Below are 57,364 nucleotides of genomic sequence, written 5' to 3'. Positions count from 1 at the left end.
CGAACTTGATGGCTTTCCAGATGACCGGCTCGTTCTTCTCGGACAGGTCGATGCACTTGGCATAGCAACCGCCTTCGATGTTGAACACCACACCGGTGCCCCAGCCGTGCTCGTCGTCACCGATCAGGTAACGGCTCTCGTCGGCGGACAGGGTGGTCTTGCCGGTGCCGGACAGACCGAAGAACAGGGTGACATCGCCCTCTTCGCCGATGTTGGCAGCGCAGTGCATCGGCAGCACGTCGGCAGCCGGCAGCAGGAAGTTCTGCACGCTGAACATGGCTTTCTTCATTTCACCGGCGTAACGCATGCCGGCGATCAGCACTTTCTTCTGGGCGAAGTTGATGATCACGCAGCCGTCGGAGTTGGTGCCATCACGCTCAGGCACGCATTCGAAGTTGGCCACGTTGAGTACTTGCCATTCCTGCTTGGCGGACGGGTTGTACTGGGTCGGCTCGATGAACAGCTGACGGCCGAAGAGATTCTGCCAGGCCGTGGCAGTGGTCATCTTGACGGGCAGGTAGTGAGCTTCGGCGGAGCCTACATGGACGTGGGAAACGAAGCTGTCCTGGGCGTCGGAGAACGCCTGAACGCGATCCCACAGGGCATCGAACTTGTCAGCCGGGAACTTGCGGTTGATCGGGCCCCAGCCGATATCGGCCGACGTGCTCGGCTCGTCGACGATGAAACGATCGACCGGAGAACGCCCGGTACGGTGGCCGGTGCGTACAACCAGAGCACCAGTGGACGCCAGTTCACCTTCACCGCGACGAAGGGCTTCTTCGACCAGTTGAGCAGTGCTGATGTCGGTGTACACAGCGTTGTTGGCTTGCGTCATGTGAGTCCCCGTCGGCCGAACGGCCGAGTCTTCCAAACGTTTTGTAGTCATGCACGAGGCAGGACTACAGCTAAAAAAGTGCGCGGATTATGCCAGAAAAGGGAACTGCGAGGGCAGCCCCCCCAATCCGAACACGCTGCGCGTTGCTAGCGGCCCTCAATGACGGGTGTCAGAGGGCTGCTGACTGCCTCCACCGGCGAACAGCTGGGCGATGTCGGCGGCATCGAAGCCATAGCGCTCGTTGCAGAATTGGCAGTCGATTTCCACGCGGCCGTGGTGCTCGCCGAGCAGCAGCTCGGCATCGGCCTGCCCTAAACTGACCAGCGCTTTGGCCGAGCGTTCACGAGAGCAGCTACAACGGAACTGGATAAGGCGTGGATCGAACAGGCGAACCGCCTCCTGATGGTAGAGACGATGCAGCAGGGTTTCGTTGTCCAGGCCCAGTAATTCCTCGTTTTGCAGGGTGTCGGCGAGGGTCACCAGGTGCTCCCAGCTGGCGGCGCGCTCTTCGTCATCGGTAAGACGATCGGCAGGCAGTTGCTGCAACAGGAAGCCGCGAGCACGCAGGCCGTCGGCACACAGCCAGAAGCGCGTGGCCAGTTGCTCGGAGGTAGCGAAATAGTTGGTCAGGCAGTCGGCCAGCGTGTCGCCATCGAGAGAAACGATGCCCTGATAGCGCTGGCCCTGTTTCGGATCCACCGTCATGGCCATCACCCCCTCGGGCATCAATTGCAATAGACCATCACCATCGGCGATGCGCTCGGCTTCGTAGCGGGCGATGCCGCGCACCTCACCGTCACTCGAGCATTCCACCATAAGCAGTGGCACCGGCCCTTCGGAGCGCACTTGCAGCACCAGCAAGCCATCGAACTTCAGCGTACCGACCAGCAGCGACGCTGCAGCCAGCAATTCGCCGAGCAGTTGCGCAACGGGACGCGGGTAGTCGTGCTTGGCCAGCACCTGCTGATAGCTGCCGGACAGCCCGACCAGTTCACCGCGCACATCGGTGTCGTCGAAAAGAAAGCGTTGGGTGAAGTCGGACATAACGAGTCGCCTGCTCAAGGATGCGTAGCAGACCAGCGGACGGCGCCCCTGGCCTGGAGGCCGGCAATTTTAGGCGCAAACGCGGCGCCGACCAAGCTGAATGCGAAGAACGGCTGAGGCGCGCTCCGCTGAACGAAGGCTGAACGAGAGCCTGAAAGCCACCAAGGCGGCGCCCAGGCTGCCTAGAATCGGCGGTTTTCCTCGAAAGCCCTCACGCCATGCACCTCAGTTCAAATGCCCGATGGCGCCCTCGCGCGCTGATCATCAGCCATCTGCTCATCGCCCTGCTGTTCGCCAGCTGGCTGTGGCCGGTGACTCGTACTTACTGGAATCAGTTCGACCTGTGGCTGTTCCACCTGCTCAACGACCCGGTGCATGCCGCCGGCCTGTGGGCGCACATCTGGGCCATCGGCAGCATGCGTCCGGTGGACGCCGGCGTAGGCCTGGTGATGTTGGCGATCATGCTGCGCGCCGGCCTCATATTTCCGGCCTCACAGGTGCGTACCGGCTTCTATGCCTTTCTGGTGGCGCTGACCGTCATGCTGCTGATGCGCGTGCTGTTCGCCGACCTCGTCGAGTACATGAACTGGCAACACGCCAGTCCCTCGCTGCTGGTGGAAGGCAGCGCACGGCTCACCGAAATGTTCCCGGCCTGGGAGGAACGCTGGGACCTGAAGGACAGCGCCAGTCGCAGTTTCCCCGGTGACCACGCCTCGGTGCTGATGATCTGGGCGATGTTCTGCAGCTTCTTCGTCAGCGGCTGGCGCCGTGCGCTGGTCTGGACGGTGGCGGTGATCGGCATGCTGCCGCGTCTGGTGGCCGGGGCGCACTGGGGCGCGGATGCCCTGGTCGGCGGCGTGCTGCTCAGTGTGCTGGGTATCGCCTGGAGCTGCTATACACCGCTGGCCTCGCGCGCCAGTGCAGCCATCGAGCGCCTGACCTCGCCACTGATGCGCAGCCTGGCAAAGGCGCCCGTGCTGCGCTCACTCAGTGTGATCGCTGGCGGCTACTCCACCCAGTCGCCCGAACCGCCGCGCAGGTAGAACAACTGCCGACGCTGCTTCTTGCTGGGTCGCCCCTCGGTCTGTACGCCAAGGGCGCCAGCCTTGCGCTGTTCGGCAGCCAGCTCACGTCGCACGATGCTCTCGCCGGTCTCGGCATACAGCGTCTGCGCCTCCGGTGCGCCACGGCGCACCACCGACAGCGCCTGCACGATCACCGTACGTTCCTCGAAACCGGTGCGAATCACGTACTCCTCGCCTACCTTCGGCTCCTTGCCCGGCTTGCAGCGCTCACCACGACAATGCACCTTGCCGCCTTCGATCGCCGCCTTGGCCAGCGCACGCGTCTTGAAGAAGCGCGCGGCCCACAGCCACTTGTCCAAGCGTACCTTGTCATCGGCATCCTGCTTTGCCACCATCACCTCACCGTTGATTGAATTGCCATCACAATTTCGCTGCCACATCAGCCTGTCCATATTGTCATACGGACACAAGCATTGATCGTGCAAACGCTATATCGGAGCAGCAGTGACCCACTTCCCCAGCGATCTTACCCATCCCGAAAAATGTCGCGGCTGCCAGAGCAGCCCGCCACTGGATTTCGACTTTCATTTCGCTTTCCAGCCCATCGTCGACGTTCGCACCCGGCAGGTGTTCGCCCATGAAGCACTGGTTCGCGGTACGGCGGGCGAAGGCGCGATGAGCGTGCTGGAGCGGGTCAACGACGATAATCGCTACCGGTTCGACCAGCGCTGTCGCACCCAGGCAATCGCCGAGGCGATGCAATTAGGCATGGACACCTACCTGTCGATCAACTTTCTGCCCAATGCCGTCTACCGCCCTGAGTTGTGCATTCGCAGCACCCTGGAAGCGGCACGCCAGCACAACTTCCCGTTGGACAAGCTTATTTTCGAAACGCTGGAAAGCGACCACATGCGCGACAGCAAGCACCTGACACACATCCTGCGTCAGTATCAGGAGTTCGGATTCAAGACCGCGATCGACGATTTTGGCGCCGGCCATTCAGGCCTCACCCTGCTGGCCGACTTCCAGCCCGACTTGATCAAACTGGACATGGCACTGATCCGCAGCGTAGATCAGGACAAGGCTCGCCAGGCCATCGTGCGGGGCATCATCGCCATCTGCCGTGACCTCGGTGTTCAAGTGATCGCGGAAGGTATCGAGACGGCCGGCGAAAGAGACTTTCTGGCCTTTGCCGGGATCGATCTGATGCAGGGTTACCTGTTCGCCAAGCCGCTGTTCATGGGCTTGCCGACGATTGCGGAGCAGGCTTGGCCCGCCGCGAATTCGACTCACTGACAGGCGCGCACGAGCGCTCATTTTCAGTACCATGAGCGCCCTAGAGCCAGATCTCAGCCGCAACGGAAGCCTTTCTTGAAGACATTCGACCACCTCAACGTGATCGGCCTGCGCGAATGGGTCAACCTGCCGGAGCTGGGTATCATCGGCCTGCGGGCCAAAATCGACACCGGCGCCAGCACGTCGAGCCTGCATGCCAGCGATGTCCAACCGTTCGAACGAGACGGCGAACGCTGGGTCAGATTCACTGCCTATATCGGCACCCAGGTACAGCGTCGCCATCGCTGCGAAGCGCGCCTGGTGGCCTACAAGAGCATCAAGAGTTCCAACGGCCTGGCGCAGAGCCGCTACGTGATCCGCACCAGCCTGATGCTCGGCGATCTATCGTGGCCGGTGGAGTTCACGCTGGCCAGCCGCAAGACCATGCGCTATCGCATGTTGCTCGGTTCCAAGGCGCTGGTGGATGGCCACCTGGTGGTCAATCCGGCGCTCACTTACGTACAAGACAAACCCGTGCTTCCCGACCCGAGCGGTGCCCAATGAAAATCGCTGTGCTGTCGCGCAATCCGCGCCTGTATTCCACCCGCCGCCTGGTCGAAGCCGGGCAGCAGCGCGGCCATGAAATGGTGGTGATCGACACCCTTCGTGCCTACATGAACATCGCCAGCCACAAGCCGCAGATCCACTACCGCGGCAAACCGCTGGAAGGCTTCGACGCGGTGATCCCGCGCATCGGCGCCTCGGTGACCTTCTACGGCTGCGCAGTATTGCGCCAGTTCGAGATGATGGGCGTGGTGCCACTCAACGAATCGGTGGCCATCGCCCGCTCGCGGGACAAGCTGCGTTCGCTGCAGTTGCTGTCGCGCCGCGGCATCGGTCTGCCGGTAACCGGCTTCGCCCACTCGCCGGACGACATTCCCGACCTGATCGACATGGTCAATGGCGCCCCACTGGTGATCAAGGTGCTGGAAGGCACCCAGGGCATCGGCGTGGTCCTTTGTGAAACGGAAAAGGCCGCCGAGTCGGTGATCGAGGCCTTCATGGGCCTCAAGCAGAACATCATGGTCCAGGAGTACATCAAGGAAGCCGGCGGCGCCGATATCCGCTGCTTCGTGGTTGGCGACAAGGTCATCGCGGCGATGAAGCGCCAGGCCAAACCCGGTGAGTTCCGCTCCAACCTGCACCGCGGCGGCACCGCCAGCCTGATCAAGATCACCCCGGAAGAACGCATGACCGCCATCCGCGCTGCCAAGGTCATGGGCCTGTCGGTGGCCGGGGTCGATATCCTGCGCTCCAACCATGGTCCGCTGGTGATGGAAGTCAATTCCTCGCCAGGCCTGGAGGGCATCGAGGTGACCACCGGCAAGGACGTCGCCGGGATGATCATCCAGTTTCTGGAAAAGAACGGCGGCCCCAACCTGACGCGCACCAAGGGCAAAGGATGAATAAGGCATTCACGGGCCGCCTGGCCCTCATCGCTCCTGCCTCGGCGATCGCCGACGAGGTCTTCGACGCGACTCTGGCACAGCTCGAGGTGCAGAGCATCGACTATCACCTGGGCCGCAATGTGCGCGCTCGCCATCGCTACCTGGCCGGCACGCAGGTGCAGCGCCTGGACGACTTGCACGAGGCGTTCAGCCTGCCGAATATCGACGCCGTCTGGTGCCTGCGCGGCGGCTACGGCTGCGCGCAACTGCTGCCCGGCATTGACTGGGCCTTGCTGCAGCGCGCCAGCCCGCGCCCATTGATCGGCTACTCCGACCTGTCGCTGCTGCTCGACGCGTTCGGCCGCAACGGGCTGCCCGCCATCCATGGCCCGGTAACCACAGCCCTTGGCCTGCAGGCACTGTCGGCTCCGAGCGGGCAGCATGAACGCCTGGCCTCCATGCGCTCGCTCTGGGATCTGCTGCAGGGTCGCAGCCATTCGCTGCCGGCAAGACACATCAGTGGCCCTGCCTCTACCGTCCAGGGGCCCCTGGTTGGCGGCAACCTCACGGCCCTGGCCAGCGGCTGCGGCACCATCGCGGGCATGCAGTTGCCGACCGATGCCATCCTCATCCTCGAAGACGTCGGCGAGCCCTACTACCGCCTGGAGCGCAGTTTCTGGCAACTGTTCGAAAGTTTCGGCGAACGACGCCCGGCAGCGGTGTGCCTGGGCAGTTTCACCGATTGTCCGCGGCGTGGCGTGCAGCACAGCATCGAGGAAATCATCGGCGAATACCTCGCGCCGTTCGATATCCCGCTGTATGGCGACCTGCCCAGCGGCCATGGCGACGCCAACTTCGCCTGGCCCTATGGGCGACTGGGCACGCTGCAGGGGCAAAGCCTGAGCTGGTAGTTCAGGCTGACGACCGCTCTATCCAGGCGCGGAAATCCGCCTCGGCCATCGGTTTACCCAACAGATAGCCCTGGCCGAACTCGCAGCCCAGTGCCTTGAGGTGTTCGAGCTGCTCAGGCGTTTCGATGCCTTCGGCCACGCACTCCAGATCGAGGTTACGGGCAATCATCAGGATGGTCTCGACCAGCAGGGTATTACTGCCGGTCTCACCGGCACCGAGATCCTGTGTGAAACTGCGGTCGATTTTCAGACGATCCAGTGGCAGCCGCTTGAGGTAGGTCAGTGACGAGTAACCGGTGCCGAAGTCGTCGATGGAGAAGCGCACACCCAAGGCCTTCAGCGCCTGCATGTTGGCGATGCACTGCTCGACATCCTCGAGCAGCACACCCTCGGTGATTTCCAGTTCGAGCGCGGCAGCCGGCACCGCATGACGCTGCAGGCAACTGCTGACACGGGCAACGCAACCGCGGCTGCGCAGTTCGCGCGGGCTGAGGTTCACCGCCAGCACCAACTGCGGACACTCCGGCAGCCAGCGCTGCAAGGTAGCGCAAGCCTGCTCCAGCACCCAGTTACCGATCTCCTTGATCAGCCCGGTTTCCTCGGCCAATGGGATGAACTGGCCTGGCATCACTTCACCGCGCTCCGGGTGCGCCCAGCGCACCAGCACTTCCGCGCCGATGACCTGCCCATCGTCGAGCCGCAATTGCGGCTGAAAGGCCAGGTACAGCTGATTGCGAACGATCGCCTGGCGCAACTCACCCTGCAATTGCAGGCGTTGATCGATGGCTGCCTGCATTTCCGGCGCGAAGAAATGCAGGGCATTGCGGCCGGCCTGCTTGGCCCGGTACATGGCGGTATCCGCCTGCTTCAGCACATCGGCAGCGTTCTGCTCGCCGAATGGATGCAGAGCGATGCCGATACTGGCGCTGACCGCCAGCTCGTGCCCCTCGATCAGGCAGGTTCCCTCCAGGCTCTTGAGCAGTCTCTCCGCGGTTAGGGCAGCCTGTTCCCCTGCCAACTGCGGGTTGGCGTCCAGGGCCTCGAGCAGCACGACGAATTCATCGCCGCCCATGCGCGCCAGGGTGTCTTCGGCGCGAAGCTGGCCTGCCAGACGGGCTGTCACTTCACGCAACAGGCTGTCGCCCACCAGGTGGCCGAGGCTGTCGTTGACGGTCTTGAAATGGTCGAGGTCGATGAACAGCAGAGCACCCAGACTGCCGTCGCGCATTTCCCGGTCCATGGCGTGCTGCAGGCGATCGAGCAACAGACGGCGGTTGGGCAACCCGGTCAGCTCATCACTGTAGGCCAGGCGTTCGATCTCGCGCTGGTAACGCTGGCGCTCGGATATGTCGGAGATGCTGCAGCGAATCAGCGCGGGCTCGCCTGGCAGGCGCACCAGGCTTACCTCACAGGGAAAATGACGCCCGCTGCTGTCGCGGTGGGTCCATTCGAACACCGGTGCATCGCCCTGCAGGGCTGCCTCGACGTACACCCTGCCGGCCTGGGCGGACAGCGCCCCATTGGGCTGCAACAAGGGGCTGAGTTCGAACGGCCGGCGGCTGAGCAGATCCTCGCGACGACAGGCGAACATGCGCAGGGCGTTCTCGTTGAAGTCGACCATCCCGCCATCTCTGGTGTAGAGCAGGATGGCTTCGGGGGCATGCTCGACAATGGTGCGGTAGCGGGCTTCGGCCTCGAAGCGCGCACTGATGTCCTCGACCAGCAGAAGGAACATGCTGACGCGGCCGTTGCCGCGTCGCACGGCACGCAGGTTGAGGCGCGTATGCACCTCCGCACCGTCGGGGCGAATGAAGCGCCGATCGCGCTCGAAGCCTTCGCGAGAGCCTTGCAGCACATCGTCGAGCAGCAGGTGCTCAATTTCGAGATCCTCAGGGAGGCTGATGGTTTCCCAACTGCACGCCAGCAACTGCTCGCGGCTGCGCCCAAGGATGCCGCACAGTTTGAGGTTGACCTCTTCCCAGCCAAAGGTGGGAGTGATCAACGCCATGCCGATCAGCGGCGCTTCGAAGAACAGCCGCAGGCGATCATCGCGCTCGCGCAGTTGCTGTTCGGTACGGCGTCGCGTGGTGATGTCCTGAACGGCGCCATACAAGCGAACCAATTCCGTGCCATCGCGCTCGGCTGCGCCACGCAGGCGAATCCAGCGTGTCTTGCCAAGAAAGGTCGTTACCTTCACTTCGAGATCGAAACGCTCGTCACCCTCGATCATCTTTTGCAGCGTCTGATAAGCCAGTGCCTGGCCGGCCGCATCGAACTGACCCACCGACTCTTCGAAGGTGAGCGTAGCGTTGCGCGGATCCAGCTCATAGATCTTGAAGCAGCCCGCGCTCCAATACATGCTCATGTCGTGCAGGTTGAGCACCCAACCACCCAGGCTGGCGATGTCTTCCGTCTGGCTGAATAGGTGGCTTTGCTGAAGCAATTCCTCGCGCTGGCGGGCTACCTCCTGCGCCAGCCGTTCGCGGGCACTGACATCCTGCTGCATGACGATGAAGTGACTGAGGCCCGACTCATCATGCATCGGCGCCAGAATCACTTCGCTCCAGAAGGGCTGACCGTCCTTGCGTTGCAAACGCAGCACCGCATTACCCGGGGCACCACGGCGAATGGCCGTTTCCAGCACCCGCATCTCTTCAGGGCGCTGTTCATCGCGCAGCAACCGGCGCAGGCCAAGCCCGAGGCTGCCTTGACCGTCATGGCCGGTGATACGCTCGAACGAGGGGTTGCAGTAGATCAGCGGCAAATCCTCGCGCCTGGCATCAGCGATCACCACGGCGAGCGGGCTGGCGTCCAGCGCCAGGTTGGCGAGCGCCAATTGTCGCTGCATCGCATCGCTACGGCTAAGAGCCAGGCGCAGATCACTGAGGCTGCGACCGACCAGAAGCGCCGCCAGCGTGAGCAACAGAATGCTGAAGTGCAGCTCCAACCGCTGCGGTTCGATCCAGCTCGAATTAGCGGCCACGCCGTGAAACCACGGCAATGCCAGAATGCTCAGCACGCTCATCGCCGCGCCACACAAGGCACCGGCAAACCCCCAGACCAACGCCAGGCTGAGCATGACCAAACCAATGAGGGGCAGCTTCAGACTGAGTGGCAGAAGCTCAAGGAGTACCGGTAAACACACCAGCAGAAGCAGCAACACAGACCTGGACGGCAGAGCACGCAGGACTTCTGGCACCTGCTGCAGCGGCGCTGAAATGCCCTCGACGCTCACCGACCAGCCCCGGCGACGCAACCAGGGCGTGACGTAGGTCAGCAACGGAATGGAGATCACCAGAGCGGTCAGGCTGTCAGCCAACCAGAGCGACAGAGCTACCTGTGGCGCCCCCTGTGCGGACAGGCCACGGAGCAGCAGCAAACTGCCGAGCAGCGCCAGACAGGTGATCGCCGTCGGCACCAATACGCCCAGCAGGATGAAACGCAGCAAGTGACTGATATCCGGTAACGCCGCGTCGAATGGCCGCCAGCGCAACGCCAGATAACAGAACACGACCCCCAGCGTCTCCGGCAACGCATGCACCGGCGCCCAATGCCAGTCGAGCCCCCAGAGCGGAGCGCTGAGCATCGCATTGGCGTACAACCCCACCAGCACGCGGGGTCCCCACCAGAGGGTCAGCACCAGTCCCAAGGCAAAAGGCAGATAAAGGATCGCTATACCACCCTGGAATTGAGTGGTCAGGGAAAGCAGCGTGGCCAGATGGAACGCCGGAAGCGGCAACCACCATGTCCAGAACGGCAGGCGCTCGGAAGTGGGGGGCATGCAGACCTCATATCGATACGCCAGCACAGCATAAATCAGCCGGAACCAACTGGGCAGCTGCCTGCCTCGAAATAAAGCCTAGCCGAAAATCACGCCGCGTCGCGCGGCAGCAGCAGCCCCAGCGGCAAACAGATTCGCGCTTCCAGCCCGCCACCGGTACGGTTGCGAAGCTCGACGCTGCCGCCATGCAACGAGGCGATGCGTTTGACGATAGCCAGGCCGAGCCCTGCACCCTGCCCCCCACGCGCCCGGTCGCCTCGGATGAACGGGTTGACGATGTTGCCAAGCTCGCTCGGGTCGATGCCGGTACCGCGGTCCATCACGCTGAGTACCACGTAGGGTGCACTGTGATCATCGGCCACCGAGAGAACGATCTCCACGGCACCGCCGCCGTAGCGCAGGGCGTTCTCGATCAGGTTGACGATCAGCCGCTTGATCGACACGCGGCGCAGCGGGAATGCGGGCACCGCCTCGAGAAACAGGCTGACCTGCTCCTGTTTCTGGTTGTAAGGCGTCACCACTTCGCGGATCAGCTCGGGCAGATTCAACTCCTCCACCGGCTCGTCACGGCCATCGCGGATGAATGCCAGGAACTGATCGAGAATGGCATCCATATCCTCGATATCGCGCACCATGTCTTCGGTCAGTTCGGAGTCGTGATCGAGAAACTCCAGCGACAGACGCAGACGCGTCAGCGGCGTGCGCAGGTCGTGAGACACCCCTGCCAGCATCAGTTCGCGCTCACGGCCGGCCTGCTCGACATCCTCGGCCATCTGGTTGAAGGCACGGTAAACCTCGGCCATCTCGCTCGGCGTGTCGCTGACCGGCAGCCGCACGCTACGCCCCTGACCGAACTGCCGGGCGGCGAACACCAGGCGCTTGAGCGGCGCGCTGAGCTGGCGCACGAAAATCCACGCCGCTGCGGTGGACAGCAGGCCGATACCGAGGAACCAGCCCAGTACGCTCCAGATACGCTGGCCGCGCAGCGGATGCGGGTAGAGCGGCACCCGCAACCAGTCATCGCCCAACGTAGGGGCATGCACCCACAAGGCAGGCGGACTCTTGGCACGCACCCGGGTTTCGGTATCGGGACCGAGTTCGGACTGCATCTGCCGCTGGAATATTTCGCTGTAGGGCCAGTGCTCTTCGCTGGCAGGCACCTCGGTACGTGGCACCCGCTTGAGGCCGGCCGCCTCGGCGATATTGTTTCGGTCCTCCGGATCAGCCGCCCAGTAAGCGCGCAGCGTCAACGCAGCACCGTGACTGTACTGACGGTCGACCAGCACGTCCTCGTTCATCATCAGATAGACGAGGGTCAGCGCCTTGGAGAACAGCACGACGATCAGCACCAACCAGAGGGTGCGCGAGAAGAAGCTTTGCGGGAACCACAGCGGGGCTTTCATGGAGAACACACAATCCGTAGGTGTCAGCTAACTGGCGATCGGGATGCAAGGATCGCCAGCACGCTGGCTCCTAGATAGGTTTTGCCGCCGAACCGTTACTTGTTGCCGTCCGGCACGAACACGTAGCCCACGCCCCAGACGGTCTGGATATAACGTGGTTTGGAAGGGTCCGGCTCGATCAACCGACGCAGACGGGAAATCTGCACGTCGATGGACCGCTCCAGCGCATCCCACTCGCGACCGCGCGCCAGGTTCATCAGCTTGTCGCGGGTCAACGGCTCGCGGGCGTGCTGCACCAGCGCCTTGAGCACGGCGAACTCACCAGTGGTGAGCATGTGCACTTCATCGCCCTTCTTCAGCTCCCGTGTCGCCAGCGACAGTTCATACTCGCCAAAGGTGACGCTCTCGTCCTCGCTGCCCGGTGCACCTGGCACCACCGGTGCCTGACGACGCAGCACGGCCTTGATCCGCGCCAGCAACTCGCGCGGGTTGAACGGCTTGGCCAGGTAATCGTCAGCACCCAGTTCCAGGCCCTGAATACGGCTGCCCTCGTCGCCCTTGGCGGTGAGCATGATGATCGGCACCTGATTGTTCGAGGCACGCAGGCGTCGACAGGCACTCATGCCGTCTTCTCCTGGCAGCATCAGGTCGAGTACCACCAGGTTGAACAGTTCGCGCGAAAGCAGGCGATCCATCTGCTCGACGTTCTCCACCGCACGTACGCGGTAGCCTTGCTCGTCGAAGAAACGTTCGAGCAGACGCCGCAGACGGGCATCGTCGTCGACAATCAGGATTTTCTCACCTTCGACCGGTTGTGCTGCAGTGCTGCTCATAGGGGCTCCTTGATCGAGAATCCGCGACGCGACGCGCCCGACTTCAACGCGGCATTATGGCTCAGAGGCCGTATAGACCACGTATTGTCCATTGTTAGCAGATTTTTCGCTGCCCTTGGCGCACTTCGTTTCCTTTGATGGTCTCACGGCTGCTCATGTCGGTGACCTGAGCGCATCTTTGCGGGGCTATAATGCGCCGCTTTATCGTCCGGCCGATCATGAGCGAGGCCGGTTTTCGTAGTTCCAGGGTGGATTTTTCCTTCTATGCTCAGCATCAACAACCGTATCGCCGAAGAACTGGGCGTACGCCCGCAACAAGTCGCCGCCGCTGTCGCACTGCTCGACGAAGGCTCCACCGTGCCGTTCATCGCACGCTACCGCAAGGAAGTCACCGGCAGTCTCGACGATACCCAGCTGCGCAATCTGGAGGAGCGGCTGCGCTACCTGCGCGAACTCGACGATCGCCGCGCCAGCATCCTCGCCAGCATCGAGGAACAGGGCAAGCTGACTCCGGAGCTGACCCGCGAAATCAATCTCGCCGACACCAAGACCCGCCTGGAAGATCTTTACCTGCCGTACAAGCAGAAGCGTCGCACCAAAGGCCAGATCGCTCTGGAAGCCGGCCTTGGCGAGCTGGCGGACGCATTGTTCAATGACCAGAACCTGACCCCGGAAACCGAAGCCGTGCGCTTCATCGATGCCGAGAAGGGCTTCGCCGACACCAAGGCGGTGCTCGAGGGCGCCAAGTACATCCTCATGGAACGCTTTGCCGAGGACGCCAGCCTGCTCAGCAATCTGCGCGGCTACCTCAAGGACAACGCCACCCTGAGCGCCCGGGTGATCGCCGGCAAGGAAGCGGAAGGCGCCAAGTTCCGCGACTACTTCGAGCATGACGAGAAGTTCAAGGGCGCCCCGTCGCACCGCGCCCTGGCCATTTTCCGTGGCCGCAACGAGGGCATTCTCAGCGCCAGCCTCAAGGTCGGCGAAGAACTGCCGGGCACCCTGCATCCGTGCGAAGGCATGATCGCCGAGCGTTTCGGCATCTCCAACCAGGGCCGCGCCGCCGACAAATGGCTGGGCGAAGTGGTGCGCTGGACCTGGAAGGTCAAGCTCTACACCCACCTGGAAACCGACCTGCTGGGCGAACTGCGTGAGGGCGCCGAAGATGAAGCCATCAGCGTCTTCGCCCGCAACCTGCATGACCTGCTGCTGGCCGCTCCGGCTGGCCCGCGTGCGACCCTGGGCCTCGACCCGGGCCTGCGCACAGGCTGCAAGGTCGCCGTGGTCGACGCCACCGGCAAGGTACTGGATACCGCCACCGTCTACCCCCACGCACCGCGCAATGACTGGGACGGCACCCTCAACGTGCTCGCCAGACTGTGCGCCAAGCATGGCGTCGACCTGATCGCCATCGGCAACGGCACCGCCAGCCGCGAGACCGACAAGCTGGCCATCGAACTGATCAAGAAATACCCAGGCCTGAAGATGACCAAGATCATGGTCAGCGAAGCCGGTGCATCGGTGTATTCCGCCTCCGAGCTGGCTGCCAGAGAGTTCCCGGACCTCGACGTATCCCTGCGCGGTGCCGTCTCCATCGCCCGTCGCCTGCAGGACCCACTGGCCGAACTGGTGAAGATCGACCCGAAATCCATCGGCGTGGGCCAGTACCAGCACGATGTCTCCCAGCTGAAGCTGGCTCGCAGCCTCGACGCCGTGGTGGAAGACTGCGTGAACGCCGTCGGCGTGGACGTCAACACCGCCTCCAGCGCACTGCTGGCCCGTATCTCCGGCCTCAATGCGACCCTGGCGCAGAACATCGTCGCTCACCGCGATGCCCACGGCGCATTCAAGACCCGTGACGCCCTGAAGAAGGTCCCACGCCTCGGCGACAAGACGTTCGAACAGGCTGCCGGCTTCCTGCGCGTCATGAACGGTGAAAACCCGCTCGATGCCTCGGCGGTTCACCCGGAAACCTACCCGCTGGTGCAACGCATCGCCGTCGACACGGGCCGCGATATCCGCTCGCTGATCGGCGATGCCGGCTTTCTCAAGCGCCTGGACCCGAAGAAGTTCACCGACGAGACCTTCGGCCTGGTGACCGTGGGCGACATCCTCAGCGAACTGGAAAAACCCGGCCGCGACCCGCGCCCCGAGTTCAAGACCGCCGAGTTCCAGGAAGGCGTGGAAACCCTCAAGGATCTCGAACTGGGCATGATCCTCGAAGGCGTGGTGACCAACGTCACCAACTTCGGCGCCTTCGTCGATATCGGTGTTCACCAGGACGGTCTGGTGCATATCTCGGCGCTGTCCGAGAAGTTCATCAAGGACCCGCACGAGGCGGTCAAGGCCGGTGACGTGGTCAAGGTCAAGGTCATGGAAGTAGACATCCCGCGCAACCGCATCGCCCTGTCGATGCGCATGGGCGACACGCCAGGCGAGAAAGTCGAAGGGCCACGTGGCGGCGGTCGCCAGGGTGGCGGCAAGGGGGGTCAGGCACCACGCAGCGAGCGCCATTCGGGCCAGGAAAAACCTGCACCGGCCAATGCCGCCATGGCTTCGCTGTTCGCCAACGCCAAGCAACTGAGGAAGTGAGCCTGTGAACCAGCCCATGGAAGAAGTCGGCAAGAGCAGCGCCTTCGGGCGCCTGCTTGGCCTGCAGATCGTCAAGGCCGAAGCCGGCGAAGCGGTGATCCGCCTGAACATGCACGATGGCCTGCGCAACCTGCACGGCAAGCTGCACGGCGGCGCGCTGTTCTCGCTGATCGATAGTGCCATGGGCCAGGCCAGCCACAGCCTCAGTGACGGCGAGCCGAGCAGCGTCACCCTGGAGTGCAAGGTCAACTACATCCGCGGGGTTACCGAGGGTGAACTGAGCTGCCGGGCCTGGGTGGTACATGCCGGACGTCGCACCCAGGTGATCGAAGCCGAAGTGCACCAGCACGACAAGCTGGTCGCCAAGGCGCAGGCCACCTTCGCCTGCCTGTAGGGAACACGCTGGCCCTGCCTGCCAACAGCCTGCCAGGCCGTCGCGTCGCCCGACAGGCTTCCATCACGGGCAGCCCTTCGCCAGAGCGCCTTGCAGCGTTAGAATGCACGCTCTTATCGCCAGACGACCAACGTCAGCCATTCGCCCCCTTGTAGAGTGCAGAATCCACCCCCATATTGGGGCGACCGCTGCGTGAAGGAATGCAATCTTGAGCGACCTGTTCTCCCGCCGTCTGGCACTGCTCGGTGAGCACGCCAACCTTTCCCTGCTTTCCCAGTGCCTGCACGGCATCGAGCGCGAGTGCCTGCGCGTCGACAGCGAAGGCGAACTGGCACTGAGCGGGCACCCGGTCGCTCTCGGCTCGGCGCTCACCAACGCGCAGATCACCACGGATTATTCCGAGTCACTGCTCGAGTTCATCACCTCGACCGCCGTCGATCCGCGCGACACCCTGGACGAGCTCGACCGCATCCACCGCTTCGTCTACAGCAAGCTCGACGGCGAGTTCCTGTGGAGCCCGTCGATGCCTGGCCCGCTGCCGGACGAAGAGACCATTCCGATCGCCCGCTATGGTCACTCGCATATCGGCCAGCTCAAGTACGTCTACCGCAAGGGGCTGGCCCTTCGTTACGGCAAGACCATGCAGTGCATCGCCGGCATTCACTACAACTTCTCCCTGCCGGAGCAGCTGTGGGCCGTGCTGCAGCAGGCCGAAGGCGACACGCGCAGCGCCCGCGACTATCAGTCGTCGCGCTACATCGCGCTGATCCGCAACTTCCGCCGCTACAGCTGGTTGCTGATGTACCTGTTCGGCGCATCACCGGCGCTGGACAAGAACTTCATGCGCGGCCGTGCCCATCAGTTGCAGGAACTCGATGCCGACACCCTGTATCTGCCCTATGCCACCAGCCTGCGCATGAGCGACCTGGGTTATCAGAGCGAGGCCCAGGCCGGGCTGACGCCCTGCTACAACGACCTGGCCAGCTACACCGACAGCCTGCGCCAGGCAGTCGGTACGCCCTACCCGCCCTACGTCGACATCGGCACCAAGAAGGACGGTGACTGGCTGCAACTCAACACCAACATTCTGCAGATCGAAAACGAGTACTACTCCAACATCCGCCCGAAACGCGTGACCTACAGCGGCGAGCGGCCGATTCAGGCGCTTGTGGCCCGTGGCGTGCAGTACGTGGAAGCCCGCTGCCTGGACATCAACCCGTTCCTGCCGCTGGGCATCGACCTCACCGAATCGCGCTTCCTCGATGCTTTCCTGCTGTTCTGCGCCCTGCAGGACAGCCCGCAGTTGAGCAATGGCGAGTGCGGCAGCTGTTCCGACAACTTCCTCAAGGTGGTCAAGGAAGGTCGCCGTCCCGGCCTGCACCTGCATCGCCAGGGTGGGCCGGTGGTGCTGCAGAGCTGGGCTCATGAGCTGCTGGACGGTATCGAAGCGATCACCCGATTGCTCGACGGTAGCCAGGGTGGCGAAGCCCACGCCAGTGCCCTGCAGGCACAGCGTGCGAAAATCGACGACGCCAGCCTGACGCCATCGGCTCAGGTGCTGGCAGAACTGCAGAAGGGTGAGAGCTTTTCGGCCTTCTCCCTGCGCCAGAGCAAGCGCCATGCCGAGCATTTCCGCGGGCAACCGCTGAGTGCCGAGCAACAGGCCGAATTCGAGCAGGCTGCGCAGCGTTCCCTGCAGGAGCAGGCCGAACTGGAAGTGCATGAGGACGGTGACTTCGACAGCTTCGCCGCTGCCTATCAGGCCAGCATCCTGGCGTTGGCGGTCTGAGCGATAGCTCGATCGCTCACGCCAACCCCGTCACAAAAAAAGCCAGTGGTCATAAATCCGAGACCAGCGGCCCGGTTACACCCGCCGTATTTGGCTAGCATTGTTTGCAGGCACTCAATGCGAACCCATCTCATGAACCACCGCGAAAAAGACCAGCACTGGAGCCTGGAAAGCCTTACCAAGGCTTACCAACAGGGCTACATGGCTGGTCTGGCAGGCCACTCTTCAGACGCGCAGCCGTTCGCTGACAGCGTCCCCGCTGCAGCCTGGGAAGCAGGCTGGGTCGACGGAGAAGGCCAGCGCCGACTCAGCGCCGAGAAGATCAACCGCGCCGCCCCCAATCCCTCCACCACCAAAAAGCGCGCCTGATTACCCCCTGCAGCAGCCACTGGCCGCTGCAGGCGATGCGGGTGAGCGCCAACCGCCGGATGCCGCCCCAGCAGCAAGCGCGGGACAGCCCGACCTAAAGCGCTTTCTCGAATATCTTCGAATTACGCTGGAAGTTGTACAGCGAAGCCCGCGCCGCTGGCATGCGCTCGACGCTGCTGGGCTCGAAACCGCGCTCACGGAACCAGTGCGCCGTGCGGGTGGTGAGTACGAACAGGGTGTTGATGCCCATGGCCCGGGCGCGTTCCTCGATGCGTTCGAGCAGTTCGTCACCGCGCCCGCCGTGGCGGTACTCGGGATTGACCGCCAGGCACGCCAGCTCGCCACAAGTCGAGTCCGCAATCGGATAGAGCGCGGCGCAGGCGATGATCATGCCGTCGCGCTCGACGATGCTGAACTGGCCGATCTCGCGCTCGAGCACTTCCCGGGAGCGGCGCACCAGAATGCCCTGTTCTTCCAGCGGACTGATCAGCTCGATCAACCCGCCGACGTCGCCGATGTTCGCCTCACGCAGCGATTCGAACTGCTCGGGGTCGACCAGGGTGCCGCCCCCATCGCGGGTGAACAGTTCGGTCAGCAGCGAGCCGTCGCCGGTGTAGCTGACGATATGGCTGCGCTTGACGCCGCTGCGGCAGGCCTGGGCGGCGGCATCCAGCAGCTCGCCCTGATAGTCGCTGCCCAGGCGCGAGACATGGGCAGGAACCTGTTGCGGGCGTAGTTCGCGGATCAGCTTGCCGTCGTCGTCGAGCAGCCCCTGCTGGCTGCTGAACAGGATCAGCTTGTCGGCCGCCAGATCGATGGCCGCGCGCATGGCCACGTCCTCGCAGGCCAGGTTGAATATTTCGCCGGTGGGTGAATACCCCAGCGGCGACAACAGCACGATATTGCGCTCGTCGAGTTGGCGATTGATGCCCTTGCGGTCGATCCGCCGCACCTCGCCGGTATGGTGATAGTCGACGCCATCCAGAACGCCGATGGGCCGTGCGGTGACGTAGTTACCGCTGCTCACCCGCAGGCGCGAGCCCTGCATCGGCGAGGCGGCGATGTCCATGGACAGGCGCGCCTCGATGGCGATGCGCAACTGGCCGACTGCGTCGATCACACACTCCAGCGTCGGGCTGTCGGTCACGCGCAGGTCGCGGTGATAGACCGGTGTCAGCCCGCGATTGCTCAGGCGTGCCTCGATCTGCGGGCGCGAGCCATGCACCAGCACCAATCGCACGCCCAGGCTGTGCAACAGCACCAGGTCGTGGACGATATTGCCGAAATTGGGGTGGGCCACCCCTTCGCCGGGCAGCATGACCACGAAGGTGCAGTCCCGGTGGGCATTGATGTAGGGCGAAGCGTGGCGAAGCCAGTTGACGTAGTCGTGCATGTGCAGCGAAACCTTTGTGAAAACGAAAGAAGCATCGGTGGGCGCGAAGCACTCGCTTCGCAGGCAGGCTCAGTGCGTTATCGTCGTCGCAAAGGCATCAGCGGCAGGCTCCCTGTTTTACAGACAATAGTGACGGATCAGCTGTTGCAGCAGCTTGACCGTGGGTTGCAGGCGGTCTACATCCAGGTACTCGCCAGGCTGGTGGGCACAGTCGATGTCGCCCGGGCCGAGCACCAGCGTCTCACAGCCAAGCTGCTGGAAATACGGCGCCTCGGTACCGAAGGCCACTGCAGCTGCGGTGTGCCCGGTCAGGCGCTCGGCAAGGCGTACCAGCTCGGCATCGGCGACCTGCTCGAACGGCGGCACGCTGGGAAACAGCGGGGCGAAGTCGATGCTCACTTCATGACGCTCGGCCAGAGGCTGCAGCTTCTGACGGATTGCCGCGCGCAAGGCTTCCGGCTGCATGCCCGGCAACGGGCGCAGGTCGAACTCCAGGGAGCACTGCCCGCAGATCCGGTTGGGATTGTCGCCACCATGGATGCAACCGAAGTTGAGGGTCGGCTGCGGCACGCTGAATTGCGGGTTGCGGTACTCCTGCTGCCACTGGCGGCGCAACTGCATCAGCTCACCCATGACGTCGTGCATGGCATCCAGCGCGCTATGCCCCAGCGCCGGATTGGAGGAATGCCCGCTCTGCCCGAGGATATCGATGCGCTCCATCATCACGCCCTTGTGCAGGCGGATCGGCTTGAGCCCGGTCGGCTCGCCAATCACCGCCGCGCGGCCAAGCGGCCGCCCGGCTTCGGCCAGGGCCCGAGCGCCCGACATCGAGCTCTCTTCATCACAGGTGGCTAGGATGATCAGCGGTTGTTTGAACGGCTGGTCGAGCAGCCCCTGAACGGCCTCGATGATCAGCGCGAAGAAGCCCTTCATGTCGCACACGCCCAGGCCTACCCAGCGATCACCGGTATCGGTGAGTTTGAGCGGGTCGCTTTGCCACAAGGCTTCGTCGAAGGGAACGGTGTCGCTGTGCCCGGCCAGTACCAGGCCGCCAGGGCCACTGCCAAGGGTCGCGATCAGGTTGAACTTGCCCGGCTCGACCTGCTGTTTCTCGCAGGTGAAACCCAGGTCGCTCAGCCAGTTGGCCAACAGATCGATGACCTGAAGGTTGGATTGATCCAGCGCAGGCTGCGTGCAACTGACCGATGGCGCGGCAATCAGCGCCGCGAAACGATCCTTGAGGGTAAATGACATGGCGGCTCTCTCGGGTCGGTCGCCTCATCATAAAGAGAAGCGAGGCCCGCGAGAACCGCCAATGGAGAATTGCCGCTCAGCCAGAGTTCTTCGAGGTCTAGCGAGCTAGAGCAATGCAAGGCCTAGGCGGCCCCGCAAAAACAGGCGAGGAAGCGGCCGGGGTCGCGGGCGACTGTACTTTTGTACATGAGCATTACTCGCGTCGCTCGACCTTCGGGCCGCGCTTAAGCGCGTTAGCCGCAAGCGGCTATCCGAGCCTGTTTTTAACCCGCAGTGCCGACGCGCAGCAGACCGTCAGAGGATCACAAGAAAATCAGCATGAAGATTTCCAGATAGATGATCGCCAGCGCCGCGCCGATTGGCAGGGTGACCACCCAGGACGTGAAGATCTTGCCGACCACGGCCAGGTTCAGGGCGCCAATACCGCGTGCCAGGCCGATACCCAGTACCGCGCCCACCAGCGTGTGCGTGGTGGAGATCGGCAGACCGATGCCAGATGCAGCGACCACCGTGGCCGCGGTGGCCAGCTCGGCGGCGAAACCTCGGCTTGGGGTCAGCTCGGTGATCTTCTTGCCAATGGTGGCAATCACTTTCCAGCCGTAGGTGGCCAGGCCGATGACGATACCCACGGCGCCCATCAGCAGCACCCAGCCGGGCACCGAAGACTGACCGCCAATCGCCATGTCGCCACCGGCTTCGATCACGCCAACGACCGCAGCCAGCGGGCCCACGGCGTTGGAGACGTCACTGGCACCATGGGCGAAGGCCATGGAGCAGGCGGTGAAGATCATCAGCACCGCGAAGACTTTCTCGACGCTGGCGAAGTGGAAATCCTTGTCGGCTTCCGGGTCCAGCTTGATACGGCGCAACAGGAGAATGCCGAGACCGGCGACCAGCAGGCCGACACCGGCGGACAGCAGAATGCTCTGGCCGGTAGTGAAGTTCAGGCCAACGTGCTTGAGGCCCTTGGTGAAGGTCATCAGTGCCAGCATGAAACCGGTCAGGAACATGTACACCGGCACCCAGCGTTTGGCATTGCGGAACGGGTCTTCGGTGTCGAAGATCAACCACTGCACGCTCATGAACAGGCCAAAGGCGAGCAAGCCGGAGATGAACGGAGTGACCACCCAGCTGGAGACGATCGGTACCAGGCCGCCCCAGTTCACCGCATCGACCGACACGCTGACCGAAGCGAAGCCGATGATCGCGCCAACGATGGAGTGCGTGGTCGATACCGGCCAGCCACGCAGCGAGGCGATCAGCAGCCAGGTACCGGCAGACAGCAGAGACGCCATCATGCCCAGCACGAACATGTCGGCGGGAATCACCGACGCATCGACGATGCCGTTCTTGATGGTTTCGGTCACCTCGCCACCGGCAAGGTAGGCACCGCAGAATTCGAAAACCATGGCGATGAGAATCGCCTGCTTGATGGTCAGTGCCTTCGCACCCACCGACGTGCCCATGGCATTGGACACATCATTTGCACCGACACCCCACGCCATGAACAAACCAAAGCAGCAGGCCATCACGAGGAGTACGAAACCGTAGTCCGCGACAAGAGACATAGAGATTTACCTGTAAACCCAGAAAGGATGCTGGCGGCTTAGCGCGCCAGCAGTTGTTCCAGCCGGTTGCCCACGCGCTCGGCGCGATCGGCAATGTCTCCGACCCAGTCGATGATCCGATAGAGGAACATCACATCGACTGCGGGAAGATCCTTTTCCAGTTTGAACAAGGTGCGGCGCACCTCGATCTGCTGGCGGTCGGTCTCGCGCTCGATTTCTTCGAGCTCCTCGACCATGCGCTCGACCAGGGTGGCCTCACGACCGGCGAAACCGGCCTCGAGCAGCGAATCCAGCTCCTTCATTGCCTTCAGCGCCTGGGCGCTGGCATCCACGCAACGACGCACGTACGCCAACATCAGCGGTTGCAGGTCGACGGGAATGGTCATGGAGCGGCCCAGCATCAGCCCGGCGATGTCCTTGGCCCGGTTGGCCACCTTGTCCTGGGTGCTGAGCAATTCCAGCAGATCGGAACGTGGCACGGGCAGGAACAGGCTCTTGGGCAGGTGCATGCGCACATTCTTCTTGAGCTTGTCCGCATCGTGTTCCAGGCGAACCATCTCTTGCTGCACCTGCTCGACGCGTGTCCAGTCTTCGGCCATGACCGCCTCGAAGAATGGCACCAGATTGGCGGCGCACTCGTGAGCCTTGGCGATATGCTGTTGCATCGGCCCGATCGGCGAGCGGCCAAAAAGGCTGCTGATGAACGGATTGCTTGGCATGGGGGTGACCCCTGTCTGTCAAAGAGGCGGCAAGTATACGGATGACATCCTGGGCAAGCCAGCGCGTGTCATCGTTCCGTCACAATGACGTATTTCGTGACGGATTTTCCGCGAACGCCGGGGAAATATCGGTAAAGCTATGGTAATGCACAGTCCAGCCACTGCCTCCCGCTCCACGATGACCGTTCGCCGACCTGCATCCGTCGCGCTTTTCCACTACCCTGTACGGCCTAAGGTGCCGGGCAGCGTCCCGCACCGTGCAATCCCCGCCGCCGTCGCCGCTTCACCGAGCCCTCGCAATGAATAAAGAAACCGAAATCAAACTGCGCGCCAGTCGCGAAACCCTGGCTGCCCTGCAAACCCACCCGTTGCTGAAGAAACGCAGCAAGGGTGGCTGGGAGACGAGCGAGCTGCTCAACCAGTACTTCGACACCGAAGCGCGCGACCTCGCCGGCGCCAAGGTCGCCCTGCGCCTGCGCAAGGATGGCGATCAGGTGATTCAGACCCTGAAGAGTCGCGGTCAGAGCGTCGCCGGGCTGTCCGAGCGCAACGAGTGGGACTGGTACCTGACCAAGGCCAAACTGGATCTGAAGAAACTCGATGACAGCTGCTGGCCCGCCAGCCTGGCAGAGCTGGACAAGAAACAGCTGAAGCCGATCTTCACCACCGACTTCGTTCGTCAGCGCGCCGAGATCGCCTGGGGCCGCGGCAAGGCCAGAGTGGTCATCGAGGCCGCTCTCGATCTGGGCAAGGTGATCGTGGGCAAGCAGCAGGAAGAAATCTGCGAACTGGAACTCGAATTGCGCCAGGGCGAGCCCGAAGCGCTGCTGGAGCTGGCCGCTGAACTGGCCGCCGACCTGGCCCTGATGCCGTGCGACATCAGCAAGGCCGAGCGCGGGTACCGTCTGTTCGACGAAGCCAGCTACAGCCTGCAGTTGCCCACACCGCAATTGCAGGCCGAGCAGAGCCTGGACGACGCCGTCGCCGCCATCGGCTGGTTCCTGCTCGGCAGCAGCCAGCGCCTCGCCGAACAGTACCGTCACAATGGCCACTGGCGCCTGCTGGTCGACTGGCTGAACTGCCTGGTGGATCTGCGTGCCCTGCTCGGCAGCCTCGGCCAGGCCGCACCACGGGCCAGCAGCAGTGAGCTGCGCAAGGTACTCGACGCCCTGCTCGAAGATTGGCGCCCACGGGTGCTGGCCGGCCAGCAGGATGACACCGCTCGCCAGGACGCACCCGCGCAATTCACCGCCGAACTGGCACAGACCCGCTGGGGCCTGTTCTCGCTGAATGCCTCGCGCTGGCTGCTGGCCCGCAGTTGGACGGCCTCGCGCAACAAACGGGGCGACCGCCAGGGTGCTGCGGCCCTGCAAAGCTGGCTGCCCACCTTCATCGCTGAAGAAGGCCGCGATCTGCAGCTCAAGCGCTACCAGCAGCAGCCCGAAGATCTCGCCGAACAATTGCCGCGCCTAGAACGCCTGCTGCTCTGGCTGCACCTGGCGCGTGACGTGCTCGACGTTGCCGAGAGCGATCGCCTGTTCGGTGAGCTGAACAAACTGGCTGAACTGGCCAAGCGTCCACTGAGTCCAGAAGAACTGGAGCCACGCATGACCCAGGCGCAGATCATCATGAGTCTGAAGCCCTGGAAAACGCTGCTGAAAAACGGCTGACAAACCCGGCAGGTAGCTCGCCTACCTGCCTCGCTCGAAGACAGGACGCCCCATCGATGTTCAAACTCAGCCTGAAATCCATCATCGCGACCTGGCTCACCGGCCTGCTGGCCTTGCTGCCACTGGCGCTGACCATGGTGGTGCTGGCCTGGATCGTCAGCCTGCTGAACAACCTGATCGGCCCCTCCACGGCCATCGGTAGGCTTTTCGCGGCCCTGGGCACGCCCTTCGCGAGCAACCCCTACCTGGCCTACCTGCTCGGCACTCTGGTCCTGCTGATCAGCCTCTATCCACTTGGCCTGGCCGTGAAGCTGGGCTTGCGCAGGCCGCTTGGCTGGTTGATCGACGTAACCCTGCGCCGCACACCCCTGATCGGCAACTTCTACAATCTGGCTGACCGCTTCGTCGGCCTGCTGGACAAGAAGAACACCGACATCACCAGCATGCGCCCGGTATGGTGTTTCTTCGGCGGCGATGGCGTGGCCGTGCTGGCTCTGCAGCCCAGCTCGCAACCGGTCGATCTGGAAGGCCGTCCGCACTTCGCGATTCTCGTGCCCACCGCACCGATCCCCATCGGCGGCGGCTTGCTCTATGTACCGGCGGAATGGGTGAAGCCGGCCAACATGGGCGTCGACGCACTGACCAGCATCTACGTGTCCATGGGACTGACCCCGCCACCCGCTCTGGCAGTGCAGAGCCTGGAAGACGAAAGTGCCAAGGCCGACACTCAAGATCAGCCGCATCAGCAGGAGCAGTTGCCCCTGCGCGACGAGCAGCCACCTGTAAAAGAGTGACCGCACACAGAGCCTGCTCAAGCTTTGAACCGGCGCTTAGTCAACGTCACTGCAATCAGGCATGCTGACTGCCAGTACGGAGCACACCCTTTACCGGATCCTCAGGAGCCCGCATGTCCAGCCTCTCGCCTCAAGCCCCCGACCGCCTGCTGGACCTCAACGAGCTGCTGCGTGAACTGGTGGCCCAGGGGCGAATCGCCCAGGAGAGTGCCGAGCAATGCCTGGCGATCCGCCGCAGCGGTGCCAATAACGATCTGCATCCTCTGGAATTTCTTGCGGCCCAGCAGCTGGATGATCTGACACGCGCAGGTCGCAAGCTCGACCTGGAAAGCCTGACGCAGTGGTTGGCTCAACTGGCCGGCCAACCGTACCTGCGTATCGATCCGTTGAAGATCGATGCCGCAGCAGTCACCCCGCTGATGTCCTACGCCTTCGCGCAACGCCACAAGATTCTCGCCGTGGCGGTGAGCGCCGAATCGGTGACCATCGCCAGCGCTCAGCCTTTCATGCACAGCTGGGAAGCTAACCTCGTTCATGTGTTGAAGCGGCCAATCAAACGCGTAGTGGCCAACCCGGCGGACATCCAGCGCTTCACCGTGGAGTTCTACCGCCTGGCCCGCTCGGTCAGCGGCGCGACCAACAGCGACGCCAAGATCAGCAACGTCGGCAACTTCGAGCAACTGCTCAACCTCGGAGCCCAGGATCAGGAACCGGACGCCAACGACGCCCACGTGGTGAACATCGTCGACTGGCTGTTCCAGTACGCTTTCCAGCAGCGCGCCAGTGACATCCATATCGAGCCGCGACGGGAACAGGGTAGCGTGCGCTTTCGCATCGACGGTGTGCTGCACACCGTCTACCAATTCCCGGCCCAGGTGACCATGGCCATCGTCAGCCGCCTGAAGACGCTGGGGCGGATGAACGTCGCCGAAAAGCGCAAACCCCAGGACGGCCGGGTGAAAACCAAGACACCAGCCGGCAACGAGGTCGAGCTGCGCTTGTCGACCCTGCCGACCGCCTTCGGCGAGAAGATGGTGATGCGGATCTTCGACCCGGACGTGCTGCTGCGCGGCTTCGACCAACTGGGTTTCAGCCCGGACGACCTCAAGCGCTGGGAAAGCATGACCCGTCAGCCCAACGGCATCATTCTGGTTACCGGCCCCACTGGTTCGGGCAAGACCACCACGCTGTACACCACGCTCAAGCAGTTGGCGACCGACGAGGTGAACGTGTGCACCATCGAAGACCCCATCGAGATGATCGAGGGCGCCTTCAACCAGATGCAGGTGCAGCACAACATCGACCTGACCTTCGCCAGCGGTGTACGCGCGCTGATGCGTCAGGACCCGGACATCATCATGGTCGGCGAGATCCGCGACCTGGAAACCGCCGAGATGGCCATCCAGGCGGCACTCACCGGCCACCTGGTCCTGTCGACCCTGCATACCAACGATGCGCCAAGCGCCATCACCCGCCTGCTCGAACTGGGCGTGCCGCACTACCTGCTCAAGGCCACCCTGCTCGGCGTCATGGCCCAGCGCCTGGTGCGCACGCTGTGCCCGCATTGCAAGGCGCCGCTGGAACTCGACGAGGCAGACTGGCAGGAACTGACCCGGCCCTGGAACGCCCCCCTGCCAACCGGCGCGCACCGCGCCGTGGGCTGCGTGGAGTGTCGGGAAACCGGTTATCGCGGGCGCGCCGGGGTGTACGAGATCATGGTCCTGAACGACAGCCTCAAGCCATTGATCAGTGCCGATACCGACCTCACCCCACTGCGCCGCCAGGCCTTTAAGGACGGTATGCGCAGCCTGCGCCTGTCCGGTGCGCAGAAGATCGCCGCCGGCCAGACCACCATCGAGGAAGTGTTGCGCGTGACACCGCAAAGCGAGCAGCGTTAATCTCCGCTGAACGGGCTCAACGGGCCCGATTCAGCCAGGAGCGGCGCCATGAACATCCGCCAGAAGATGCTTGCCTGTGGGGCCGTCAGCATCATTGCCACGCTTCTGGTGGGGGGCATCGGCCTCTGGGGGCAGTCGCTGCTGAGCGATGCTCTGGTCGCCAACGAAGTGAATGCCAATGCACTGCGCAATCACATGGACGGCGACATGATGCACGACGCCCTGCGTGCCGATGTGCTCGGCGCGTTCCTGACCGCTCCCGGCGACAGCGCTGCAGCCACGCAGGTGCGCGACGATCTGCAGGAGCACAGCGATCGCTTTCGCCAGGCAATGGCAGAAAACGCCAAGCTGCCGTTGGCAGCCGACATTCGCCAGGCCATCGATGAGCTTGGCCCGGTTCTCGAGAACTATATCCAGTCCGCGACCCGCATCGTCGGGCAGGCCCTCGTCGACCCGGCGGCAGCACGCACGCTGATGCCCGAATTCTCGCGCAGCTTCGGTGAACTGGAAGAGCGCAACGAGGCGATCAGCGCGCAGATCGAGGCCAGCGTCGCACAGACCCGCACGGACACCGAAGCCATGGTGCGCCAGGCCTCCTGGTGGCAGTGGAGCAGCCTGGGCCTGGCGTGCCTGCTGATCCTGTGGATAACCCGACGCCTGCTGCAATCGGTCCTGCAACCGCTGGCGAAAATCATCCATGCAGCGCGCACCATGGCTCAGGGCAACCTGAGCACGACCATCAGCGTCGACAGCCAGGACGAGGCCGGGCAATTGCAGCAGGCCCTGGCGGAGATGCAGGCCAGCCTGCGCCGAATGATCGAGACCATTCGTACCGAGAGCGAAGAACTTCGCAAGGCCTCCCACAACCTCAGTGAAACCTCCGGTGAAGTCGCCAGAGGCGCCAGCGAGCAGGCTGACGCGGCGACCAGCATGGCCGCCGCCATGGAACAGATGATTGGCAACATCGCCCAGATCGCCGAACACACCCGCAGCGCCCGAGACATTTCCGAACACTCGGAGCACCTGACGAAAAGCGGTGGGCATGTGATTCTCGGTGTGGTCGACGGCATGAATCACATCGCTGACGCAGTCAACCAGTCGTCCCGGACCATCACCGCACTCGGCCAGTCATCCGAGGAAATCAACTCGATCATCCAGGTGATCCGAAGCATCGCCGAGCAGACCAACCTGCTCGCGCTAAACGCAGCCATCGAGGCGGCACGCGCCGGTGAAGCCGGGCGTGGCTTCGCCGTGGTGGCCGACGAGGTACGCAGCCTGGCAGCGCGCACAGCGCAATCGACCCAGGAAATCACCGGCATGATCCAGCGTATCCGCGAGTCCACGGTACAGGCGGTAAAAAGCATGGACTCGGGGGTCAGCCGGGTGAACGAGGGCGTCGGCATGGCGCAACAGGCCAATACCTCCATCAACGAGATTCGCCAGGGCGTACAGCGCTCGGCTCAGATGGTCGACGAGATCTCCCACACCATCACCGAACAATCCAAAGCCAGCAATGAAGTCGCCGAACGGGTGGAGATGATCAGCGAGGTCGCCCAGCGTAACAACCAGGCCATGCAGGAGCTGGCGAGCATGCTGGTGCAGATGGACAACTCGGCTCAGGCGATGCAGGCCTCGGTGCGACGTTTCGAGCTGTAAGCGAGGCTCTGCGCTGTGATACCAGCGCTCTCAGGATGAACAGTGGAACCAGTGACCCGGGCGCGCACTCTCAAGGAATAGAAAAACCAACAGGAGTTACCGCTATGCGCCGTCTAAGTTCGTTGCTGTTCGCTGGCCTGTTCCTGGCCGCATCTTCCCAGGCATTCTCTGCCAACCTGCGCGATATCCTGTCATCGGGTGCGACCACTGCGTCGACCTACCTGACGTTCAAGGACAACAAGATGATCATCCCTGCGCAGGACGATGCCAGCAGCTACATCGCCAGCAATGGCGAGATCCGTGGCCCGTACCTGGAAGCGGCACTGCAGAAGATTCGTGCGGATCACCCCGATCTGCAAGCCAGCGATCTGGAGCTGGCCACGGCGATTCTCACTGCCCAGCAGTGACGGAGAAGCCGGCCAAGGGGCCGGCTTTTTCATGCGCCTTCGATGGCTCAGCCGTCGATGCTGGCTTCATAACCGGCGCTGTCGAGCAGCTTCTCCAGTTGTGCGGCATCGCTGGGCTGCAGCTTGAAGAACCAGCTGCCATATGGATCGTTGTTGACGCTTTCCGGGCTGTCGGCGAGCGCTTCGTTGATCGCGATCACTTCACCACCGACCGGTGCATAGATGTCGGAAGCCGCTTTCACCGATTCAACCACACCGGCTTCCTGACCGGCGTCCAGCACCTTGCCGACTTCCGGCAACTCGATGAACACCACATCACCCAGAGCTTCCTGAGCATGATCGGAAATGCCCACGGTTATGCTGCCGTCGGCCTCGAGTCGCGCCCACTCGTGGCTGGTGGCGTAACGCAGATCGGCGGGGATAGAGCTCATGTTGTCGTTCCTCATCAGACAGGACGGCGACCGCGCCGTCAGGGAAATTTAGCAGGTGCGCACAGGTTGCATCCAGCCGCATGTAGCGGCCGCGTCTGGCCAACCATCGCTCGACCAGATTCAGCCGACCGTATCAGATCAACACTTTGCCGTGGCGGACGAAATTCGGCTGCACGACGCGCAGCGGGTACCACTTGCCGCGGATTTCCACCTCGGCGCGATCCCCTGTCTTGGCCGGCACTCGGGCCAGGGCGATGGACTTGCCCAGGGTGGGCGAAAAGCTGCCGCTGGTGATTTCACCTTCGCCCACGCCATCGACCCGCACAACCTGATGAGCACGCAGCACACCGCGCTCTTCGAGCACCACGCCAACCAGGCGTGAGTGCGAGCCATCCTGATGCTGGCGCTGCAGCGCTTCGCGGCCAATGAAGGCACGTTCAGCCGGCTCCCAGGCCAGCGTCCACGCCAGGTTGGCAGCCAGCGGGGAAACCTGCTCATCCATGTCCTGGCCGTAGAGATTCATGCCGGCCTCCAGGCGCAAGGTATCGCGCGCGCCCAGGCCGATCGGCGAAATACCCGCGCCGACCAGGTCATTGAAAAAGGTCACCGCTTCGCCAGCCGGCAACATGATTTCCAGACCATCTTCACCGGTGTAGCCGGTACGCGCGATGAACCACTGACCATCGGGCAGACCCTGGAACGGCTTGAGTTCGTGGATCAGGCTGGCACGGGCCTGGCTCACCAGTTCGCTGGTCTTGGCGCGTGCCTTGGGCCCCTGGATGGCGAACATCGCCAGATCGCTGCGCTCGTGCAGCTCGACAGCGAAATCGGTGCTCTGCGCGCGCATCCAGGCCAGATCCTTGTCGCGGGTGGCCGCGTTGACAACCAGCCGGTAGCTTGGCGCATCCGATGCATCGAGGAGATAGACGATCAGATCATCGATCACGCCGCCCTCTTCGTTGAGCATGGCGCTGTAAAGCGCCTTGCCCGGCGCCTGCAGACGTGCCACGTCGTTGGCCAGCAGGTGCTGCAGGTAGCCCCGGGCATCGCTACCCAGCACATCGACGACGGTCATGTGCGAGACATCGAAAACCCCGCAATCGCGGCGCACCTGATGGTGCTCCTCGACCTGCGAGCCATAGTGCAGCGGCATGTCCCAGCCGCCGAAGTCGACCATCTTCGCGCCGAGCGCGAGGTGCAGGTCGTAAAGAGGTGTGCGCTGTCCCATGGGATCTCCTTCCGGGCGTTGCAAGGCCGTGGCGCGCACTGATCGGGCCACTCCGGCACAGACGGAGATGGGCACATGACGGGCCGCAGCGAATGGCGCGCATTGTAGCCGCATGGTCGAAGCCGGTCATCTTGGACATTGGCAGGCCTTGTAACAAAGCCCGCAGGACACGCCATGAGGCAGCCCGGCGCCTGCCTGGCGACCGTTTATCCGATTCGCCGGGCCGAGCGGCGAATCAGCAGAATCACCGGCAACAGCCCCACCAGCACCAGGGTCAGGGCCGGTAACGCAGCCCGAGCCAACTCCCCCTCGCTGGTCATTTCGAAGATGCGCACGGCCAGCGTGTCCCAGCCGAAAGGCCGCATCAGCAATGTGGCGGGCATTTCCTTGAGCACATCGACGAACACCAGCAACCCGGCAGACAGCGCGCCGGGCATCAGCAACGGCAGATAGACCCGCAGGAACAGCGGCACGCCGCCGACGCCCAGGCTGCGCGATGCCTGGGGCAGCGAAGGACGGATGCGCGCGAGGCTGTTTTCCAATGGTCCGTAGGCCACTGCCAGAAAGCGGATCAGGTAGGCCAGCAATAACGCCCCCAGGCTGCCGAGCAGCAGGGCCTTGCCGGTGCCACCCAGCCAGGTCGAGAGGGGGATGACCACCCCGTTATCCAGGGTGCTGAAGGCCAGCATGATCGCCACGGCCAGCATCGAACCGGGTAGCGCATAACCGAGGTTGGCCAGACCGACGGTGGCGCCCATCAGCCGCGTGGGGGCCAGACGCCGGGCGAACGCCAGCAGCAACGCCACGGACACGGTGATCAACGCTGCCGCAGCGCCCAGATACAGGGTGTGCTGGATCAGTGCCAGGTAGCGCTCATCCAGATCGAAGCGCCCGCGCTGCCAGAACCAAACAAGCAGTTGCAGCACCGGGATTAAGAAACCACAGGCGAATACCAGCAGGCACCAACCACTGGCCGCAAACGCTCGCCATCCGCTGAGGTGGTACAGCGCGCCACTTCGCGGTCGCTCGGCGCAAGGCCTTACGGCTCCACGCGCCCGACGCTCGCCATAGAGCACCAGCATCACCGCGAACAACAGCAGGCAAGCCAGCTGCGCGGCGCTACCCAGGCTGTAGAAGCCATACCAGGTCTTGTAGATGGCCGTGGTGAAGGTATCGAAATTGAAGACCGACACGGCGCCGAAGTCGGCCAGGGTTTCCATCAGTGCCAGCGCCAGCCCGGCGCCGATGGCGGGCCGCGCCATCGGCAGGGCGACCCGCCAGAAGGCCTGCCAGGGCGAATGACCGAGGGTACGGGCGGCTTCCATCAGCCCCCTGCCCTGGGCCAGGAACGCGTTGCGAGCAAGCAAGTAGACGTAGGGGTAGAAAACCAGCACCAGAACGATGATCACCCCGCCAGTGGAACGCACCCGCGGAAACCGTATACCCGTGCCGAACCACTCGCGCAGCAAGGTCTGTACCGGGCCGGAGAAATCCAGCAGACCGACGAACACGAAGGCCAGCACGTAAGCGGGGATGGCGAATGGCAGCATCAGCGCCCAATCGAGCCAGCGCCGCCCGGGAAACTCGCAGAGACTGGTCAGCCAGGCCAGGCTCACGCCCAGCAGGGTCACGCCAACGCCTACGCCAAGCACCAGGATCAGGGTGTTGCCGATCAACCGCGGCATCTGCGTCTGCCACAGGTGCGACCAGATCTGCCGATCCACCTCGTGCCAGCTGACCAGTAGAACCAGCAGGGGCATGAGCACCAACAGGGCCACGGCGAAGGCGATGGGGTACCAGCGACGCTGGGCAGGATGAGCCACGCAAACTCCTGGAAAACGCAAAGCAAGACGCCCCGTACAGGCCGGGGCGTCGAATTACGGATGCCTGAGGAGCGGGTCGACGGCTCGCTCAGGCACAGCGGTCAGTCATCAGTTCCAGCCAGCGCGGTCCATCAGGCGGATGGCTTCGGCCTGGCGCTTGCCTGCCACTTCCACGGCAATGCTGTCGGCCTTGAACTCGCCCCAGGAGGCGACTTCCGCGGATGGCTTGACCGCTGGATTGGCCGGAAACTCCTTGTTGGCGTCGGCGAAGATGTTCTGCGCCTCGGCACTGGTCATCCACTCGACCAGCTTTTGAGCGGCCTCAGGATTCGGCGCATTCTTGGTCAGGCCGACACCGGACAGGTTGACGTGCACACCGCGGTCCTGCTGATTCGGCCAGAACAGCTTGGCCTTGAGATCAGGCTTCTGCTCGTGCAGGCGACCGAAGTAGTAGGTATTGACGATGCCAACATCGCACTGGCCAGCGGCAACGGCATTGATCACCGAGTTGTCATCGGGAAACACGTCGGTGGCCAGGTTGTTGATCCAACCCTTGACGATCTCTTCGGTCTTGGCCTCGCCATGGGTCTCGATCAGCGTGGCGGTGAGCGACTGGTTGTAGACCTTCTTGCTGGTGCGCAGGCACAGGCGACCTTCCCAGTTCTTGTCGGCCAGCGCTTCGTAGGTGGTCAGCTCGCCATCCTTGACGCGCTCGGGCGAGAACACGATGGTCCGTGCGCGCAGCGACAGGCCAGTCCACGCACCACTGGCGGCGCGATACTGAGCGGGAATGTTGGCGTCGACGACGCTGGATTTCATGGGCTGCAGAATGCCCATCTGTTCGGCCTGCCAGAGGTTGCCAGCATCCACGGTGAGCAGCAGATCCGCCGGCGTGTTCTCGCCTTCGGCCTTGATGCGCTCCATCAGCGGCGCTTCCTTGTCGGTGATGAACTTCACCGCGACCCCGGTCTTGGCGGTGTAGGCATCGAACACCGGCTTGATCAGCTCATCGATACGCGAGGAGTAGACGACCACTTCATCGGCCGCCTGCACAGCGCTGGCGAGCGTACTGAGGGTGAAAACAGCGAGAAGCGCACGGCGTACCGACATGGCAAGAACCTTATGGAAGCTGAAAGAGCGTTGATGATAGTGACTCTCATCTACGCCGCACACTGCCAGGTCATTGCCGGATATTACCGCCGTCGCCAAACGTCGAGTGCCCACGTCCCCGTGAGCACCCGATAACGCATCAGTAGTTGTATTGCAGGCTGGTCATGACATTGCGCGGTGCGCCATACAAGCCTGCTGCCGTGGTGGTGAGGTACTCCTTGTCGAACAGGTTGTTGAGGTTCACCGATGCCGACAACGCCGGCGTGAGCTGGTACTTCGCCATGAGGTTGACCAGCGCGTAGCTGCTCTGCGTGGTCGCGTAGCTGAGGTCGTAGCCACTCTCGCTCTGCCAATTCACACCACCACCAACGGTGAGCTTGTCCAGGGCGCCCGGCAGCCGATAGCTGGTGAACAGCTTGACGCTGTTGCGCGGGATCTCGGTGACGATCCGCTTGTCGTCGTCATTGAAACTGACGCTGTAGGAGTAGCCCCCCGTGAGCTGCCAACCGTCGGCGAGCTCACCATTGACCTCCAGCTCCACACCCTCGCTGGTCGTGCCGTTTTCCGCCTTGTAGGCCTGGAAGCCACTGGGCTGCAGCAGGCTGCCGTTGGCCACCGCAAGGTTGTCCTGCTCGACGCGGAACACCGCCAGGCTGCCGTTGAGGCGGCCGTCGTAGAAGTCGGCCTTCAGCCCGAGCTCGTAGCCGGTGCCTTCCTGAGGATCCAGAGGCGTGCCGTTGACGTCGCGGATGTTGGCGTTCTGCGGGTTGAAGATCTGCGTGTAGCTGGCGTAGGCCGTCCAGGTGTCATCGAGGTCGTAGACGAAGCCCGCGTAGGGAATGACGATCCCGGTTTCGGTACGCTCCGTCTTGCTGGTGGCGCCACCATACAAGCGGCTTTTGCTCTCGCGATTCCAGTCCACCACGCGCGCGCCGAGGATCAGGCTGGCTGCATCGGTCAGGTGCCAGCGCGACGTCAGGTAGGCGGCATACTGGGTTTCGGTCAAATCGCTCTCGCCGATCTTGTTGAACACCGGTTTCGGCGCCTGGCCGTTCCAGCCATAGATGTTGTCGATGCTGCCGGCATAACTGGAGCCCGGGCGTTGCCAGCCTCCGTAGTTGGAGGTTCCCCGCTCCTCGAGACGCGACAGGGTCACCCCGCCGATAAGCTCGTGCTCGCGCCCCAGCAGCGGGAAGAAGCCGGTCAGATAGGCGTCGAGATTGTCCTGCTCGGGCGTCGCCTGCCAGCGGGTCGGCATGATGTAGGCACCCGAGCCAGTAGCCGGATCGATCAGGCCATCCATGTAGCTGACCACGGTGTCGTAATCGTTGCGCGCGTGGCTGTACTCCAGCTTGCCGCTCCAGCCATTGGCGAACTGCTGTTCGACGGAGGTGAACAGCGTGCTCTGCTGGCGATCGTAGTACGTCCAGTCAGGCGAGCTGTTGAACGAGCGCTTGATGTCGGTTCTTCCGCCGTCGGTCGTGAACAATGGAAAGCCGGTGCGCATCGGCGCGTTGCTGTTGGTCGTCTGATGGCTGAAACCCAGGGTCAGCAGGGTCGATTCGCTCAGATCCAGCTCGGTGATGCCGTAGACGGTGCTCACCTCCTGGCTGAAGCGGTCGATCCAGGCGTGCTGATCCTTGTGATCGACGACGAAACGCCCGCGCACGTTACCGCTCTCGGTCAACGCACCGCCGACATCCACCCCCAAGCCGTAACGGTCCCAGCTACCGGCTTCGGCCGACAGCTGCACCTGAGGTTCGATGCCCGGGCGCTTGCGGATCAGGTTGATGGTCGCGGAAGGATTGCCCAGGCCGCTGACCAGGCCCGTGGCGCCACGCACCACCTCCACGCGGTCGTACATGGCGGTGTTCTGGGTGTAGTTGTCCATGCCCGCCGAGGTCGGTACGCCGTCGATGGCGAAGTTGCGAATGGCGAAGCCGCGCGACAGATAGGTGGTGCTGTCGGCCCCCAGACTTTCGCGAATCACGGTGATGCCGGCAGTGGCATCCAGGGCATCGGTCAGGGTGTCGAGGTTCTGGTCATCCATACGCTGGCGGGTCAGCACGGTGACCGATTGTGGCGTCTCCTTGAGTGACAGGTTCAGGCGCGTCGAGCTGCTGGACGATTCCGTGGTGTAGGAGCCCGTGCCCTCGGTGGTCGAACCCGGCGCCTTGCCGGAAATGCTCAACGCAGAGAGCTCAACTCCTTGGCCCCGACTGGCAGGTACCAGCACATAACTGCCGTTGCCCTGACGCTGGGCCTGCAAACCGCTGCCCTGCAGCAGACGTGCGAGTCCTTCGTCGACGCCGTAATCGCCCTGCAGGCCCGGCGAGTCGAGCCCTTCGGTCTGCACGGCAGCGAATGAAAGCGTCACCCCGGCGACCGTTGCGAACTGGCTCAGCGCGGTACCCAGCGAGCCAGGCGCAATACGGTAGCTCTGCACCCCTGCCTCCTGCGCCAGGGCGTGGCTCGGCAAGGCGCAGAGCATGGGTATCGGCGCGCCGGCCAGACCGAACAGGGCCAGGTGAACGGCGCGAGCCATCGGCTTGGCTGGCGAGAGAAAGCGGGGCATGGTCATTTCCTTGTCATGGGCTGGGCAGATCCGCGGCGATGCAAAACCGCTTCATGTGCTTGGCCGAATGAGAATGAAAATCGGCAACCCCGGATGGCTGTTTTTTTTGCAGGCCCGATCAGGCAGCCTCGATTCGCGCCCAGTAACGACTCAGGTAACGCACTCGAATCGGCAGCGAGGCGCCCAGGTTTTCCAGAATGATGTCCGTGTCGTCGATCCGGAAAGCACCAGAGAGGCGCAAGTCTGCCACCGCGTCGGCACAGCTGAGATAGCCGGGACGGTAGCGCCCCAGTTCGGCGACGAAGGCATCCAGGCGCCAGTCGATCACCGTCAGCATGCCCTGCGCCCAGGCACCTGCTCCCGGCGGCAATGCGCTGGGCGTGCCGACCGCAGCGGCCTCCACAGCGACTCGCTGATTGGCGCCGATATGCACTGCCCGACCAGGTTGCCGGGCCGCACGCACTTCGACCTCATCTTCCAGCACCGCAACCTGAGTGCTGTCGCCCTCGCAGCGCACGCTGAAACAGGTACCCAACGCCCGTACACTGCCCTGCGCGGTATGCACCACGAAAGGCCGTCCGGCCGGATCGGCAGCGGTACGCACGAGTATCTCGCCGCGATGCAACTGCAGTTGTCGCAGGCTGGCGTCGAAACGGATATCCACCGCTGTCGCGGTATTCAGATCCAGCACGCTGCCATCGCTCAGTTGCAGGTGACGACGCTCGCCAGTGGCCGTGCGCTGATCGGCAAGCCAGTCCTGAGTCGGCGCCAGGTCGAAGGACGCCCAGCCTGCGGCCCCGGAGGCGAGCAGCAGGCCCAGGGTCTTCAGCACCGCACGTCGCCGCGCCCGCACACCGTCCAGCGCGGGCAGCGCCACATCCGCCGGCAGGCCGCCGAGCTGATGCTGCAGGCGCTCCACCCGTGCCCAGGCCTGGCGGTGCCCGGGGTGCTGCGCGAGCCACTCGCGATGCGCCAGACGCTCGGCCTCGCTCGGCGGCGTGGCGTTGAGTTGCACATACCAGGTGGCGGCCGCTTCCAGGGTCTGGCGATCCATGGCTCAGTCTTCCATCAACAACAGGCAGTGGGTCATGGCGCGGATCATGTGCTTCTTCACCGTGGTCACCGACACGCCGAGGCGCTCGCCGGTAGCCACATAACTGAGCCCTTCCAGTTGCACCGCCAGGAAAATGCGCCGTGTGCGCTCACCAAGACCGTCGAGCATGGCATCGACCGCAGTGAGGGTTTCGAGGATCAGCAGACGGGTCTCCGGCGAGATGTCCATGGGCTCGGGACGCAGCGCCAGTACATCGAGATAGGCCTGCTCGACGGCCTGGCGGCGAAACTTGTCGATCATCAGCGCGCGGGCGATGGCGCTCAGGTAGGTACGCGGCTCGCGGATGGCCTGCACGTCGCGGGCGCTGAGCACCCGCACAAAGGTGTCCTGAGCCAGGTCGGCGGCATCGCTGGTATTGCCCAGGCGTGCCCGCAGCCAGCCCTTGAGCCAGCCGTTATGTTCGCTGTAGAGAAGATGCAACGCGGAATGATCCGGGCCGGACATGGCAGCACCAGGGCTAGAGATGATAATGCATCGCATTGTCTTCCAGCCACAGGTATGACGCAAGGCCGAACACCCGGTACAGCGCCTAGCGGGCCCTGGCCAGATCCGGCAGATCGCCGCTCAAGCCCAGCGCCTGGCGCACGAACAGCGCCTTGGCCTCGTCCAGGCCATCGACCAGCCCCAAGCCGGTGTTGCGCAGCAAGCGCAGCGTCAGTGAGTCGCTCTGGAACAGCCGCTGAAAACTCTCCATCGCCGCCATCATCGCCAGGTTGTGCGGCATGCGGCGGCGCTCGTAGCGGCTCAGCACGCGCTCGTCGGCAAGCCGCTCACCACGCCCGGCTGCCTGCGCCAGCACCTCGGCGAGCACCGCGGCGTCGAGAAAGCCGAGGTTGACGCCCTGGCCGGCCAGCGGGTGGATGGTGTGGGCAGCATCGCCAATCAGCGCCAGGCCGGGTTCGACATAGCGCTTGGCGTGGCGCTGACGCAGCGGAATGCATAGGCGTCGATCCACTTGCAGTACCTGGCCCAGGCGGTATTCGAACGCCTGCCCCAGGGCCGTGGAAAACTCATCGTCAGCCAGCGCCATCAAGTGGCTCGCTTGCTCCGGCGTGGTCGACCAGACGATCGAACACCAGTGCTCGCCATCGCGCTCGCCCAAAGGCAGGAAGGCCAGCGGGCCGTCGTCGGTGAAGCGCTGCCAGGCGGTGGCCTGATGCGCATCGGCACAACGCACGCTGGTGACGATGGCGTGGTGCAGGTAATCCCACTCGCGGGTTTCACAACCCGCCAGACGACGTACCGCCGAGTTGGCGCCATCGGCCGCGACCACCAGCGAGGTACGCAATTCGCGGCCGTCGGCCAAGGTCAGCAGCCAGTCGTCACCGGAGTGGCGCAGGCGCTCCAGCCGCGCGTCGGCGAGCAGACGAACATCGCTGGCATGCAGGCGCTCGAGCAACGCGTCCTGCACCACGCGATTCTCGACGATATGGCCGAGCATATTGGCATGCACGCTGGCAGCGCTGAAATGGATGCTGCCGGTGCCGCTGCCATCCCACACGCGCATTTCGCTGTACGGGCAACTGCGCCGCGCCAGCACGCCGGGCCAGGCGCCAAGGCGTTCGAGGATGCGCTGGCTGGCCATCGACAGCGCACTGACCCGAGGCTCGTAAGCAGCGTTGCCCTCGAACGGCTCGACCTGCAGCGGCCCGCCGTCCAACACCAGGCAATCCAGCCCCTGCTCGCGCAGGGCCAGCGCCAGGGCGCTGCCGACCATTCCGGCACCGACGATGATCATATCTGCACGCATGTCGTCCATTCCTCAGGCTGCCTGCCGCTGGCGCGGCTTGAGCCGCACGTAAAGAGTCTTGTGTACCCGAGCGACCAGGGTGCCATCACCGTCGCGGACCTCCACCTGCAACTCGGGCAGGTACTTGTCACCCGCGGCGGTGTGCTGACGCACCTCGTCGACGAAGGCCTGGTCGATGGCGAACGAGGCGAATACCGGGCCTCTGCCCGGCGCGATGAAGTCGATGCTGGCGGCCTTGTCCCAGACCACGTAATCGCGCCCCAGGTTCTCCATCAGCATCAACATGTAGAACGGATCGGTCATCGAATACAGGCTGCCGCCGAACTGGGTACCCACATAGTTGCGGTTGTACCAACCCAGACGCATCTTCACGTCGACCTGACGAAAATCCGCTGCGATGCGCCGAATCCATACGCCAGCCCCCAGGTAGGGCGGGTAGCAATTCATGACCCAGCGCAGCAGGCGGGCCTTGCGCGCCAGCCGCCGGGCACTCATTGCGGGGTACCGCGAGTACCTATGCCCATGGCCTGGCGTGCGAACCAGCGCTTGGCCGGCGGCAACAATTCCAACCCCAGCAGGCCGAGGTTGCGGCCCGCGGCGAGCAGCGGCTGATCGGTACTGAACAGCCGGGTGACCTGATCCGAAAAGCCGACCGTGAAGGCCTGATCGCCAGCCTGAACGGCTGCATAGCGCTGCAGAGTGGCCAGGTCGCCAAGCGGCGCGGAGCCCGCCAGCACAGTATCGGCCAGGGCACGAACGTCACGCAGCGACAGGTTGAAGCCCTGCCCGGCAATCGGATGCAGGCTGTGCGCGGCATTGCCCAGCACCACCAGATTGGCCCGTACCTGCTCGGCCGCCTCGACCAGCACCAGCGGGTAAGGCAGCCGCGCGCCGACCTGACGCAAAGCACCGAGGCGGTAACCGAAGGCCTCCTGCAGTTCGGCGAGAAACGCGCGCTCGTCCAGCTTGAGCAGCCGCTCGACATCACCGCTCGGGTGCGTCCATACCAGTGCACAGCGATTGTCCGAAAGCGGCAGCAACGCCAGTGGTCCGGACTCGGTGAAGCGTTCGAAGGCTTGGCCTGCGTGTGGGCGCGAAGGCGTGATATTGGCGATCACCGCAGTCTGGTCATAAGGCCGTTGGTTCACCGTGATGCCCAACTGTTCACGCAGCGAAGAGCGCCCGCCATCGGCGAGCACCGCCAGGGAGCAGTCGATCAGGCTTTCGTCATCGAGGGTCAGCCGATAGCCATCCGGCAGCGCATCCATCCGCTCGACCTGGGCCGGGCAACGCCACTGGATCACTTCGGCGTCGAGCGCCTGCCACAGGCAATGGCCAAGCCAGGCGTTTTCCACCACGTAACCCAGAGCAGGAACGCCTTCCTCCTCGGCACTCAGCCGCGCAGCGGCGAAGCGCCCGCGATCCGATACGTGTATCTGCTCGATGGGAGTGGCGTGCTCGGCGATCGCTGGCCACAGGCCAAGACCTTCGTAGATCAGCCGCGAGCCGTAGGACAGTGCCGTGGAGCGGGCATCGTAGCTCGGTTGGTAGCCTTCGCCGGGAGCGAATGGCTCGATCAAAGCGATTTTCCAGCCACGCGTGCGCGCCTCGCCCTGCAGCGCCAGCGCCAGGCTGGCACCGACCAGACCACCGCCGATGATCGCCAAGTCGACCCGCAGCATGGCCTCAGGCCACCTGCGCGCGAGCGGCGGCCATCAGTGTCTCGATCTCGTCGACGGTCTTGGGGACATCGCCGGTGAGAATCTCGCAACCGGTCTTGGTCACCACGACGTCATCCTCGATGCGCACGCCGATGCCGCGCCATTTCTTGGCCACGTTCTGATTGTCCACGGCGATGTAGATGCCCGGCTCGACGGTCATGGCCATGCCCACTTCGAGCACACGCCACTCGCCGCCGACCTTGTACTCGCCGACGTCATGCACGTCCATGCCCAGCCAGTGGCCGGCACGGTGCATGTAGAACGGCTTGTAGGCTTCCGCGGCGATCAGCTCGTCGACATTGCCCTTGAGCAGGCCCAACTCGACCAGACCAGCAGTGATCACCCGAACCGTGGCCTCATGGGCCTCGTTCCAGTGGCGACCCGGCGCGATGTGCTTGAAGGCTTCGATGTTGGCCGCCAGCACGATCTCGTAAATGGCCTTCTGCTCGGGCGTGAAGGTACCGCTGACCGGAAAGGTACGAGTGATGTCGCTGGCATAGCAGTCGATCTCGCAGCCGGCGTCGATCAGCACCACGTCACCGTCCTTCAGCACCGCGTCGTTCTCACGGTAATGCAGAATGCAGGCGTTCTTGCCCGCTGCGACGATGGAGCCGTAGGCCGGCATCTTCGAACCGCCCTTGCGGAATTCGTAATCCAGCTCTGCTTCCAGATGGTATTCGTAAAGCCCGGCGCGGCTTGCCTGCATGGCCTTGATATGGGCGCGTGCGGAAATTTGCGCCGCTTCGCGCATCACCTTCACCTCTCCGGCCGACTTGTACAGACGCAGGTCGTGGAGGAAATGATTGAGGGCGACGAACTCTTTCGGTGGCGTGGCGCCCTGGCGGGCCTTGGAGCGGATCACGTTGACCCACTCCATCAGATGACGATCGAATTCCGGGTTGGTACCCACGGCGTAATAGACACGCTCACGACCTTCGATCAGCCCCGGCAGGATGTCGTCGATATCGCCGATGGGAAAGGCATCGTCCGCACCGTAACGGCTGATGGCGCCTTCCTGACCAGCGCGCAAGCCATCCCACAGTTCACGCTCGGGATCACGCTCTCGGCAGAACAGCACGTATTCGCCGTGCTCGCGGCCGGGGATCAACGCGATCACCGCCTCGGGCTCGGGGAACCCGGACAGGTACTGGAAATCACTGTCCTGACGATAGATATGTTCGACATCGCGGTTGCGGATGAACACGGGTGCCGCCGGCAGAATGGCGATGCTGTTGGGTTCCATCTGCGCCATGAGCGCCTTGCGTCGACGGGCGTATTCCGCTTTGGAGATGCTGGTCATGGGCACGCTAGGCTCCGATCGGTCGAATGAGGGGCAGGATCAGTGCAGCGACGGTTTCGGCGCTGGGGCAGCCGGCTTGTTGCACTCGGCGAACAGCAGCAGCGGCGCCACACGCAGGTATTCGGTGACCTCCATGTAATCGTTCTCCCCGTCCTCGGACTCATCCAGGGCATTCTGCACCTGGGCGATAGCGGACAAATCCTGCAGCACTTCCATGGCTTCGGCGCTCAGCGCCGCGTCGCCGGAAGTGAGGCCGAAACCACCGAGGAAGCCCTGGCACCACTGGCCCAGAGCGGCGGCGCGTTCGGCCAGTGGGGCGTCGTCGGAAGGCAGCAACAGAACGACGGTGACATCGTCACCGGTCAATTCGCCGCGTACCATCTCCTGCAGACCGATCAACGCCTGGCGAACGTTCTCCGGCGGTTCGCTGCCGAGCAGCTCATTGGCGTCAACCAGCCAGGGACCGGCTTCGAAGCCGGCACCAGCGCAACTGCGGCCCAGCAGCAGGCCGTGCAGTTCAGCGGGAGAAACGGAGGTGCCGCCACTGGCGAGCAGGGTGGCGAATGCAGCGTAGGGAGAACTGGAAGTCGGCATCGATCACTAGGCGCCAAGAGGCGCAATCACTAGAATGTAGGCTTTGTATCGTAGCACCGGCAGACGCGCCAAGACCATCAGCGGGTTTGCACCCACCTGCCAGCGCGCCTATACACTGCGAACAACCCTGCCAAAGCGAGAGCCAATGGAAGACGCCGATCTACAAGCCCTGACGGCCAAGCTGGAGTTGCTGATCCAGCGTGTCGAGCGACTCAAGGCACACAACCGCCTCTTGCTGGAAAGCGAGCAGGCGTGGCGTGAAGAACGCGCTCATCTGATCGAAAAGAACGAAATGGCTCGGCACAAGGTCGAATCGATGATTTCGCGCCTCAAAGCCCTGGAGCAGGACTCATGACCCAATCGAATACCGTTACCGTCCAGATCCTGGACAAAGAATATTGCATCGCCTGCCCAGCAGATGAGCGTAGCAACCTGCAGAGTGCCGCCCGCTACCTGGACGGCAAGATGCGTGAGATTCGCAGCGCCGGCAAAGTGATCGGTGCAGACCGTGTCGCCGTGATGGCCGCACTGAACATCACCCACGACCTGCTGCACAAACAACAGAATCTGGATCAGCAGGTTTCTACCAGCCGTGATCATGTGCGTGATCTGCTGGGCCGCGTGGACGATGCACTGCGCGATGATGCAGATGGCCGTGGCGTCTGACCAACGGTCGCCACTTTGCGTTATACTGGCCACCGCTCCCTGGAGTGTGCGCCAGTCGGTGGTGTCCCTGAGCCGATACGCACAACCCCGGGGGTTGTCAGTTGAGGCCGGTGTGCATGTCCGCTCGACGGAAAGCCTTAAGGTTTCCTGCAACCTCCACCTTGAACTTTCGGGTTCAAGGGCTAAACCGACAGCGGCATGCTGGGGAGTCTCAATTTGTAGCCCGCTGCTGGCTCACGCCGGCAGTGGGCTTTTTATTGCCTGTGATTGCGCGCCAGCGACTCTACAGGCCTGCCCATGATCGACGCCAAAGACCTCACCCGCGCCCAACTGCGGCGCAAGCTGCGCCAGCGACGTCGCGAGCTGAAGCCTGCGGCCCAGCGACGTGCCGCCAGGGCGCTGTATCGACAGCTGGCGCATCACCCGCTGTTTCGCCGAGCCCGGCATGTTGCGTTGTACCTGAGCAACGACGGTGAGATCGACCCCTGCCTGCTGATCGCGGCAGCCCACGCCCGCGGCAAGCAGGTGTACCTGCCCGTCCTGAAATCCTGGCCGCGCACCAGCATGGTGTTTCAGCGTATCGATGCGCGCGAAAAGCTGGCAGCCAACCGCTTCGGCATCCCCGAGCCGCGTCGCGACAGCATGCGCCAACGCAAGGTCTGGGCACTGGATCTGGTTCTGCTGCCGCTGGTCGGCTTCGATCGCCATGGCGGGCGATTGGGCATGGGCGGCGGCTTCTACGACCGCAGCCTGGCTTATCGCGCAAGGCGCAAAAATTGGCACAAACCGACCTTGCTTGGGCTGGCCCACGGCTGTCAGCAAGTCGATCGCCTGCCCATGGCCAGCTGGGACATACCGCTGGACGCCACGGTCACCGATACAGGCTGGTACTAGCTTGCTGCCACTGGCTTTGCGCATAGCCGGTCATCACCATGCCCAGCCCGAACACCACCACCAATACCAGCAACAGATCAGGCTTGCGCCGCATACAACAACTCCTGTCCGGATCGAGCACCGGAACGTAACGACCTATAGTTCGACAATCATTTCCATCGCAGCAGAGCGCAGCCGAAAGGCATGCGCTCGCTGCCCGACTCAAGAGCAAAGTTCATGCCCTATTGGCTGATGAAATCCGAACCTGACGAACTCTCGATCCACGACCTGCAGCGCCTGGGCAAAACGCGCTGGGACGGCGTGCGCAACTACCAGGCGCGCAACTTCATTCGCAGCATGCAGGAGGGCGATCAGTTCCTGTTCTATCACTCGAGCTGCCCGCAGCCAGGGGTAGCCGGAATCGCCCGCATCGAAAGCGAGCCCTATGAGGATCCCGCCGCGCTGGACGCCAAAAGCCATTACTTCGATGCCAAGGCGAGCGCGGAGAAGAACCCCTGGACAGCCATCGACGTGGCATTCGTCGAGGCCTTCGCGCACGTTATCCCACTGGCGGAGCTGAAGGCTCAGAGCGCGCTGCAGGAACTGGCGCTGGTACAGAAAGGAAGCCGCCTGTCGGTGATGCCGGTTACCGAGGCGCAGTGGACGGCGATCCTGCTGCTGCGTTGATCAGCCCTGCAGAATCAGATTGTTGAACAGCAGATCCTCGACCAGTGGCTGGCCTTCTTCGTCGCTGAGCACCTGCTGCACCTGCTTGAGGGCTTCCTGGCGGAGCTTCTCCTTGGCGTCCGGCGTGGCCAGGCTTTCCTCGGTCTGCTGAGAGAACAGCATCACCAGTTGATTGCGAATCAACGGTTCATGATGGGTAACCTTGGCTTCGGCATCAGCGCCAGTAACTCGCAGCGCCACATCGGCCTTGTAGTACTTGAGCTTCGGCCCGGCACCGAAGTTACCCACCAACGCGGGCGTCAGGCTGTGGTAAATCACCTGCGGTGCAGCGCCCTCGCCTTCTCCTTCCTTCTTTTCCTCATTGGCGAAAGCCGGGATCGACAGCGCGCAGGCAAGCAGAAACGTGATGAAGGTTTTCACAGGACGATCTCCATTGGGTTGCCCGCAAGCATAGCAACGCCTGCGATGGATCCCAACGCTTATACCCAGCCATCAGGTCGAGCCATGCTCGTTGACCCGCGCAGCGGCCTACCTAAACTGCAGAGCCAATCGATGAAAGAGTGGACTGCGATGAAAGCGCTGCTATGCAAAGCCTTCGGCACCGCCGAAACCCTGGTTTTGGAAGACCTCGAGAGTCCACGCCCCAAGGCCAACGAAGTGCTGATCGATATTCAGGCCGCCGGTGCGAATTTTCCCGACACGCTGATCATCGAAGGCAAATACCAGTTCAAGCCGCCCTTCCCCTTCGCGCCGGGCGGCGAAGTGGCCGGCGTGATCAGCGCGGTTGGCGACAAGGTTACCCATCTACAGGTCGGTGCTCGGGTCATGGCGCTGACCGGCTGGGGCGGTTTCGCCGAGCAGGTCGCGGTGCCGGCCTACAACGTCCTGCCGATGCCCGACAGCATGGACTTCATCAGCGCCGCCGCCTTCGGTATGACCTACGGCACCTCCATGCACGCACTCAAGCAGCGCGCAGGCTTGCAGGCAGGTGAAACCCTGCTGGTGCTCGGTGCCTCCGGCGGCGTTGGCCTGGCAGCGGTGGAGATCGGCAAGGCCATGGGCGCCCGAGTGATCGCCGCAGCGAGCAGCGCTGCCAAGCTGGAAGTGGCCCGACAGGCGGGCGCCGACGAGCTGATCGACTACAGCACGCAGAGCCTCAAGGACGAAGTGAAGCGCCTGACCAACGGCCAGGGTGCCGACGTGATCTACGATCCGGTGGGCGGCGACCTGTTCGATCAGGCAGCGCGCAGCATCGCCTGGAACGGCCGGCTGCTGGTCGTTGGTTTCGCCAGCGGGCGCATCCCGGAACTGCCGGTGAACCTGATGCTGCTCAAGGGCGCTGCAGTGGTCGGTGTATTCTGGGGCGCCTTCGCTCAACGTCAGCCAGCTGACAACGCCGCCAACTTCGGGCAACTTTTCACCTGGCATGCCGAGGGCAAGCTGAAACCACTGGTCTCGCAGACCTACCCGCTGGCCGACGGCGGCGCGGCCATCGATGCCCTCGCGCAACGCAAGGCGGTCGGCAAACTGGTGGTCACGGTGCGCTGATCACGCCGGCGCGAAGCGATCGAGCTATGCAAATGAGAACTATTGCTATATAAAGCGCGCTTTATTTCTCTGGATATTGCGCGCATGTCGACCTTGTCCTGCCTGCACGACGGCCCCGTCGCTGCGCATCAGCTCTACAGCGAGCACCACAGCTGGTTACGCTTGCGCCTGCAACAGCGCCTGGGCTGTGCATTCGATGCGGCCGACCTGGCCCATGACACCTTCCTGCGCATTCTCGCCCGCCGGGATCTTGCCGATATCCGCGAGCCGCGGCCCTATCTGGCCACCGTCGCCAAAGGCCTGATGGTCAACCACCTACGCCGCAAGGCGCTGGAGCGGGCGTACCTGGAAAGCCTGGCGAATCTCCCCGAAGACCTGCTGCCAGGCCCCGAGGCGCGTTACCTGCTGCTGGAAACCCTGCTGGAAATCGATGCCCTGCTCGACGGCCTGCCTGCCAGGGTTCGCCAGGCCTTCCTGTTGTCGCAGCTCGACGGGCTCACTTACCCGCAGATCGCCGAGCACCTGGGCGTGTCCCTCAGCTCGGTGAAGCAGTACATGTTCAAAGCCATCCGCCACTGCATGCAGCCAGGCCTCTGAGCATGAAGTCCCGAACGCCCTACCAACCGTTGTCCGAAACAGCGCTCGACCAGGCTGCACACTGGTTCGTCACCCTGCATGCTGGCGATGCCAGCGAACAGGACCAGCAACACTGGCGGCTGTGGCTCGAAGCCTCCCCCGAGAACGCCCGGGCGTGGGCCTGTGCAAACGGCGTCGGCGGCCACTTCAAGGGGCTGCCAGTCGATCTGGCCAGAGCCACGCTGGGCGTCCCGGCGGGTATCGGCCGTCGCCGTGCGATCAAAAACCTGGCAGTGCTGATCGGCGTTGCCGGCAGCGGCTGGTTCGCCCTGCGCGAGCAGCCCTGGCAGCGTTGGACTGCCGACTATCAGACAGGCCTGGCCGAGCAGGGTGAATGGCGCCTGGCCGACGGCAGCCTCCTGAACCTCAACAGCAGCAGTGCCGTTCGCGTCGAGTTCAGCCAGGCAGAACGCATTCTGCATCTGCTCGATGGCGAGCTGCTTCTGGAAACCGGGTACGATCCCCGTCCGCTGCGGGTGATCACCGCCGAAGGCAGCGTCCGCCCCATCGGCACGCGCTTCTCCGTGACCCAACAAGCCGGACATTCACGGGTCGCGGTATTCAGTGGCCGCGTAGAGCTCACCCCCAGCGCCGCCCCGAGCAGCCGGCGCCAGCTCGACAGCGGACAGGTGTCGCGCCTGTACCGCGCCAGTAGCGACACGCCGATGCCTGCCAGCGATGACCTGCTCGCCTGGCTGCACGGCATGCTGATTGCCGATGACATGCCGCTAAGCGAATTCGCCAGTGCCTTCGAGCGCCAGCGCCGCGGCAGAGTGACTTGCGCGGCGGCGGTGGCCGACCTGCGCATATCCGGCGCATTCCCCCTGAACGACAGTGACCGCGCTCTCGATTCCCTGACCGCCAACCTGCCGGTGCGCATCCGCCGCTTCACCCGCTACTGGGTGCATATCGAGCCGCGCTGAAAAAAATCCTCTGCACGGCCTGTACCTTTTCGATTCTCGACTGGCCCTTCAATACACAACCCATTGGAGGGCAACATGGTCTCGCTCACGTCCTTTCCCAGCCGTCACCCGCTTACCCTCGCCATCGGCATGACCCTTGGCGCCCTGGGCACGCTTCCGATCAACCTGGCCGTGGCCGCTGAAAACCCCGCGACCAGCACGGCAACCCGCAGCTATGACGTGCCCGCCGGCCCGCTGGGTGCAGCCCTGTCGCGCTTCGCCGCGCAGAGTGGCGTGCTGCTGTCCTTCGACCCTGCCCTGACCGCCGACAAGAGCAGCGCGGGCCTGAAGGGCAGCTACGGAGTCGATGAAGGCTTCGCCCGGCTGCTGCAGGGTAGCGATCTGAGCACCGAGCGGGACGCGGACGGCGGTTACCGCCTGCATACCTTGCGCAGCGCTGCACATGGCGAACCGCTGCAGTTGCAGGCCTCCAGCGTGGTGGGTGACTGGCTCGGCAGCGCCGATGCGCTCGATGTGTACAACCACCCTGGCGCTCGCGACGTGATTCGCCGCGAAACCTTCGAGCAGGTGGGGGCCAGCAGCGCCCGGGAAGTGCTCAACCGCATTCCCGGCGTCAATGCGCCGGAAAACAATGGCACCGGCAGCCACGACCTGGCGCTCAATTTCGGTATCCGCGGTCTCAATCCGCGTCTGGCCTCGCGCTCCACGGTACTGATGGATGGCATCCCGGTGCCCTTCGCCCCTTATGGCCAGCCACAGCTATCCCTGGCCCCGATCTCCCTGGGCAACATGGATGCCATCGATGTGGTGCGTGGCGGCGGCGCGGTGCGTTATGGCCCGCAGAACGTCGGCGGTATCGTCAACTTCGTGACCCGCGCCATCCCTGACCAGCCGACCATCAAAGGCGGCCTGCAGACCGAAGTCAGCCCTTCCAGCAGCCAGGATGGCTTCAAGAAGACCGGCAATCTGCTGATCGGCGGCACCAACGACAATGGCCTGGGTGGCGCGCTGCTCTACTCGGGTACCCGCGGCAGCGACTGGCGCCAGCACAGCGATACGCAGATCGACGACCTGATCCTCAAGGGCAAGTACAGCGCCGACGATGTACACACCTTCTCGGCAATGGGTCAGTACTACGAAGGGCAGGCCGACATGCCGGGGGGCCTCAGCACCGCGGCTTTCGATGCCGATCCGTACCAGTCCACCCGCCCCTACGACAGTTTCTGGGGCCGCCGCACCCTGGCCAGCGCCAGCTACGCCTACACACCGGACGCCGATCGCGAACTCAGCGTGACCAGTTTCTTTACCAAGACCCTGCGCAGCGGTTTCCTCGAGCAAGGCAACTTCCTCTCCCTGTCGCCACGCGAGTACTGGGTGCGCGGCATCGAGACCCGCTACTCCCAAGCCTTCGACACGGGCACCCTGCACCATGAAGTGGGCGTGGGTTACCGCTATGTCAGCGAAGAAAGCCACGAGCAGCGCTTCCGCAATCCGACCAGCACTGGCGTACTGCCCAGCACCGCCAGCTTGCGAGACCGCAACAGCCGCGGCGAAACCGAAGCCAGTGCGGTGTATATCGATGACCGTATCGATATCGGCAACTGGACCATCACCCCTGGCGTGCGCTACGAGAAGATCGCCTCCCGCCAGGACAACAAGCTCAACGGCACCCGTGCCGCCGGGCGCTACAACACCGCCTTGCCGGCGCTGAATGTGCTGTACCGGGTCAATGATCGAGTCAACCTGTACGCCAATACCGAAGGCTCGTTCGGCGCCGTGCAGTACAGCCAGATGGGCAAGGCGCTGGCCAGCGGCGATGTCGAGCCGGAGAAAGCCCGTACCTGGGAACTCGGCACCCGCTATGACGATGGCCTGCTGCAGGCGGAGATCGGCGCCTTCCTGATCAACTTCGACAACCAGTACGAAAGCAATCAGCAGACCAACGACGTCACCGCACGCGGCGAGACCCGTCATCGTGGCGTGGAAAGCAGCCTCAATTACGCGCTCGAGGCGCTGAACCCTGCACTCAGCGGCCTGTCCGTGTACGCCACCTACACCTTCGTCGACGCCGAGATTCGCGAGAACGGCGACAACAAGGGCAATCAGGTGCCCTTCTCGTCGCGGCACAAGGGCGTGGTGGGGGCTCGCTATGAGACCGGCCCGTGGCAGTGGGGCGTGGATGGCAGCTACCAGAGCAGCCAGTTCGCCGACAACGCCAATACCAAAGCGGAAAACGCGGCAGGCAACAACGGCGAGATTCCCGGCTACATGGTCTGGGGGCTGCGCGGCGCTTACGATTTCGGCCCGCAGCTGTCCGACCTGACGGTCGCGGCGGGGGTCAAGAACGTCTTCGCTCGTGAGTACTACACCCGCTCGTTCGACGACAACAACAGCGGCAAGTACCTCGGCCAGCCACGTACCCTGTACGTGCAGACGTCGCTGGCGTTCTGATCGGTAGCATGGCGGCGAACCGCCTTGCGGGTCGCTGCGCCCTACCCGGCCTACGAGGCCTGACCGCAGCCGCCACCGAGCGCAGCGATGTGCGGGGAGCGTTCTTCGAGCCTGTTTCCATGCCGCGAAGAAAGTCGCTCCCTGGGTTTCGCTGCGCTCTACGCCCGGCTACCCGGCAAGCGCAAGATTAGCGTGGGGCGTAGGCGAATACGTCGGCGCGCATCTGGTGGGCGTCCATGCCCGCTTCTACCAGCGCATCCAGCGTGGCATAGACCATGTTCGGCGAGCCGCTGGCATAGACATGCAATGCGCCAAGGTCGTCGAAATCCTCGCGTATCGCTTCGTGCAGCAGGCCGCAACGCCCAGCCCAGCCACACTGATCGCTGACCACCTGGTGCAGGAACAGATTGGGCAGTGCCTGCCATTCTTCCCAGTGCGGCAAGCTGTAGAAATCCTCCGGCCGCCGCGCGCCCCAGTAAAGGTGCACCGGGTGCTCGAAGCCGCGCGAGCGGCACTCCTCGATGAGGCTGTGCATCTGTGCCATGCCGGTGCCTGCGGCGATCAGCACCAGCGGCCCGTCCGGCAATTCAGCCAGGTGGGCGTCGCCGAACGGCAATTGCACCCGTGCCACACCCTGCTCGCGCAGTTGCTGCAAGAGGTTCAGGGCACTCGCTTCGCGGCCCAGGATATGCAGCTCCAGATCACGACCTTCCTGAGGCGCCGACGCCAGGGAAAAGGCCGATTTCTCGCCGTCCTGACGCTCGATCAGCAGGTACTGGCCGGCGTGGTAGCGCGGCGGCTTGCCGGCCGGTGCTCGCAGGCGCACGCGCCAGACGTCGCCGCCCGCGTCGATGCATGCCAGCACCTGGCAGCCCAGGCTGCGCACCGCGAGCTCACCAGGCGCGAGCACGCCATCCCAGTGCAGCACGCAGTCTTCCAGGGGTTCGGCGATACAGGTGTACAACTCGCCGTGATCGAGCTCGGCGCCGTCCTGACGCACGCGCCCTTCCACCAGCAGCGCCACGCAGACATGGCAATTACCATTGCGACAGCTTTGCGGACAGGTGTAGCCGAGGCGTCGAGCGGCATCGAGGATGCGTTCGCCGGCGTCGACATCGAGCACCGCGCCGGAGGGTTGCAGGGTGACCTTCATCAATCGATTCCCAACTGGCTCCAGATTTCATCGACCCGGCGCGTGACCGCCTCGTCCTTGACGATCGCCCGCCCCCACTCGCGATTGGTCTCGCCCGGCCACTTGTGGGTGGCATCGAGGCCCATCTTCGAACCCAGGCCGGAAATCGGCGACGCGAAATCCAGGTAATCGATCGGCGTGTTCTCGATCATCACCGTGTCGCGCTTGGGGTCCATGCGCGTGGTGATGGCCCAGATCACGTCGTTCCAGTCCCGGGCGTTGATGTCGTCGTCGGTGACGATAACGAACTTGGTGTACATGAACTGTCGCAGGAACGACCACACACCGAGCATCACGCGCTTGGCATGGCCGGGGTACTGCTTCTTCATGGTCACCACAGCCATGCGGTAGGAACAGCCTTCTGGCGGCAGATAGAAGTCAGTGATCTCGGGAAACTGCTTCTGCAGAATCGGCACGAACACTTCGTTCAGCGCCACGCCGAGAATCGCCGGTTCATCCGGCGGCCGGCCGGTGTAAGTCGAGTGGTAGATCGGATCACGACGGCGGGTGATGCGCTCGATGGTGAACACCGGGAAGGTGTCGACCTCGTTGTAGTAGCCGGTGTGATCGCCGTAAGGCCCCTCTGGCGCGGTCTCGCCCGGATGGATGACACCTTCGAGGACGATTTCGGCACTGGCCGGCACCTGCAGATCATTGCCGATGGCCTTGACCAGCTCGGTGCGATGGCCACGCAGCAGGCCTGCGAAGGCGTATTCGGACAGGGTGTCCGGCACCGGCGTCACGGCGCCGAGAATGGTCGCCGGGTCAGCACCCAGGGCCACGCACACCGGATAGGGCTTGCCCGGATGCTTCTCGCACCACTCGCGGTAGTCCAAGGCACCACCCCGATGGCTGAGCCAGCGCATGATCACCTTGTTGCGACCGATGACCTGCTGGCGGTAGATGCCGAGGTTCTGGCGCTCCTTGTTCGGCCCCTTGGTGATCGTCAGCCCCCAGGTGATCAGCGGCGCCACGTCACCCGGCCAGCAATGCTGGATCGGCAGCTTGGAAAGGTCGACGTCGTCGCCTTCTTCGATCACCTCGTGGCAGGGCGCATCCTTGAGCACCTTGGGCGCCATGCTGATGACCTTCTTGAAGATCGGCAGCTTGCTCCAGGCATCCTTGAGCCCCTTCGGCGGCTCGGGTTCCTTGAGGAACGCCAGCAGCTTGCCGATCTCGCGCAGCTCCGACACCTCTTCCGCGCCCATCCCCAGCGCCACGCGCTTCGGCGTGCCAAACAGGTTGCCGAGTACCGGCACGTTATGGCCAGTGGGGTTCTCGAACAGCAATGCCGGGCCGCCCTTGCGCAGGGTACGGTCACAAATCTCGGTCATTTCCAGGATTGGCGACACCGGCGCCTGAATGCGCTTGAGCTCGCCGCGCTGTTCCAGGCCGCGGATAAAGTCGCGCAGGTCGCGATACTGCATGCTGGAGCCTCTCGATTCGGGGCGCAAAGTTTAGCGCCGAAGTCGGTATTGCAGAAGAATAGCGATACTACAGACAGACAAAAGCCGGGTTTCCCCGGCTTTGTCATGCCACCAGACGTTACTTGCGCTTCATGGACATGAAGAACTCGTCGTTGGTCTTGGTCGCTTTTAGCTTGTCGATCAGGAACTCGATGGCGGCGATCTCGTCCATCGGGTGCAGCAGCTTGCGCAGAATCCACATGCGCTGCAGCTCGTCTTCGGCGGTCAGCAACTCTTCGCGACGGGTGCCGGCGCGGTTGATGTTGATGGCCGGGAACACGCGCTTCTCGGCGATACGACGGTCCAGGGGCAGTTCCATGTTGCCGGTACCCTTGAATTCCTCGTAGATCACTTCGTCCATCTTCGAGCCGGTCTCGACCAGCGCGGTAGCGATGATGGTCAGCGAACCGCCTTCCTCGATGTTACGCGCGGCACCGAAGAAGCGCTTCGGCTTCTCGAGAGCGTGGGCATCGACACCACCGGTCAGCACCTTGCCGGAACTCGGGATCACGGTGTTGTAGGCACGTGCCAGACGGGTGATGGAGTCGAGCAGGATGACCACATCCTTCTTGTGCTCGACCAGGCGCTTGGCCTTCTCGATCACCATCTCGGCGACCTGGACGTGGCGGGTCGGCGGCTCGTCGAAGGTCGACGCAACCACTTCACCACGCACGGTGCGCTGCATTTCGGTCACTTCTTCCGGGCGCTCGTCGATCAGCAGAACGATCAGGTGGCACTCGGGATTGTTACGCGCAATGTTCGCGGCGATGTTCTGCAGCATGATGGTCTTACCGGCTTTCGGCGGTGCGACGATCAAGCCACGCTGGCCCTTGCCAATCGGCGCGCAGAGGTCGATCACACGGCCGGTGATGTCCTCGGTGGAGCCGTTGCCGGCTTCCATGGTCAGGCGCTTGTTGGGGAACAGCGGGGTCAGGTTTTCGAACAGAATCTTGTTTTTCGCGTTCTCGGGACGATCGAAGTTGATCGTGTCGACCTTGAGCAGAGCAAAATAACGCTCGCCTTCCTTCGGAGGGCGGATCTTGCCAACGATGGTGTCACCGGTGCGCAAGTTGAAGCGACGGATCTGGCTCGGCGAGACGTAGATATCGTCTGGGCCGGCGAGATAGGAAGCGTCTGCAGAGCGGAGGAAACCGAAGCCGTCCTGGAGAATCTCCAGCACGCCATCACCGGAGATTTCCTCGCCGCTTTTCGCGTGCTTTTTCAGCAGGGAGAAAATCACGTCCTGCTTGCGCGAACGGGCCATATTTTCTATGCCCATCTGTTCGGCCAATTCGAGCAGTTCGGTAATCGGCTTTTGCTTGAGTTCAGTCAGATTCATATAGGAATGACGTAATCGTATAAGGAGGGGATGGTAAGCATTGAGCTTGAGAGGCCGCAGCGCAGATAGGCGACAGGCGCCCGCTTTATTGTCGAATGTTCGATTAGGAATGCGTCGGCAGCGGCGTGCAGGGGGTCACTTAGGAAAAGCAACGGACCCGAATGTAACATCGGCTTTACGAATGCGTCTAGCCTTTAGCCAGAAAAAAGCCCCGTTGTCTACGGGGCTTTTCGGACGAGCTTACAGGTTGGCGTCGATGAAAGCCGCCAGCTGCGACTTCGACAGGGCGCCGACCTTGGTAGCTTCGACACTGCCGTTCTTGAACAGCATCAGAGTCGGGATGCCACGCACGCCGTACTTCGGCGGGGTGTCCTGGTTTTCGTCGATGTTCAGTTTGCAGATCTTCAGCTTGCCCTGGTATTCCTTGGAAATCTCGTCCAGAACCGGTGCAATCATCTTGCACGGGCCGCACCACTCAGCCCAGTAATCGACCAGTACCGGGCCTTCTGCCTGGATGACGTCCTGGTCAAAGCTGGCATCGCTGACGTTGGTGATGAATTCACTCATGGGAAGTCTCCGTGTTCGCAGGCTATAACGATAAAAGTGGCGCCCATCATAGCCCGGCTGGTCTGACACAGGAAGGCGCCTGCCATTGAGCGTAACTATATCGGCTATCGATGCCGGCGATAGGCCGCGCGCCCTGCAGACGGCGCCGTGCCCTTCAGCAAGGCGGTCAACAGGCCTGAATCGGCATACCTGCAACGGCAGTATGCGTTGGCGCGAGCGTTCTATCGTGTCACGATGACGGGGTTCTGCCTCGAGATTGACTGATCATGCCGCACTCCCATGCCGAGTCCTTTCCCCTGGTCGCCGCCATCGACCTGGGCTCCAACAGCTTCCACATGGTATTGGCCAAGGCCGATCATGGCGAAATACGCATTCTCGAACGGCTCGGCGACAAGGTGCAGTTGGCAGCGGGTATCGACGAACATCGCCAGCTCAGCGAGGAAGCCATGCAACGCGGCCTCGACTGCCTGAGTCGTTTCGCCCAGCTGACCAACAGCCTGCCCCAGGGCGCGGTGCGCATCGTCGGCACCAACGCCCTGCGTGAAGCCCGCAACCGCGCCGAGTTCATTCGCCGCGCGGAAGCCCTGCTGGGCCACCAGGTGGAAGTCATTTCCGGGCGCGAAGAGGCCCGGCTGATCTACCTCGGCGTGTCGCACAGCATTGCCGACACGCCCGGCAAACGTCTGGTCGCCGACATCGGCGGCGGCAGTACCGAATTCATCATCGGCCAACGCTTCGAACCGCTGCTGCGCGAAAGCCTGCAGATGGGCTGCGTGAGCTATACGCAGCGCTATTTCAAGGACGGCAAGATCACCCCTGCCCGTTATGCCCAGGCATACACCGCGGCACGCCTTGAGATAATGGGTATCGAACACGGCCTGACCCGCCTTGGCTGGCAGGATGCGGTTGGCGCTTCGGGCACCATCAAGGCCATCGGCCTGGCTATCCAGTCCGCGGGGCTGAGCAGCAACGGTGAGGTGACCGCCGAGGGCCTGGCCTGGCTCAAGCGCAAGGTCTTCAAGTGCGGCGATGTCGAACGTCTCGATCTGGACGGCCTCAAGCCGGATCGTCGGCCCATTTTCCCCGCCGGGCTGGCGATTCTCGAAGCGATCTTCGATGCCTGCGAGCTGAACCGCATGAGCCACTCCGAAGGCGCCCTGCGCGAAGGCGTGCTGTATGACCTGCTCGGCCGCCACCAGCATGAGGACGTCCGCGAGCGCACGCTGTCGGCGTTCATGGAGCGCTATCACGTCGATCAGGAGCAGGCCGCCCGCGTCGAAGCCAAGGCGCTGTCTGCCCTGGACAAGGTGGCGAAGGATTGGGAGCTGACCGACGACTGGCATCGCGAGTTGCTCAGCTGGGCAGCCAAGGTCCATGAGGTCGGCCTGGATATCGCCCATTACCAGTACCACAAGCATGGCGCCTACCTGATCGAGCACTCGGACCTGTCCGGTTTCTCCCGCCAGGATCAGCAGATGCTCGCCCTACTGGTGCGCGGCCACCGCCGCAACATTCCCAAGGACAAACTCACCGAGTTCGGTGAGGAAGGCGTGAAGCTGGTACGCCTCTGCGTGCTGCTGCGCTTCGCCATCCTGTTCCACCACATCCGTGGCAGCCAGAACATGCCGACCGTGCGCCTGAAAGCCGGGCCCACCAGCCTGGCGATTCAGTTCCCCGATGGCTGGCTGGCCGCCAATCCGCTGACCCAGGCTGACTTCGAAAGCGAAGCCGACTGGCTCAAGCGCATCGACATCACCCTCACCGTTCGCTGAACCGGCAAGCACGGCACTGCACCAGTGCCGCTGCAACGCTCCTACCTGCACGCCGTCGCGCTCGACGGCCGATACGCCGTGCCGCACTTAACGCTGCGGTTTCACGCAGATAAATCCCATACCCCATTGAGTTGTAACTATTTTTGACAGCGGCGCCAACGCGCAGGCTAGAATCGGGCTCGCCTCATGACCCGGGAGTCACGCCGCCTTGGATGCCAGTACGATCAACAGCCTGCTTCTGGTCGGCGCCCTGATGGTGGGTGCGAGCATCATGGTCAGCTCGCTGTCCTCGCGTCTCGGCATCCCGATCCTGGTCATCATCCTCGCTGTCGGCATGGTGGCGGGTGTCGATGGTGGCGGCATCATCTTCAACAATTACCCGACCGCTTATCTGGTGGGCAACCTGGCCCTGGCCGTCATCCTGCTCGACGGCGGCGTGCGCACCCGTGTCGGCAGCTTCCGGGTGGCCTTGTGGCCAGCGTTGTCGCTGGCCACGGTCGGCGTGCTGATCACCACGGGGCTGACCGGCATGGCCGCCGC

51 protein-coding genes and 1 other RNA gene (2 of these 52 running past the window's edge) are annotated in these 57,364 nt (G+C 63.4%); 25 read left to right on the top strand and 27 right to left on the bottom strand.

Annotation, left to right across the window (positions count from 1 at the left end; translation table 11 throughout):
* Together FHR27_RS24070 and hslO are read right to left on the bottom strand one after the other, a co-directional pair.
* On the bottom strand, positions 1–835 hold the 5' portion of the coding sequence (locus FHR27_RS24070) for a phosphoenolpyruvate carboxykinase (RefSeq protein ID WP_042554504.1). Its footprint begins 707 nt before the window's first position; the window shows 835 of its 1,542 coding nt (coding positions 1–835); its start codon is at positions 833–835; its stop codon lies beyond the left edge, outside the window.
* A 156-nt stretch (positions 836–991) separates the two neighbouring features.
* Entirely contained in the window at positions 992–1,879 is an 888-nt protein-coding gene (hslO, locus tag FHR27_RS24065) for an Hsp33 family molecular chaperone HslO (protein WP_042554503.1), read from the bottom strand.
* A gap of 218 nt (positions 1,880–2,097) precedes the next feature.
* On the opposite strand from hslO, the gene FHR27_RS24060 reads away from it, so the two are divergent.
* Positions 2,098–2,922, top strand: coding sequence for a phosphatase PAP2 family protein (locus FHR27_RS24060; RefSeq protein WP_042554502.1), 825 nt, complete (start codon positions 2,098–2,100; stop codon positions 2,920–2,922).
* On the opposite strand, the gene FHR27_RS24055 is transcribed toward FHR27_RS24060, so the two are convergent.
* A complete protein-coding gene (locus FHR27_RS24055; protein WP_042554525.1) occupies positions 2,886–3,299 on the bottom strand; it encodes an RNA-binding S4 domain-containing protein in 414 nt (137 codons plus the stop codon). The two genes, FHR27_RS24060 and FHR27_RS24055, sit on opposite strands and share 37 nt — an antisense overlap.
* A gap of 109 nt (positions 3,300–3,408) precedes the next feature.
* On the opposite strand from FHR27_RS24055, the gene rimA reads away from it, so the two are divergent.
* The 4 genes from rimA to FHR27_RS24035 all read left to right on the top strand — a co-directional run bounded on the left by rimA (position 3,409) and on the right by FHR27_RS24035 (position 6,538).
* On the top strand, positions 3,409–4,200 hold the full coding sequence (gene rimA / locus FHR27_RS24050; protein ID WP_179539753.1) for a S6 modification regulatory phosphodiesterase RimA: 792 nt from the start codon (positions 3,409–3,411) through the stop codon (positions 4,198–4,200).
* Between the two features lie 75 nt (positions 4,201–4,275).
* Positions 4,276–4,743 carry a retropepsin-like aspartic endopeptidase RimB gene (gene rimB, locus FHR27_RS24045; protein WP_444964382.1) on the top strand — a complete coding sequence of 156 codons (468 nt, stop codon included), beginning with the start codon at positions 4,276–4,278 and terminating at the stop codon, positions 4,741–4,743.
* A complete protein-coding gene (rimK, locus tag FHR27_RS24040; RefSeq protein WP_042554499.1) occupies positions 4,740–5,645 on the top strand; it encodes a 30S ribosomal protein S6--L-glutamate ligase in 906 nt (301 codons plus the stop codon). Before rimB ends, rimK begins: the two co-directional genes overlap by 4 nt.
* Positions 5,642–6,538, top strand: a complete 897-nt coding sequence (locus FHR27_RS24035; protein ID WP_179539752.1) for a S66 peptidase family protein — start codon at positions 5,642–5,644, stop codon at positions 6,536–6,538. Before rimK ends, FHR27_RS24035 begins: the two co-directional genes overlap by 4 nt.
* Position 6,539: 1 nt before the next feature.
* Here the strand turns inward: FHR27_RS24035 and FHR27_RS24030 are convergent, their stop codons facing one another.
* The 3 genes from FHR27_RS24030 to ompR all read right to left on the bottom strand — a co-directional run bounded on the left by FHR27_RS24030 (position 6,540) and on the right by ompR (position 12,555).
* Positions 6,540–10,319 carry a bifunctional diguanylate cyclase/phosphodiesterase gene (locus FHR27_RS24030; protein ID WP_179539751.1) on the bottom strand — a complete coding sequence of 1,260 codons (3,780 nt, stop codon included), beginning with the start codon at positions 10,317–10,319 and terminating at the stop codon, positions 6,540–6,542.
* Between the two features lie 89 nt (positions 10,320–10,408).
* A complete protein-coding gene (locus FHR27_RS24025) occupies positions 10,409–11,722 on the bottom strand; it encodes an ATP-binding protein (RefSeq protein WP_042554496.1) in 1,314 nt (437 codons plus the stop codon).
* 95 nt (positions 11,723–11,817) lie between these two features.
* A complete protein-coding gene (ompR, locus tag FHR27_RS24020) occupies positions 11,818–12,555 on the bottom strand; it encodes an osmolarity response regulator transcription factor OmpR (RefSeq protein WP_179539750.1) in 738 nt (245 codons plus the stop codon).
* A gap of 264 nt (positions 12,556–12,819) precedes the next feature.
* On the opposite strand from ompR, the gene FHR27_RS24015 reads away from it, so the two are divergent.
* The 4 genes from FHR27_RS24015 to rmf all read left to right on the top strand — a co-directional run bounded on the left by FHR27_RS24015 (position 12,820) and on the right by rmf (position 17,699).
* Positions 12,820–15,147 (top strand): Tex family protein, encoded by a 2,328-nt coding sequence (locus FHR27_RS24015; protein ID WP_179539749.1) that lies wholly within the window; start codon positions 12,820–12,822, stop codon positions 15,145–15,147.
* Between the two features lie 16 nt (positions 15,148–15,163).
* Positions 15,164–15,541 carry a PaaI family thioesterase gene (locus tag FHR27_RS24010; protein ID WP_042552341.1) on the top strand — a complete coding sequence of 126 codons (378 nt, stop codon included), beginning with the start codon at positions 15,164–15,166 and terminating at the stop codon, positions 15,539–15,541.
* Between the two features lie 208 nt (positions 15,542–15,749).
* Positions 15,750–17,330, top strand: a complete 1,581-nt coding sequence (gshA, locus tag FHR27_RS24005) for a glutamate--cysteine ligase (RefSeq protein ID WP_179539748.1) — start codon at positions 15,750–15,752, stop codon at positions 17,328–17,330.
* A 132-nt stretch (positions 17,331–17,462) separates the two neighbouring features.
* Positions 17,463–17,699 (top strand): ribosome modulation factor, encoded by a 237-nt coding sequence (rmf, locus tag FHR27_RS24000; RefSeq protein ID WP_042552330.1) that lies wholly within the window; start codon positions 17,463–17,465, stop codon positions 17,697–17,699.
* Positions 17,700–17,793: 94 nt separating this feature from the next.
* Here rmf and argA read toward each other — a convergent pair whose 3' ends face one another.
* The 4 genes from argA to FHR27_RS23980 all read right to left on the bottom strand — a co-directional run bounded on the left by argA (position 17,794) and on the right by FHR27_RS23980 (position 22,633).
* Positions 17,794–19,092 carry an amino-acid N-acetyltransferase gene (argA, locus tag FHR27_RS23995; protein ID WP_042552329.1) on the bottom strand — a complete coding sequence of 433 codons (1,299 nt, stop codon included), beginning with the start codon at positions 19,090–19,092 and terminating at the stop codon, positions 17,794–17,796.
* A 117-nt stretch (positions 19,093–19,209) separates the two neighbouring features.
* Positions 19,210–20,346, bottom strand: coding sequence for an acetylornithine deacetylase (argE, locus tag FHR27_RS23990; protein WP_042552328.1), 1,137 nt, complete (start codon positions 20,344–20,346; stop codon positions 19,210–19,212).
* 302 nt (positions 20,347–20,648) lie between these two features.
* Positions 20,649–21,914: an inorganic phosphate transporter gene (locus tag FHR27_RS23985; protein WP_042552327.1), complete on the bottom strand. Its 1,266-nt coding sequence runs from the start codon at positions 21,912–21,914 to the stop codon at positions 20,649–20,651.
* A gap of 38 nt (positions 21,915–21,952) precedes the next feature.
* The gene (locus FHR27_RS23980; RefSeq protein ID WP_042552326.1) at positions 21,953–22,633 is read right to left on the bottom strand and encodes a TIGR00153 family protein; all 681 of its coding nucleotides are present in this window, start codon (positions 22,631–22,633) and stop codon (positions 21,953–21,955) included.
* A 299-nt stretch (positions 22,634–22,932) separates the two neighbouring features.
* Between FHR27_RS23980 and FHR27_RS23975 the strand changes: the two genes are divergently transcribed.
* From FHR27_RS23975 to FHR27_RS23955, 5 genes are all read left to right on the top strand, one after another.
* Entirely contained in the window at positions 22,933–24,303 is a 1,371-nt protein-coding gene (locus FHR27_RS23975) for a CYTH domain-containing protein (RefSeq protein WP_179539747.1), read from the top strand.
* A gap of 56 nt (positions 24,304–24,359) precedes the next feature.
* Positions 24,360–25,097 carry a DUF502 domain-containing protein gene (locus FHR27_RS23970; RefSeq protein WP_257026973.1) on the top strand — a complete coding sequence of 246 codons (738 nt, stop codon included), beginning with the start codon at positions 24,360–24,362 and terminating at the stop codon, positions 25,095–25,097.
* Between the two features lie 113 nt (positions 25,098–25,210).
* On the top strand, positions 25,211–26,995 hold the full coding sequence (locus tag FHR27_RS23965; RefSeq protein ID WP_179539746.1) for a GspE/PulE family protein: 1,785 nt from the start codon (positions 25,211–25,213) through the stop codon (positions 26,993–26,995).
* Positions 26,996–27,043: 48 nt separating this feature from the next.
* Entirely contained in the window at positions 27,044–28,651 is a 1,608-nt protein-coding gene (locus FHR27_RS23960) for a methyl-accepting chemotaxis protein (RefSeq protein ID WP_179539745.1), read from the top strand.
* A gap of 104 nt (positions 28,652–28,755) precedes the next feature.
* Positions 28,756–29,058 (top strand): DUF2388 domain-containing protein, encoded by a 303-nt coding sequence (locus tag FHR27_RS23955; RefSeq protein ID WP_082045714.1) that lies wholly within the window; start codon positions 28,756–28,758, stop codon positions 29,056–29,058.
* A 47-nt stretch (positions 29,059–29,105) separates the two neighbouring features.
* Here FHR27_RS23955 and gcvH read toward each other — a convergent pair whose 3' ends face one another.
* The 12 genes from gcvH to FHR27_RS23895 all read right to left on the bottom strand — a co-directional run bounded on the left by gcvH (position 29,106) and on the right by FHR27_RS23895 (position 42,704).
* Positions 29,106–29,489 (bottom strand): glycine cleavage system protein GcvH, encoded by a 384-nt coding sequence (gcvH, locus tag FHR27_RS23950; RefSeq protein WP_042552321.1) that lies wholly within the window; start codon positions 29,487–29,489, stop codon positions 29,106–29,108.
* 133 nt (positions 29,490–29,622) lie between these two features.
* Complete coding sequence (gcvT, locus tag FHR27_RS23945) at positions 29,623–30,717, bottom strand: glycine cleavage system aminomethyltransferase GcvT (RefSeq protein ID WP_042552320.1); 1,095 nt, start codon at positions 30,715–30,717, stop codon at positions 29,623–29,625.
* A 206-nt stretch (positions 30,718–30,923) separates the two neighbouring features.
* Complete coding sequence (locus FHR27_RS23940; protein WP_179539744.1) at positions 30,924–32,540, bottom strand: ABC transporter permease; 1,617 nt, start codon at positions 32,538–32,540, stop codon at positions 30,924–30,926.
* 108 nt (positions 32,541–32,648) lie between these two features.
* Positions 32,649–33,650: an extracellular solute-binding protein gene (locus FHR27_RS23935; protein ID WP_042552318.1), complete on the bottom strand. Its 1,002-nt coding sequence runs from the start codon at positions 33,648–33,650 to the stop codon at positions 32,649–32,651.
* Positions 33,651–33,789: 139 nt separating this feature from the next.
* Positions 33,790–36,225 carry a TonB-dependent siderophore receptor gene (locus tag FHR27_RS23930; protein WP_179539743.1) on the bottom strand — a complete coding sequence of 812 codons (2,436 nt, stop codon included), beginning with the start codon at positions 36,223–36,225 and terminating at the stop codon, positions 33,790–33,792.
* A 118-nt stretch (positions 36,226–36,343) separates the two neighbouring features.
* Positions 36,344–37,279: a FecR domain-containing protein gene (locus FHR27_RS23925; RefSeq protein WP_042552317.1), complete on the bottom strand. Its 936-nt coding sequence runs from the start codon at positions 37,277–37,279 to the stop codon at positions 36,344–36,346.
* Between the two features lie 3 nt (positions 37,280–37,282).
* Positions 37,283–37,783 carry a sigma-70 family RNA polymerase sigma factor gene (locus tag FHR27_RS23920; RefSeq protein ID WP_179539742.1) on the bottom strand — a complete coding sequence of 167 codons (501 nt, stop codon included), beginning with the start codon at positions 37,781–37,783 and terminating at the stop codon, positions 37,283–37,285.
* 85 nt (positions 37,784–37,868) lie between these two features.
* Entirely contained in the window at positions 37,869–39,089 is a 1,221-nt protein-coding gene (locus FHR27_RS23915; RefSeq protein WP_179539741.1) for a 2-octaprenyl-3-methyl-6-methoxy-1,4-benzoquinol hydroxylase, read from the bottom strand.
* Between the two features lie 12 nt (positions 39,090–39,101).
* The gene (locus FHR27_RS23910; protein ID WP_042552315.1) at positions 39,102–39,584 is read right to left on the bottom strand and encodes a DUF4442 domain-containing protein; all 483 of its coding nucleotides are present in this window, start codon (positions 39,582–39,584) and stop codon (positions 39,102–39,104) included.
* Entirely contained in the window at positions 39,581–40,771 is a 1,191-nt protein-coding gene (gene ubiH, locus FHR27_RS23905; protein ID WP_179539740.1) for a 2-octaprenyl-6-methoxyphenyl hydroxylase, read from the bottom strand. Before ubiH ends, FHR27_RS23910 begins: the two co-directional genes overlap by 4 nt.
* 4 nt (positions 40,772–40,775) lie before the next feature.
* Complete coding sequence (gene pepP / locus FHR27_RS23900) at positions 40,776–42,110, bottom strand: Xaa-Pro aminopeptidase (RefSeq protein ID WP_179540154.1); 1,335 nt, start codon at positions 42,108–42,110, stop codon at positions 40,776–40,778.
* Between the two features lie 39 nt (positions 42,111–42,149).
* Positions 42,150–42,704, bottom strand: a complete 555-nt coding sequence (locus FHR27_RS23895; protein WP_042552312.1) for a YecA/YgfB family protein — start codon at positions 42,702–42,704, stop codon at positions 42,150–42,152.
* 145 nt (positions 42,705–42,849) lie between these two features.
* Here FHR27_RS23895 and FHR27_RS23890 point away from each other — a divergent pair, with 145 nt between their 5' ends.
* From FHR27_RS23890 to FHR27_RS23870, 5 genes are all read left to right on the top strand, one after another.
* On the top strand, positions 42,850–43,059 hold the full coding sequence (locus tag FHR27_RS23890; protein WP_042552311.1) for a TIGR02449 family protein: 210 nt from the start codon (positions 42,850–42,852) through the stop codon (positions 43,057–43,059).
* Positions 43,056–43,370 carry a cell division protein ZapA gene (locus FHR27_RS23885; RefSeq protein ID WP_042552310.1) on the top strand — a complete coding sequence of 105 codons (315 nt, stop codon included), beginning with the start codon at positions 43,056–43,058 and terminating at the stop codon, positions 43,368–43,370. Before FHR27_RS23890 ends, FHR27_RS23885 begins: the two co-directional genes overlap by 4 nt.
* Before the next feature lie 33 nt (positions 43,371–43,403).
* Positions 43,404–43,582: non-coding RNA, 6S RNA (gene ssrS / locus FHR27_RS23880), on the top strand.
* 85 nt (positions 43,583–43,667) lie between these two features.
* Positions 43,668–44,264, top strand: coding sequence for a 5-formyltetrahydrofolate cyclo-ligase (locus FHR27_RS23875; RefSeq protein ID WP_179539739.1), 597 nt, complete (start codon positions 43,668–43,670; stop codon positions 44,262–44,264).
* 216 nt (positions 44,265–44,480) lie between these two features.
* Positions 44,481–44,930 (top strand): EVE domain-containing protein, encoded by a 450-nt coding sequence (locus FHR27_RS23870; protein WP_042552308.1) that lies wholly within the window; start codon positions 44,481–44,483, stop codon positions 44,928–44,930.
* On the opposite strand, the gene FHR27_RS23865 is transcribed toward FHR27_RS23870, so the two are convergent.
* On the bottom strand, positions 44,931–45,350 hold the full coding sequence (locus tag FHR27_RS23865; RefSeq protein ID WP_042552307.1) for a flagellar basal body-associated protein FliL: 420 nt from the start codon (positions 45,348–45,350) through the stop codon (positions 44,931–44,933).
* A 150-nt stretch (positions 45,351–45,500) separates the two neighbouring features.
* Here FHR27_RS23865 and FHR27_RS23860 point away from each other — a divergent pair, with 150 nt between their 5' ends.
* From FHR27_RS23860 to fecA, 4 genes are all read left to right on the top strand, one after another.
* Complete coding sequence (locus tag FHR27_RS23860; protein ID WP_179539738.1) at positions 45,501–46,478, top strand: NADPH:quinone oxidoreductase family protein; 978 nt, start codon at positions 45,501–45,503, stop codon at positions 46,476–46,478.
* Positions 46,479–46,562: 84 nt separating this feature from the next.
* On the top strand, positions 46,563–47,075 hold the full coding sequence (locus FHR27_RS23855) for a sigma-70 family RNA polymerase sigma factor (protein WP_179539737.1): 513 nt from the start codon (positions 46,563–46,565) through the stop codon (positions 47,073–47,075).
* A 2-nt stretch (positions 47,076–47,077) separates the two neighbouring features.
* Positions 47,078–48,037, top strand: a complete 960-nt coding sequence (locus FHR27_RS23850) for a FecR domain-containing protein (RefSeq protein WP_179539736.1) — start codon at positions 47,078–47,080, stop codon at positions 48,035–48,037.
* A gap of 129 nt (positions 48,038–48,166) precedes the next feature.
* Positions 48,167–50,488 (top strand): TonB-dependent Fe(3+) dicitrate receptor FecA, encoded by a 2,322-nt coding sequence (fecA, locus tag FHR27_RS23845; protein ID WP_179540153.1) that lies wholly within the window; start codon positions 48,167–48,169, stop codon positions 50,486–50,488.
* A 187-nt stretch (positions 50,489–50,675) separates the two neighbouring features.
* Here the strand turns inward: fecA and FHR27_RS23840 are convergent, their stop codons facing one another.
* The 4 genes from FHR27_RS23840 to trxA form a co-directional block, all read right to left on the bottom strand.
* Positions 50,676–51,641, bottom strand: a complete 966-nt coding sequence (locus tag FHR27_RS23840; protein WP_179539735.1) for a CDP-6-deoxy-delta-3,4-glucoseen reductase — start codon at positions 51,639–51,641, stop codon at positions 50,676–50,678.
* Positions 51,641–53,107 carry a 4-hydroxy-3-polyprenylbenzoate decarboxylase gene (ubiD, locus tag FHR27_RS23835; protein WP_179539734.1) on the bottom strand — a complete coding sequence of 489 codons (1,467 nt, stop codon included), beginning with the start codon at positions 53,105–53,107 and terminating at the stop codon, positions 51,641–51,643. Before ubiD ends, FHR27_RS23840 begins: the two co-directional genes overlap by 1 nt.
* A 118-nt stretch (positions 53,108–53,225) precedes the next feature.
* Positions 53,226–54,485 carry a transcription termination factor Rho gene (gene rho / locus FHR27_RS23830; protein ID WP_042552300.1) on the bottom strand — a complete coding sequence of 420 codons (1,260 nt, stop codon included), beginning with the start codon at positions 54,483–54,485 and terminating at the stop codon, positions 53,226–53,228.
* Positions 54,486–54,725: 240 nt separating this feature from the next.
* Complete coding sequence (trxA, locus tag FHR27_RS23825) at positions 54,726–55,052, bottom strand: thioredoxin TrxA (RefSeq protein WP_042552299.1); 327 nt, start codon at positions 55,050–55,052, stop codon at positions 54,726–54,728.
* Between the two features lie 266 nt (positions 55,053–55,318).
* On the opposite strand from trxA, the gene ppx reads away from it, so the two are divergent.
* Together ppx and FHR27_RS23815 are read left to right on the top strand one after the other, a co-directional pair.
* Positions 55,319–56,824: an exopolyphosphatase gene (ppx, locus tag FHR27_RS23820; protein WP_042552298.1), complete on the top strand. Its 1,506-nt coding sequence runs from the start codon at positions 55,319–55,321 to the stop codon at positions 56,822–56,824.
* Positions 56,825–57,032: 208 nt separating this feature from the next.
* Positions 57,033–57,364 carry the 5' end (the start) of a potassium/proton antiporter gene (locus FHR27_RS23815; protein ID WP_042552297.1) on the top strand. Its footprint extends 1,411 nt past the window's final position, so only the first 332 of its 1,743 coding nucleotides appear in the window; it begins with the start codon at positions 57,033–57,035; its stop codon lies off the right edge, out of view.

It is taken from the genome of Pseudomonas flavescens (assembly GCF_013408425.1).
Taxonomy (GTDB): Bacteria; Pseudomonadota; Gammaproteobacteria; order Pseudomonadales; family Pseudomonadaceae; genus Aquipseudomonas; species Aquipseudomonas fulva_A.
Note: the sequence above shows the minus strand (reverse complement) of the source record. Positions and strands in the feature narration are given on the sequence as shown.

Bases quoted from the DNA above. Each gene is read 5' to 3' on its own strand.
- FHR27_RS24035 (WP_179539752.1), top strand. From the start codon at position 5,642: ATGAATAAGGCATTCACGGGCCGCCTGGCCCTCATCGCTCCTGCCTCG.
- FHR27_RS24055 (WP_042554525.1), bottom strand. From the start codon at position 3,299: ATGGTGGCAAAGCAGGATGCCGATGACAAGGTACGCTTGGACAAGTGG.
- pepP (WP_179540154.1), bottom strand. From the start codon at position 42,110: ATGACCAGCATCTCCAAAGCGGAATACGCCCGTCGACGCAAGGCGCTC.
- FHR27_RS23935 (WP_042552318.1), bottom strand. From the start codon at position 33,650: ATGTCGGTACGCCGTGCGCTTCTCGCTGTTTTCACCCTCAGTACGCTC.
- FHR27_RS24025 (WP_042554496.1), bottom strand. From the start codon at position 11,722: ATGAAAGCCCCGCTGTGGTTCCCGCAAAGCTTCTTCTCGCGCACCCTC.
- FHR27_RS23920 (WP_179539742.1), bottom strand. From the start codon at position 37,783: ATGTCCGGCCCGGATCATTCCGCGTTGCATCTTCTCTACAGCGAACAT.
- argA (WP_042552329.1), bottom strand. From the start codon at position 19,092: ATGCACGACTACGTCAACTGGCTTCGCCACGCTTCGCCCTACATCAAT.
- gcvT (WP_042552320.1), bottom strand. From the start codon at position 30,717: ATGGGACAGCGCACACCTCTTTACGACCTGCACCTCGCGCTCGGCGCG.
- FHR27_RS23970 (WP_257026973.1), top strand. From the start codon at position 24,360: ATGTTCAAACTCAGCCTGAAATCCATCATCGCGACCTGGCTCACCGGC.
- FHR27_RS23960 (WP_179539745.1), top strand. From the start codon at position 27,044: ATGAACATCCGCCAGAAGATGCTTGCCTGTGGGGCCGTCAGCATCATT.
- FHR27_RS23870 (WP_042552308.1), top strand. From the start codon at position 44,481: ATGCCCTATTGGCTGATGAAATCCGAACCTGACGAACTCTCGATCCAC.
- rmf (WP_042552330.1), top strand. From the start codon at position 17,463: ATGAACCACCGCGAAAAAGACCAGCACTGGAGCCTGGAAAGCCTTACC.
- FHR27_RS23875 (WP_179539739.1), top strand. From the start codon at position 43,668: ATGATCGACGCCAAAGACCTCACCCGCGCCCAACTGCGGCGCAAGCTG.
- FHR27_RS23915 (WP_179539741.1), bottom strand. From the start codon at position 39,089: ATGCGTGCAGATATGATCATCGTCGGTGCCGGAATGGTCGGCAGCGCC.
- gcvH (WP_042552321.1), bottom strand. From the start codon at position 29,489: ATGAGCTCTATCCCCGCCGATCTGCGTTACGCCACCAGCCACGAGTGG.
- FHR27_RS23855 (WP_179539737.1), top strand. From the start codon at position 46,563: ATGTCGACCTTGTCCTGCCTGCACGACGGCCCCGTCGCTGCGCATCAG.
- FHR27_RS23930 (WP_179539743.1), bottom strand. From the start codon at position 36,225: ATGCCCCGCTTTCTCTCGCCAGCCAAGCCGATGGCTCGCGCCGTTCAC.
- rimK (WP_042554499.1), top strand. From the start codon at position 4,740: ATGAAAATCGCTGTGCTGTCGCGCAATCCGCGCCTGTATTCCACCCGC.
- FHR27_RS24060 (WP_042554502.1), top strand. From the start codon at position 2,098: ATGCACCTCAGTTCAAATGCCCGATGGCGCCCTCGCGCGCTGATCATC.
- FHR27_RS23925 (WP_042552317.1), bottom strand. From the start codon at position 37,279: ATGGATCGCCAGACCCTGGAAGCGGCCGCCACCTGGTATGTGCAACTC.
- FHR27_RS23980 (WP_042552326.1), bottom strand. From the start codon at position 22,633: ATGCCAAGCAATCCGTTCATCAGCAGCCTTTTTGGCCGCTCGCCGATC.
- hslO (WP_042554503.1), bottom strand. From the start codon at position 1,879: ATGTCCGACTTCACCCAACGCTTTCTTTTCGACGACACCGATGTGCGC.
- FHR27_RS24030 (WP_179539751.1), bottom strand. From the start codon at position 10,319: ATGCCCCCCACTTCCGAGCGCCTGCCGTTCTGGACATGGTGGTTGCCG.
- FHR27_RS23860 (WP_179539738.1), top strand. From the start codon at position 45,501: ATGAAAGCGCTGCTATGCAAAGCCTTCGGCACCGCCGAAACCCTGGTT.
- FHR27_RS23975 (WP_179539747.1), top strand. From the start codon at position 22,933: ATGAATAAAGAAACCGAAATCAAACTGCGCGCCAGTCGCGAAACCCTG.
- ppx (WP_042552298.1), top strand. From the start codon at position 55,319: ATGCCGCACTCCCATGCCGAGTCCTTTCCCCTGGTCGCCGCCATCGAC.
- rho (WP_042552300.1), bottom strand. From the start codon at position 54,485: ATGAATCTGACTGAACTCAAGCAAAAGCCGATTACCGAACTGCTCGAA.
- FHR27_RS23895 (WP_042552312.1), bottom strand. From the start codon at position 42,704: ATGCCGACTTCCAGTTCTCCCTACGCTGCATTCGCCACCCTGCTCGCC.
- FHR27_RS23840 (WP_179539735.1), bottom strand. From the start codon at position 51,641: ATGAAGGTCACCCTGCAACCCTCCGGCGCGGTGCTCGATGTCGACGCC.
- FHR27_RS23885 (WP_042552310.1), top strand. From the start codon at position 43,056: ATGACCCAATCGAATACCGTTACCGTCCAGATCCTGGACAAAGAATAT.
- FHR27_RS24015 (WP_179539749.1), top strand. From the start codon at position 12,820: ATGCTCAGCATCAACAACCGTATCGCCGAAGAACTGGGCGTACGCCCG.
- trxA (WP_042552299.1), bottom strand. From the start codon at position 55,052: ATGAGTGAATTCATCACCAACGTCAGCGATGCCAGCTTTGACCAGGAC.
- FHR27_RS23890 (WP_042552311.1), top strand. From the start codon at position 42,850: ATGGAAGACGCCGATCTACAAGCCCTGACGGCCAAGCTGGAGTTGCTG.
- FHR27_RS23850 (WP_179539736.1), top strand. From the start codon at position 47,078: ATGAAGTCCCGAACGCCCTACCAACCGTTGTCCGAAACAGCGCTCGAC.
- argE (WP_042552328.1), bottom strand. From the start codon at position 20,346: ATGTCATTTACCCTCAAGGATCGTTTCGCGGCGCTGATTGCCGCGCCA.
- ubiH (WP_179539740.1), bottom strand. From the start codon at position 40,771: ATGCTGCGGGTCGACTTGGCGATCATCGGCGGTGGTCTGGTCGGTGCC.
- FHR27_RS23965 (WP_179539746.1), top strand. From the start codon at position 25,211: ATGTCCAGCCTCTCGCCTCAAGCCCCCGACCGCCTGCTGGACCTCAAC.
- FHR27_RS23910 (WP_042552315.1), bottom strand. From the start codon at position 39,584: ATGAGTGCCCGGCGGCTGGCGCGCAAGGCCCGCCTGCTGCGCTGGGTC.
- ompR (WP_179539750.1), bottom strand. From the start codon at position 12,555: ATGAGCAGCACTGCAGCACAACCGGTCGAAGGTGAGAAAATCCTGATT.
- fecA (WP_179540153.1), top strand. From the start codon at position 48,167: ATGACCCTTGGCGCCCTGGGCACGCTTCCGATCAACCTGGCCGTGGCC.
- FHR27_RS23985 (WP_042552327.1), bottom strand. From the start codon at position 21,914: ATGTCTCTTGTCGCGGACTACGGTTTCGTACTCCTCGTGATGGCCTGC.
- FHR27_RS24010 (WP_042552341.1), top strand. From the start codon at position 15,164: ATGGAAGAAGTCGGCAAGAGCAGCGCCTTCGGGCGCCTGCTTGGCCTG.
- FHR27_RS23955 (WP_082045714.1), top strand. From the start codon at position 28,756: ATGCGCCGTCTAAGTTCGTTGCTGTTCGCTGGCCTGTTCCTGGCCGCA.
- ubiD (WP_179539734.1), bottom strand. From the start codon at position 53,107: ATGCAGTATCGCGACCTGCGCGACTTTATCCGCGGCCTGGAACAGCGC.